The sequence below is a fragment of the Nonomuraea gerenzanensis genome (genome assembly GCF_020215645.1).
Classification (GTDB): domain Bacteria; phylum Actinomycetota; class Actinomycetes; order Streptosporangiales; family Streptosporangiaceae; genus Nonomuraea; species Nonomuraea gerenzanensis.
The window spans coordinates 1,738,383-1,794,696 of sequence record NZ_CP084058.1; the positions used below are offsets into that span (position 1 = coordinate 1,738,383).

A 56,314-nucleotide genomic window follows, 5' to 3' on the forward strand; every position below is an offset into this window, starting at 1 on the left:
CAGGCCGCCCACGAGCCGATCGCCCGCGAGCTGGGCTTCACCGAGGAGCAGCTCCGGGCGTTGCGCGACGGCTCGCCGCCGGCGCTCGACGACCCGGGCGAGGCGGCGGTGCTGCGCGTGGTGCGGGCGCTGGTGACCAAGGGGGATCTGGACGAGGAGGAGTACGCCGTGCTGGGGGAGCGGGAGGTGTTCGAGCTGACCACGCTGGTCGGCTACTACTCCACGCTGGCTCTCCAGCTCCGCGTCTTCCGGGTGTGAGGCCGGCTCAGCGGGTGGCGCCGCTGGGATCGTCCAGCCACGTCCGCAGCACCGTACGGGCCGCGTCCGCCTGGTCGGGGAAGCGTAGCGCCCTGGCCAGCACCCACAGCGTGCCCTGCAGCCCGCGCGCCGCCAGGAACGCCCGCAGCTCCGGCTCGCCCGGATCGGCCCCGTAGGCCCGCACGGCGGCCCGCCCGTCGAGCCGCGTCGTGCGCAGCAGGCACGCCAGGTCCCACGCCACGGGCGCGGTCATGCACTCCTCGAAGTCGTTCCACAGCAGCCCGCCGGGCGTGGCGAGCAGGTTGCCGGGATGCGCGTCCCCGTGCACCGCCTGCACCGGCCCGCCGAGCCCATCCGTCTCAACAACCGGCCCACCGAGCCGCTCCGCGCACCCCGCGTGCGCCTCCCGCAGCCGCGCCAGCTCCCCGTCCCCGACCAGCCAGGAGCCCTGCCGCGCCAGCAGGCCGAGCAGCCGCGCGGGCTCGTCCAGCACCGGCCCCAGTCGGGGCAGCTCGCCGGGGAACCCGCGCAACGCCTCGTGCAGCTCGGCCAGCATCCGCCCGGCCTCCTCGGGCGTGATCACCCGCCCGGCATCGTGCGGGACGTGCGCCCAGAAGGACATCGCGACCCCGTCGCGCCGATGAGGACCGGCGGGCAGCAGCCCGCTGGGCGGCACCACCGGCACACCCGCCCCGTGCAGGTACGACACCACCGCCACTTCGCGCTCCAGCGCGTCGGCCGGGTCAGGCCGGCCGAGTGCCGTGGTGGTGGGCACGCGCGCCACGACGGGCGCGGGCCGCAGCAGGACGCGCAGGTTGAAGGAGTCGTTCAGCACCACCGGCTCCAGCACCCGCACCCCGTGCTCCCGCGCGACGGCGACGGCGACGGCGGCGGACACGGCGGCGCTGCGGGAGACCATGGCCTAGGCCGACTCCCTGATCACCAGCTCCGTGGGCAGGATGATCGGATCGGTCGGCCCGCCCTCGAACAGGTTGAGCAGCAGCCTGACCATGGCCGCCGCCTGCTCGGCGATCGGGTGCCGGAGCGTCGTCAGCGGCGGCTCGGTGTACTTGGCCGCCTCGACGTCGTCGAAGCCCACCACCGCCACGTCGTCGGGCACCCGCCGCCCGGCCTGCCGCAGCGACTGCAGCGCCCCGACCGCCATCATGTCGTTGGCCACGAACACGGCGTCCAGCGCCGGGTCGTCGCCGAGGAGCTGGCGCATCGCGATCGCGCCCGACTCGCGGGTGAAGTCGCCGACCGCCACGATCGAGCGGCGGTCGGAGTCGCGCAGCACGTTGCGGTAGCCGGCCAGCCGGTCCTGGCCGGCGATCATGTCCTGCGGGCCGGCGATGGTGGCGATCCTGCGCCGCCCCGTCTCCACCAGGTGCCGCACCCCTGCCTCGGCCCCGCCGACGTTGTCGTTGTCGACGAACGGGATGTCGACCGGCACGGCGGGACGCCCGTAGGAGACCACCGGCACGCGCAGCCGTGACAGCGCGGCCGGCAGCGGGTCGGCGCCGTGCATGGACAGCAGCATCACCCCGTCGACGTGGCCGCCGGAGATGTAACGCTCCACCCTGGCGTGACTCTTGGGCGAGGACGCCAGCATCAGCACGACCTGCTTGTTGATCGCCTCCAGCTCCACCGAGGCGGACCTGATCGCGGTGGAGAACAGCGGGTCCTCGGAGAAGACCCTGGTCCCCGGCTCGCTCACGACCAGGGCCACCGAGTCGGTGCGCTGGGTGACCAGGCTGCGCGCGGCGGAGTTGGGCACGTAGCCCAGCTCGTCGATCGCGCGCAGCACGGCGTCGCGGATGTGCGGCGCCACTGTCGTCTGCCCGTTGACCACCCGGGAGGCGGTGGCGCGCGAAACGCCCGCGCGGGCGGCGACCGCCTCAAGGGTCGGGCGTCTCATGTCTGCACCAGGAGGGAGAGCACGTCAAAGAATCTACAGGCCGTTCCTGACGATCACGTCCCGGTACCACAGCGCGCTGTCCTTGAGCACCCGCTCCTGCGTCGCGTAGTCCACGTGCACGATGCCGAACCGCCGCCGGTAGCCCTCGGCCCACTCGAAGTTGTCCAGCAGCGACCACACCAGGTAACCGCGCAGGTCCGCGCCCGCCTCGATGGCCCGGTGCACCTCGCGCAGGTGCCCGTCGAGGTAGGCCACCCGCTCGTCGTCGTGCACCTGGCCGTCGCGGACCACGTCGTCGAAGGCCGCGCCGTTCTCGGTCACCATGAGGCCGACCCGCGGGTAGTCCTGCGAGAGCCGGACGAGCAGCCGCGACAGCCCGTCCGGCACGATCGGCCAGCCCATCGCGGTCGTCGGCGCGTCCGCCGTGGCGAACCTGACGTCCTCCGAGCCCGGCCACGCGGCGTCGGCCGGCAGCCCGGGGCCCGACTCGACCACGCACGGGTTGTAGTAGTTGACGCCGACCAGGTCGAGCGGGGCGTTGATCAGCTCCAGGTCGCCGTCCTGGATGTGCGCCGTCCCGCCGTTGCGGGCCGCCGCCTCCAAGACCTCCTCCGGGTACGTCCCGTAGACCGCCGGGTCGAGGAACTGCCTGGTCAGCAGCGTGTGGATGCGGTGCGCCACGGCCGCGTCCGCCTCGCTCGGCACCGCCGACGGGTCGTTGACCTGGGCGGGGGTGAGCACGGGGGAGGAGTTGACGACCAGCATGATCGTGGGCGCGCCGGCCTCGCGCAGCCGCCTGGCCGCCAGCCCGTGGCCGAGCAGCAGGTGGTGGGCCGAGCGCATGGCGTCGGCGGGGCGGCGGCGGCCCGGCGCGTGCACGCCGTTGCCGTAGCCGAGGAAGGCGGCCACCCAGGGCTCGTTCAGCGTGGCCCAGTCGGCGACGCGGTCGCCGAGCCGGGCGTGGACGGCCTCGGCGTAGTCGGCGAAGCGGTAGGCCGTGTCGCGGTTCGTCCAGCCGCCGCGGTCTTCGAGGGCTTGGGGGAGATCCCAGTGATAAAGCGTGACATAAGGCGAAATTTCGGCGGCTAGTAGTTCATCTACGAGCTTGTCGTAGAAGGCCAGGCCGCGGGGGTTGACCGGGCCCACGCCGTCCGGCTGGATGCGCGGCCAGGCCACCGAGAAGCGGTAGGCCGCCAGCCGCAGCTCGCGCATCAGCCCGATGTCGTCACGGAAGCGGTGATAGTGATCGCAGGCCACGTCGCCGGTGTCGCCGTCGGCCACGTTCCCGGGGGTGTGGGAGAAGGTGTCCCAGATCGACTGGCCCCGCCCGTCCTCCTTGACCGCCCCCTCGATCTGGTAGGAGGCCGTGGCGGCACCCCAGACGAAGTCCTCGGGAAAGATCATCCCTTAACAGCTCCTTGCATGATTCCACCGATGATTTGCTTGCCGAACAGGGCGAAGACGGCCACGAGCGGCAGGGTCCCGATCGCGGTGCCCGCGAGCCCGAGCACGTAGTCGTTGACGTACCCGCTGGCCAGGGTCGACAGCGCCACCTGGACGGTCGGATTGTCCGGGGTGAGCACCACCAGCGGCCAGAAGTAGTCGTTCCAGGCCGACATGAACGTCAGCATGCCGAGCACCGCCGCGGCCGGCCGCGCGGCCGGCAGCACCACGTGCCAGAACAGCCCCCACGTCGAGCAGCCGTCCACCCGCCCGGCCTCCAGCAGCTCGGTGGGCAGGGCGCGTGAGAGGTACTGCGTCATGAAGAACACGCCGAACGCGTTGACCAGCGCGGGCACGATCAGCGCGTAGTTGGTGCCGGTCCACTCCAGCTTCACCATGAGCATGTAGAGCGGGATGATGCCGAGCTGCGCCGGGACCATCATGGTCGCGACCGTGATCACCAGCATGATGTTCCTGCCCCTGAACTGCAGCTTGGCGAAGGCGAATCCGGCCAGCGTCGAGAAGAACATCACCGCGATCGAGATCGAGCCCGCCACGATGACCGAGTTGGCCAGCGCGAGCCCGAAGGGCACGGTGTCGAAGACCCGGGAGACGTTGGCGAAGAAGTTCCCGCCGGGGATCAGCGGCGGCGGCACCTCGGCCAGCGCGGAGTTGTGCCTGGAGGCCACCACGACGCTGTAGTACAGCGGGAACGCCGAGAAGAAGGCCACCGCGGTCAGGGTGAGGTAACGCAGTCTCACACCAGACCTCCCTTCACCTTGCGGGTGATCAGGAAGTTGATCCCGGCGACCACCACCACGGCCACGAACATCAGCCACGACGCCGCCGAGGCGTAGCCGAAGTCGAACGTCGAGTTCGCGAAGCCCTGCTCGTAGACGAACAGCGCCAGCGTCTGGAACTGGCGGTCGGGGCCGCCCGTGGCGATGCCGCCACCGCCGCCGCTGCTCTGCCCGAACAGCATGGGCTCGGCGATGATCTGCATGGCGCCGATCGTGGAGACGATGACCACGAAGATGATCGTCGGCCGGATCATCGGGATCGTGATGCGTCGGAGCTGGGTGAAGTTGCTCGCCCCGTCGAGGGTGGCGGCCTCGTACAGCTCGCGCGGGACGGCCTGCATGGCGGCCAGGAAGATCAGCGCGTTGTAGCCGGTCCACCGCCACATGATCATCACCGAGAGCGCGATGTGCGAGGTGGCCGTGCCCGCCGCCCAGTCGATGTGGCCGGCCCCGAACCAGGACAGCATCCAGTTGATCATGCCGAAGTCCCGGCCGAAGAGCTGGCTGAAGATCACCACGACCGCCACCACGCTGGTGACGTTCGGCAGCAGCAGCGCGATCCGGAAGAAGGTCTGGAAGCGCAGCCGCCGGTTGAGCAGGTGCGCCAGCCAGATGGCCAGCGCGAGCTGCGGCACGGTGGACAGCACGCCGATCGACAGGGTGTTGAAGGTGGCGTTCCAGAAGTAGGCGTCGGTGAGCAGCGTCGAGTAGTTGCCCAGGCCGATGAACTCCTGCGTCTCGGAGAGCAACGTCCACTCGTGCAGGCTCACCCAGGCCGTGTAGACCAGCGGGAACAGCCCGAAGGCGCAGAACAGCAGGAAGAACGGGGCCACGTAGGCGTACGGCGACACCCTCACGTCGAGGGTGTGCCGCACGCTGCGCCTACGCCGTCGCGTGACCGCGAGGGGAAGGGTGCTCATTTGATCTTCTTGACGTCCTCGAGCACCTGCGCCCACGCCTCTTCCGGCGTCTGCTTGCCCTGCTCGACGCGGCCCAGGCCGTTGCCGATGGCCGTGCGCACGTCGGCCTCCTTCGGGCCGAGGTGCTGCGGCTTGAGCGCCTTGGCGGCGTCGGAGTAGATCTTGCCGATGGGGGCGTCGCCGAAGAACGGCTTGGTGAAGTTCTGGATCGACGGGTCGTCGTACAGGGCCGGGATGGACGGGAAGGTGCCCTCCTCCTTGAAGACCTTGGCCTGGTTCTCCTTGGAGGTGAGGAAGTCGATCAGCTCGGCCGCCTCCTTCGGGTGCTTGCTCTGCTTGGGCACCATCAGGTGCGAGCCGCCGCTGTTGCCGGAGCCGCCGGGCACGCTGGCGATGTCCCACTTGCCGGCGGAGTCCTTGGCCTGCTCCTGGATGAAGCCGGTCATCCAGGCCGGGCAGATGATCGTGGCGAACGAGCCCTTGGCGAAGCCGGTGTTCCACGGCGGCGAGAAGGCGGCCAGCTTGGCGGTCAGGCCGTCCGCGGTGAGCTGGTTCGACAGGTCCCAGGCCTTCTTCACGTCGGGGTTGGACTCCACGATGATGTTGTCCTGGGCGTCGTACAGGCCGACGGGCGCCTGGTTGACCATGGCGCGGAAGATCTCACCGGGGGAGTCGACGAACTTGGCGCCGGCCACGTTCGCGGCGGCGAACTTCTTGCCCGTCTCGATGTACTGCTCCCAGGTGGGCCAGAGCGCCGACACCTCCTCGCGGTCCTCGGGCAGCCCGGCCTTCTTGAACAGGTCCTTGCGGTAGCACATGGCCAGCCCGCCCACGTCGGTGCCGAGGCCGAGCACCTGCGCGCCGTCCTTGCTCAGGCCCTGCTGCCACTTCCAGTCGAGGTAGTCGGCCTGGCGCTTGTCGAGCCCGTACTGCTTGAGGTCGGTGAACTTGCCAGGCTGGGCGGTGAACGTGCTGATGTAGCCCACCTCGACCGCCGCGACGTCCCCCGCGCCGGCGTTCGTGGCCAGCCGCTTGACCAGGTTGCTGTGGTGGTCGTTGAACTGCGTGACGTTCTCGACGATCTCGATGTTCGGGTGCGACTTCTTGTACTCCTCGTAGAGCGGCTTGAAGCCGAAGTCGCCGAACAGGTCGACCGTCAGCTTGATCTTCTCTCCGGGCTTGGCGCTCGACTCGGTGGCGGTGTCGCCGCCGCCTCCACCACCGCCGCACGCCGTCGCCAGGGCGAGGACGGACGCGGTGAGCAACGGCAGGCCGAGCCGCCGGATGCGAGGGGCCATGGGAAACCCTCCTGGGGTCATGCTTGGGCTGGTGAGAGAGCGCTCTCTCAAGAGAGTCCCGGTGCTCACATGCTGCTGTCAATCGAGGTTAAATAACGATCCGTGTTACCTGAGAGAGCGCGTTCTTCGGGGCGCACCCCTCGTAGGGCCCGTTCGGCTGGTGAGGTGGGAACCCGATCGGCCCGGCAGCCCCCGAAGAACAGGATCGAGCAGACGGCGGCCAGCGATGCGCCCGAGTCCACGCCGAGCAGCCCGGGGTCGGCCGGCGGGTTGCGGGTCAGCCCCTGCATGAGCGCCCTCGCCAGGCCCAGCGCCAGGCCGACGCAGCGGCCGAGCAGCGTGCGCGGCAGGCGGAGGTCGTGCACTCCTCGTTCACCTTCGCGGTGCCGGAAGGGGGGAGGTCAGGAGGTCAGCGCACGCCCGGCCATCCGGGCGTACATGCGGCCCGGGCTCGGCGCCTCGGTCAGGAAGCCCGGCAACATCGGCAGGTCCACCGCGAACGGGTCGAGCCGCTCGTACAGCTCGTCGGCGTCGGCGGGCCGGTCGCCGGGCTGCTTCTCCAGCAGTTGCGCCAGCAGCGCGCTCAGCGGCTCCGGCAGCCCCGGGATCTGCGGCGGGCGCTCCTTGACCTGCTTCTCGAAGACCACGTAGTCGGTCGGCCCGGTGAAGAGCTGCCGCCCGCTCAGCATCTCGTGCAGCACGCAGCCGAGCGAGTACAGGTCGCTGCGCGGCTCGGCGACGCCGTGCTGGATCTGCTCGGGAGCCATGTACGCCGGCGTGCCCAGGATCTGGCCGATCCTGGTGAACGTCGTGACGTCCGACTCCCGCAACATCGCCAGCCCGAAGTCCAGCACCTTCACGCTGCCGTCGGGGCAGAGCATGAGGTTGGTCGGCTTGAGGTCGCGATGGCAGATCGCCAGCGCGTGCGCCGCCGACAGGACCGCGCACGCCTGCGCCGCGATCGCCGCCGCCCACGGCACCGGCAGCGGCCCGTGCTCGTGCACCACGTCGGCCACGGTGACGCCTTCGATGAACTGCATCACCTGGTAGAGGCGCTGCTCGTGGGTGCCGAAGTCGTACAGGACGGGGGCGCCCGGATGCTCCAGCCTGGCCAGGATGCGCGCCTCGCGGATGAACCTGCGCTCCAGCTCGTGATCGGGCCCGCTGGGCAGCCGCAGCAGCTTCACCGCGACCCGGCGGTCGAGGTGGCGGTCGTGGCCGGCGTAGACCGCTCCCATGCCGCCCTGCCCCAGGGGGAGGTCGTCGAGCTCATAGCGGTCACCGATGACCATCAACGCCCCTCCCGCAGCCTTTCGGGGAAAAACTACACCGTCAGGACTGCGGGTGCAGGTGCCCGTCGGCGAGGCCGTCGAGGCCCAGCCGGATCAGGGTCTGCCCCAGCGTCGAGGTCTCACGGATGGCGTCCTCCAGCACGGCCAGTTGCCTGAACGCCTCCCCGTACGCCTTCTGCTCCTTCAGCGACAGCCGGGGCAGGCGGGTGCGCCGCACGTCGAACCTGCTGGAGCCGGTCGTCACCCGCCCGCCGGCGGCCCGCAGGAAGCCGGCCAGGAAGTCGGGGTCGAGCCTGCGCGAGTCGACCCGGTACAGCGTCAGGTGCGGCCCCAGCACGGCGCCGCCGCCGTCCTCCAGCACCCGTACGGCCGAGTAGGACGCCACCACGTCGCCCGGCTGGACCGGCACGAGGCCCTGCTGCATCGTGGTCAGGCCGGAGGGGGCGCCGCCGTTGAGCACGTCATCGGTCGTCAGGACCGGCACGTCGCCGCCGTCGGCGGACATCTTGGGCGGAGCCTGGACCGTGGTCACCAGGCCCTCCTTGATCAGGTCGCCGAGCGTGGTGGCGGGCTGGTCGAGCGGCTGCTCCAGCACCTTCAGGTCCGGCGGCACGGCCGCCGCCGCCAGGAAGCGGTCGCGGGCCTCGGCGAACGCCCGGCCCACGTCGTCGCGCCGCTGGTGCCGCGCCGGGGTCATGTCGACCTCGTCGGCCAGCAGGTCGATGATGCGTACGGTCTGGTCGGAACGGTCCTCCAGGTACGCCTGCCAGGCCGGCTCGACCACCGACAGGTCGGCCGTGGCGTCCAGGATGAGCACGTCGGACGGCGGCCGCTCGCCGGCGGCCGGGCGGCGCAGCAGCCACAGGTCGCTGCCGGGCAGCGCGACGACGGCCCGCAGCGCGCCCGCGCGCAGCAGGTTGGCGCGGATGCGGCGGCCCGCCTTGCGGCTGGCGGCGGCGGGTGGCATGAGGATGGCGACCAGGCCGCGCGGCTTGACGTGCGTGAGGCAGTGCTGCACCCAGGCCAGCTCGGGCTCGCCGCGCGGCGGCAGGCCGTACTCCCAGCGCGGGTCGCCGGTCAGCTCCTCGTAGCCCCAGGCCCGCTCGTTGAACGGCGGATCGCACACGACGGCGTCGGCCCGCTCGCCCGCGAAGCCGTCGTGCCGCATGGTGTCGCCGGCCACGACCCTGGCCTCGACGCCGCGCAGCAGCAGCCTGGAGGCGGTGATGACGGCGGAGGTCGCGCTGAGCTCCTGGCCGAGCACGCGTGCCGCCGAGCCGGGGGCGAGCAGCAGGGTGCCGACGCCGCAGGCCGGGTCGAGCACGGTCGTGCCCTCGGCGCTGACGAGGCGGCGCATCAGCGCGGCCACGTCCTCGCGGGTGACCGAGAGCTGCCGGGAGTGGGCTTCGAGGTAGCGCTCGCAGAGGAACTCGTAGGCGGCCGGCGCGCCGTGCTGCTCGCCCAGCTCGCGGACGAGCTCCGCCAGCTCGCTGTCGAGCCCGCCGGTGGCGCCCACGCCCACGCCATCGCCGTCGTCATCGTCGGCGGCGCGACCCGCCTTCGTGATCAGCGGGCCTGCCTGGGTGTCGGACCTGGTCAGCAGGAGCCCGGCCTGGGCCACCAGCTCGCCCAGCCGCAAATCGCCCGCGGCTTTCAGGCGTTGCCAGACCCGATCTCCCAGCGATACCTGGTAGGACTTCCCATAGCGCCGCAGCCATGACTCGACCTGCCGCAGCGAGAACAGCGGCTGGTTGGCGGTGCCGCCGATGGGCTGGGGGAAGTCGTCGTGGCGACGTCGCCAGTTGCTCACCGCGGCACGCCCGACACCCGCGAGCCGGGCGATGTCCCCGGCGTTCACGGTCGGGTCGTGGCTCATGCAACCCACAGTAGTTCACAAGAGTCTTCAGCGCATCTGCTTGTGAAGTCTTTCAACCAATGATTTACTGCAGGGTATGAAGCACAACATCCGCTATGCCGCCGGATCAGATGTGGGCCGCCGCAGGGAGCAGAACGAGGATTCTGGCTACGCGAGCGGCCGGTTGCTCGTGGTGGCTGACGGGATGGGTGGACACGCGGCCGGCGAGCTGGCGAGCTCGGCGGCGATCGCCGTCATGCGCGAGCTGGATGCCACGCTTCCCGAGACGGGCTCGGACCTGGAGGCGGCCCTGGAGGGCGCCGTGCACGAGGCGGCCCGCAGGCTGGTCGAGCTGGCCGACATCGACCCCGCGCGCAGGGGCATGGGGACCACGGTGACCGCCATGCTGTGGGATGGCTACCACTTCGCCCTGGCTCATCTCGGTGACTCCCGCGGATACTTGCTTCGCGATGGCGCGCTCTACCAGATGACCAAGGATCACACACTTGTGCAGTCGATGGTGGACGAAGGCCGGATAACGGAGGATCAAGCCGCTGTGCACCCCCGCCGCTCGATGGTGCTGCGGGTGCTGGGCAGCGAAGGCAGGGCGGAGCCCGACATGGCGCTGCGCGAAGCCGAGCCTGATGATCGCTACCTCCTCTGCTCCGACGGGCTCACGACCGTGCTCGGGCCCGAGATGCTGCACGAAGTGCTGACCACGGTGACAGACCCGGCGGCGTGCGTCCAGCGGCTCATCGATCTGGCGAACGAGGGAGGTTCGCCGGACAACGTCACCGTGATCGTGGCCGACGTGGTCGCGCCCGGCATGGGTGACGAGGGTGTCTACCGGGTGGGCGCCGGCTCCTAACGAGAGTAGTACGTCGTCTCACCAGTCACAGGAGCCACATACGCACAATTTCTGCTCACAACCAGACACTTTCCGGGTGATACGCGCAATTCCGCGATGGCGCTACTACAGTCCATCGTGATTTGTCGGTTTTCTGGGAGGAGTCACCCTGGACCCGATCGCGGACGAGCTGCTGAAAACGGTGCGGCAGGAACTCGGTTACAAGGAGAAGAGCGGCCAGCTCACCAAGTTCGGTCAGTGGTACGCGGATCGCGTCCAAGACACCCAGTACCGCGACGCGCCCTGGTGTGACATGTTCCTCGCCTGGGCCGCGAACAAGGCCGGCCTCTCCGACTACGTCGGCGAGTTCGCCTGGACCCCTTCCCACGCGGCCTGGTTCATCCAGCAGAACGCCTGGAGCCGTCAGCCCGAGCCGGGAGCACTGGTCTTCTTCGACTGGCGCGGGGGCAAGAGCTACAAGGGCATCGACCACGTCGGGGTCGTCGAGCGGGTCGAGGGCAAGAAGATCCACACCATCGAGGCGAACGTGGACCGGGTCTGGCTCAAGCGCAAGACCAGGGACACGGACAAGGTCGTGGGGTACGGCCTGCCGCGCATGGTCAAGGGCAACCTGGAGCGGCTGGACGAGATCCGGTCCACCGAGCGGCCCTTCGTGGCGCCCCCGAGGTCCGAGACCGGGCAGGGGTCGCCGCTGGACGTGCTGGGCACGCCGCCCGCGTTGCTGGCCGCGATGGTGCTGATGACGATCGTGCTCTCCTTACGCGTCACGGGGCGGCGGCGGGGCAGCCATCGGCGCCTGTCGTGGCTGCCGTTGCGGTCCTCCCGCGGGCCGGTCCCGCCGGCCGGGCCCCGCGTTCCCTCACCCAGGAATCCGCTCGCGCAGCCTCCCGCGAACGGCAAGCCGCCAGCTCCCGCGAACGGCAAGGCCGCAGCCTCCGCGAGCGGCAAGGCGCCGGCCCCTGCGCGAGCGCGGCCACGGGACAAGGCGCCGGTTCCGGCGGGATCGCCCGCGCGAGCGCCGGAACGGCCCACCGCGCCCAAGCGCCGCAAGCCCTACGACGCCGGCTGAGCACCGAGCCCCTGAGCACCGCAACTCGTGCGCCCCTGAGCGCCGCAACTCGTGCGCCCCTGAGCGCCGCAGCCGCGGCTCCCTACTGCGTCAGGTCGATGACCACCTTGACATCGTCCTGAGCCGCCTCGAAGGCCTCCAGCGCGCGTGACAGCGGAACCCGCCGCGTGATCAACCGCTCCAGCCACCCCCGATCCGCCCCCGCCAGCGCCGCCGCCGCGTCCCGGTAGTGCCGGAGGTTCGCGTTCACGGTGCCGAAGATCACGTCGTTCTCCAGGACGATGTCCCGGTTGATCACCCCCGCGTCCACCCGGTGCGTACGCCCGCCCGGGGCGAGCCCGCACAGGCACACGATGCCCACCGCGGACGTGGTGACCAGGGAGTCGATGACGAGCTGCCCCGCCCCCGTGCACTCGATGATGATGTCCGGCTTGGCCTGCGTGAAGGACGCCAGGGAGGAGTCCGAGTGGTAGGTCCCGCCGAGCGCCTCCACCAGGTCGGACTTGAGGCCGCGCGGCGCGCGGTCGAGCACGTGCACCTCCATCCCGCGCTGCTGCCCGATCAGCGCCGCCAGCAGCCCGATCGGCCCCGCGCCGGTGACCAGGAGCGTGCGCGGCTCGAACCAGGAGCGCGAGCCGATCCGTTCGATCTGCTCCCACGCCTTGGCCACCACCGACGCGGGCTCGACCAGCACGCCGACGTCCGCCAGCGCCGGGTCCAGCCGCACCGCGTAGGCGGCCTCGACGGTCCACCGCTGGCTGCCGTACCCGTCGATCTCCTTGATGCCCCGCTCGGTGTAGCGGCCGTTGCGGCACATGTCGAACTCGCCGTGCCTGCAGGCCCCGCATGGCTCCGGGTCGGGCCGGCGGACCACGCCCACCACCAGGTCCCCGGGCGAGAACGCGGAGCCTTCCGGCGACTCCAGCACCCGGCCGAGCGACTCGTGCCCGATCACCATGCGATCCTTGCCGGGCGGCGGCCAGCCGTACTCGGCCTGGTCCAGCTCCCGATCGGTCCCGCAGATGCCCAGGGCGAGCCCCTCGACGAGCAGTTCGCCCCGCCCCGGCTCCGGGTCGGGCACCTCCGCCACCTCTAGCGTGCCCTTCTCACCCGGTACGAACGTCAGCGCGCGCATCGGCGTCACCCCCCTCGCAGACCCCCTACCCTGCAACTCTTGGGAAATAGTAGGACGTCCTAGTATCTTCGGAGGAGAGGCCTCCACGAAGGAGTGATCAGGCGTGCACGTCCCGGTTCACCCAGTCCGTTTCGTGACCGCCGCGGCCCTGTTCGACGGGCACGACGCGGCGATCAACATCATGCGGCGCATCCTCCAGTCACAGGGGGCCGAGGTCATCCACCTCGGGCACAACCGTTCGGTGGACGAGATCGTCACGGCCGCCATCCAGGAGGACGTCCAGGGCGTGGCGATCAGCTCCTACCAGGGCGGCCACGTGGAGTTCTTCTCCTACCTGGTGGAGCTGCTGCGCGAGCGCGGCGCCGGGCACGTGAAGGTGTACGGCGGCGGCGGGGGAGTGATCGTCCCCGAGGAGATCGAGCTGCTGCACTCGCGCGGCGTGACCCGCATCTTCTCCCCCGAGGACGGGCAGCGGTACGGCCTGCCCGGCATGATCAACAAGCTGATCGAGGACTGCGACGTCGAGCTGGGCGATCCGCCGTCGGTGGAGGCCGTGGTCTCCGGCGACCAGGCCGCGCTGGCCCGCGCGATCACCCTCATCGAGGCGGGCCGCGCCCCCGAGGGGCTGGTCGAGGGCCTGCGCGCGGCCGGCAGGCAGGCTCCCGTGCTCGGCATCACCGGTACGGGCGGCTCCGGCAAGTCCTCGCTCACCGACGAGCTGGTCCGCAGGTTCCGCGTGGACAACGACGACAAGCTGCGCATCGCGATCATCGCCATCGACCCGACCCGCAGGCGCGGCGGCGGTGCCCTGCTCGGCGACCGCATCAGGATGAACAGCCTGAGCCCCCAGACCTACTTCCGCTCCCTGGCCACCAGGGGCGCGGCCAACGAGGTGCCCGCCTGCCTCGACGACGTGATCACCGCCTGCCGCGCCGCGGGCCACGACCTGGTGATCGTGGAGACGCCCGGCATCGGCCAGGGCGACGCGGGCATCGTGCCGCACGTGGACGTGCCGATCTACGTGATGACGCCGGAGTTCGGCGCGGCCTCCCAGCTGGAGAAGATCGACATGCTCGACTTCGCCGAGGCCGTGGTGATCAACAAGTTCGAGCGGCGCGGCGCCGAGGACGCCCTGCGCGACGTGCGCCGCCAGCTCGTCCGCAACCGCGAGGCGTTCGGCGCGGCCCCCGACGACATGCCGGTCTTCGGCACCATCGCCGCCCGCTACAACGACGCCGGAGTCACCGCCCTCTACCACCACCTCAAGCCGCTGCTGCCGACCGGCGCCGAGGGCTCGGGGCTGCTCGCGCCGGTGGAGGGCCGGGTCTCCAAGGCGTCGGCCGCCATCGTCCCGCCCGCCAGGTCGCGCTACCTGGCCGACATCGCCGAGACCGTGCGCGCCTACCACGCCGAGACGCTCGCGCAGGCCGAGGTGGCGCGGCGCCGCCAGCAGCTGGCCGCCGTCCGCGACCTGCTGACCGAGGAGGGGGAGCGGGAGATCGAGCGGGCCGGGCGGGAGCTGTCGGACGAGAGCCGCGCGCTGCTCGACGGCTGGCCCGCCGTCAAGGAGCGCTACACCGCCGACGAGCTGGTGGTGAAGGTGCGCGACCGCGAGATCCACACCCCGCTCTGGCGCGAGACGCTCTCCGGCAACCGCATCCCCCGGGTGGCGCTGCCTCGCTACAGCGACCACGGTGACCTGCTGCGCTTCCTCAGGAGCGAGAACCTGCCGGGCCTGTTCCCGTTCACGGCCGGGGTGTTCCCGTTCAAGCGCGACGACGAGGACCCGACCCGGATGTTCGCCGGCGAGGGCGACCCGTTCCGCACCAACAGGCGGTTCAAGCTGCTGTCGCAGGGGCAGCCCGCGACCCGGCTGTCCACGGCGTTCGACTCGGTGACGCTGTACGGCCACGACCCCGACCTCCGGCCCGACATTTACGGAAAAGTCGGCACTTCGGGGGTCTCCATCGCGACGCTCGACGACATGAAGGTGCTCTACGACGGCTTCGACCTGTCGGCGCCCAACACCTCGGTGTCCATGACGATCAACGGCCCGGCCCCGACCATCCTGGCCTTCTACCTCAACGCCGCCGTCGACCAGGCCCTCGACCGCTTCCGCGGCGAGCACGGCCGCGACCCCGACGAGCAGGAGGAGCAAGAGCTGCGCGCCCGCACCCTGGCGACGGTCAGGGGCACGGTGCAGGCCGACATCCTCAAGGAGGACCAGGGGCAGAACACCTGCATCTTCTCCACCGAGTTCTCGCTGCGGATGATGGCCGACATCCAGCAGTGGTTCATCGAGAACGGCGTGAGGAACTTCTACTCGGTCTCGATCTCCGGCTACCACATCGCCGAGGCCGGCGCGAACCCCATCAGCCAGCTCGCCTTCACCCTGGCCAACGGCTTCACCTACGTGGAGGCGTACCTGGCCAGAGGGATGCGGATCGACGACTTCGCGCCCAACCTGTCGTTCTTCTTCTCCAACGGCATGGACCCCGAGTACAGCGTGCTCGGCCGGGTGGCCCGCCGCATCTGGGCGGTGGCCATGCGCGAGCGCTACGGCGCCGGCGAGCGCTCGCAGAAGCTGAAGTACCACATCCAGACCTCGGGCCGCTCCCTGCACGCCCAGGAGATGAACTTCAACGACATCCGCACCACCCTCCAGGCCCTCATCGCCATCTACGACAACTGCAACAGCCTGCACACCAACGCCTTCGACGAGGCCGTGACCACCCCGTCGGCCGACTCCGTGCGCCGCGCCATGGCCATCCAGCTCATCATCAACCGCGAGTGGGGCCTGGCCAGGAACGAGAACCCGCTGCAGGGCGCGTTCATCGTCGAGGAGCTGACGGACCTGGTGGAGGAGGCGGTGCTGAGCGAGTTCGAACGGCTGTCGGACCGGGGCGGCGTGCTCGGCGCGATGGAGACCGGCTACCAGCGCGGCAAGATCCAGGACGAGTCCATGCTGTACGAGATGCGCAAGCACGACGGCTCGCTGCCCATCGTCGGCGTGAACACCTTCACCAAGGACACCGACGAGCCGGCGCCGCACCAGCTGGAGCTGGCCAGGGGCACCGAGGAGGAGAAGCAGTCGCAGCTGCGGCGGCTGCGCGACTTCCACGAGCGCAACCGCTCCGAGGCGCCCGTCCAGCTCGCCCGGCTGCGCGAGGTGGCGATGTCGGACGGCAACGCGTTCGCGGTGCTGATGGAGGCGGTCCGGCACTGCTCGCTGGGCCAGATCACCGACGCGCTGTTCGAGGCGGGCGGCCAGTACCGCCGCAACGTGTAGGGGATCCGCCGCCGGCGGGGCTCGGTGGCACCGGCGTCAAGGCCGGCGTGCGCACGCGCGGCCAGCTCGGCTGGCACGCGGCCCGCCACGACCGGGCCTGATAGGCGGCGCCGATAGGATCACGATGCTGGGTGGAACATCGTTATCAGGAGGCTTTCCATGTCCGTCACCTTCAAGGGCAACCCCATCACCGTGGCCGGCACCTTCCCGAAGCCCGGCGACAGCGCGCCCGCGTTCCGCCTCGTGGGCGCCGATCTGGCCGAGCGCACGCTGGAGGACTTCGGCACGCAGACCAAGATCCTCAACATCTTCCCGAGCGTCGACACCGGGGTGTGCGCGGCCTCCGTGCGCCGCTTCAACGAGGTCGCCGCCGAGCACCCCGACGTGGCGGTGCTGTGCGTCTCCGCTGACCTGCCCTTCGCCCAGAAGCGCTTCTGCGGCGCCGAGGGGCTGGAGAAGGTGACCACGCTGTCGCTCATGCGGGGGCGCGAGTTCCTCAACGACTACGGCGTCGCCCAGGAGTCGGGCCCGCTGGCCGGCCTGGCCGCGCGCGCGGTGGTCGTGCTCGACGGCGACAACAAGGTGGTCTACTCCGAGCTCGTGCCGGAGATCACCCAGGAGCCCGACTACGACAGCGCCCTGGCCGCGCTCAAGTAGGCCCGCGACGCCCCGCCAGCTCGGCCTGGAAGGCCGCCGCCAGGTCGAGCAGGTGCTCATCGCTCGTGGCGGTGTGCTGCAGATCCAGGATGACCTCGTGCACCCCGGCCTCGGCCGCGGCGGCGAGGTAGGCGGCGATCTCGGCGACGGTGCCGCTCCTCGGCGGCGTGCCGTGCTCGGTGACCAGCGGGTTGGCGCGCAGGATCATGCGCAGCCCGGCGGGGTCGCGGCCGGCCTGCTCCGCGGCGCGGCACACGGTCCGCCACATCGAGGTGAGGGCGGGGATCGGCAGCGCGGCCGTCAGCCAGCCGTCGCCCCTGCGCCCGACGCGGCTCAGCGCCGCCTCGGAGAAGCCGGCCAGGTGCAGCGGCGGGCGCCGGACCGGCTTGGGCTCGATGTGGCTGGGCGGGATCGTCCACAGCTCGTGCTCGTACGACACCGGGTCGGTGCCCCAGATCGCCTCCAGCGCGTCGATCGTGGCCTCGTAGCGCCGGGCCCGGCCGCGCCAGGGCACGCCGGCGGCGGCGTACTCGTCGGAGGACCAGCCCAGCCCGAGCCCGGCCTCGAGCCGGCCGCCGCTGAGGTGGTCGATCGTGGTGAGCGATCGCGCCAGGACGGCCGGGGGATACCAGCAGGCGTTGAGCGCGCTGGTGCCCAGCCGCACGGCGGACGTCGCCGACGCGGCGACGGACAGCACCGCGAACGGGTCGAGGAAGACCCGGTGCGCCTCAGGGATCGTGCCGTCGCCCCCCGGGTAGCGGTCCTTCGGCTCCAGCGGTGTCAGCAGCCGGTCGCCCGCCCACAGGCTGCGCAGGCCCATGGATTCGGCCGCGCGTGCCACCCGCAGCACGCTGGACAGCTGCGCGAACCTGCCGAACTGCGGCACGGCCAGCCCGATCTCCACGGCCTCAGCCCTTCCTGCCCACGCCGCACAGGGTCAGCGACGACTCGGGGCCGTCGACGAAGTCGATCAGGTCGGCCTGCTCGGGACGCCACTCGGGCAGCCAGACCAGGCCAGGGGCCACCAGCTCGAACCCCCGGAACAGCCCGGCGATCCGCTCCCGCCCGCGCAGCGTGAGCGGCGCGTCGGCGCCCTGATAGACCTCGGTGGCCCGCTCGACGAAGGCGGCCCTGGCCTCGCTGGTGCCGTGCGACAGCACCAGGTGGCTGCCGGGCGCCAGGGCGTCGCGCAGCGTCGCGACGATCTCCTCGGGGCCGTCGGCGTCGGTGACGTGGTGCAGGACCGCCGTCAGCAGCACGCCCACCGGCCGGTCGAAGTCGAGCGCCCGCTGCACCTCGGGATCCTTCAGCAGCGCCTCCGGCTCACGCAGGTCGCCCTTGACCACGGTCGTGTCGCCCTGGCCTGCCAGCAGCGCCCTGGCGTGCACGAGCACCACGGGGTCGCGATCGACGTAGACCACCCGCGCCGCGGGGGCCACCTCGTGCACGTTGCCGCGGGCGGGCAGCCCCGTGCCGATGTCGAGGAACTGCTCGACGCCGGACGCGGCGAGCAAGCGCACCGCCCGGCCCAGGAACGCGCGGTTGGCCCGGGCCGCCGCCCGCAGCTCGGGGGCCACCTCCAGGATCCGCTCCGCCGCCGCGCGGTCGGCCGGGAAGTGGTCCTTGCCGCCGAGGTAGTAGTCGTGGAGCCTGGCCACGCTGGGCGTCTTCGGATCGAAGCCGAGCGACTCACGCTGCAACCGTCGTCCCCCGATCACGAGTCAACGATCTTTGGTCCGGAGTCTACGGCCCCGGGCCGACAAACGATCATCATAGGCTTACCGATGTGGATGACACCGGTATCGCCGTGAAGATTCCCGGCACCGTGCGGCGCATCGTCTCCCTGGTGCCCTCGCTGACCGAGTCGGTGGCGGCGACCCTGCCCGGCGCGCTGGTCGGGGCGACCGACTGGTGCTCCCACCCGCCGGGCCTCGACGTGGCCAGGGTCAGGGGCACCAAGAACCCCGACCTCGACGCGATCAGGCGGCTCGCCCCCGACGTGGTGCTGGCCAACGCCGAGGAGAACCGGCCGCCCGACATCGAGGCCCTGCGCGAGTCGGGCGTGCCGGTGTGGGTGACCAGGATCGAGACGGTGGAGGAGGCTTTCGCCTCGCTGGAGCGCATGTTCGCGGTCGCGTGCCGTACGGAGCCGCCCGCGTGGCTGGCGCGGGCACGGCAGGCGTGGCGGGCGCCCTACGACGGGCCGAGACGGACGGCGATCGTGCCCATCTGGCGCCGGCCGTGGATGGTGGTGGGGCGCGACACCTTCACCGGCGACGTGCTGCGGCGCCTCGGCGTCGACAACCTCTACGCCGGCCACCCCGAGCGCTACCCCAAGGTCCCGCTCGCCGAGCTGAACGAGCGCCGGCCCGACCTCGTGGTGCTGCCCGACGAGCCCTACGCGTTCAGCCCGAGCGACGGCCCCGAGTCCTTCCCCGGGCTGCGCTGCGCGCCGGTCAGCGGCAGGCTGCTCACCTGGTACGGCCCCTCCCTCGTCGAGGCGCCCGCCCTGCTGCTGCGCGCGCTCAGTTGACCAGGTCCGCCCTGGCGGCCAGGGCCGCGTCCACGGAGGCGGGGGAGAGCACGTGCTCCATGACGATCACCGCCATCCCGACGATCCCGGCCCGGTCGCCGAGCGAGCTGGTGACGATCTCCAGGTTCCGGGTCGTGTACGGCAGGCTGCGCCGGTAGACGATCTCCCTGATGCCGGTCAGGTAGTGCTCCCTGGTCTGCGCCATGTCCCCGGCCAGCACCAGCACGCCCGGGTTGAGCAGGCTGACCGCGGTGGCCAGCACCACGCCCAGCGTGCGCCCGGCCTCCTGGACACAGGCGATGGCCTCCGGGTCGCCCGCCTGCACGAGCCTGACGACGTCGCGGCTGGAGGTCACGCCCAGGTCGGTCGCCACGGCGTGGCCGCTGGCCAGCGACGCCACGCAGCCGCGCGAGCCGCAGGTGCAGACCCGGTCGTCCGTCTCGCGCAGCCGCACGTGCCCGATGTTGCCCGCGGCCTCCTCGACGCCGCGGTAGATCTGCCCGTCGAGGATGATGCCGGTCCCGATGCCGGTGGAGACCTTGATGAGGATCAGCGAGTCGGTGTCGCGCCAGAACGACCACCACTCGCCCAGCGCCATCGCGTTCGCGTCGTTCTCCACCAGGATCGGCACGTCGAAGGTGGTGCCGATCGCCTCGCGCACCGGGTGGTCGTCCCAGCCGGGCATCAGGAACGACCTGATCACCCGCCCGGTCGTGTGGTCGACCGAGCCGGGCAGGTCGAGGCCGATCCCGCACACCTCGTCCGCCGGCCGCCCCACCCGGTCCAGCATGCGCTGGAACGCCTCCCGCACCCACGACAGCACGGCGTCGGGGCCGAGTTCGATGCGCATCTCCGTGCGTTCCTCGGCCATGGGCCGGGCGGCCAGGTCGGTGAGCGCCACCCTGGCGTGGGTGGCTCCCAGGTCGGCCACCAGCATCAGGCGCCTGGTGGCGTCCACGTCGAGCACCGAGGGCGGTCGCCCGCCCCCGGAGGTGCCGACGCCGGACTCGTGGATGTAGCCGGCGTCGATGAGCCGGTCGACCCGATCAGTGATCGTCGACCGGGACAGGCCGGTGAACTCGATCAGTTCCTTGCGGGTCCGGCAGGAGCCATCACGGATGAGCTGGAGGATCTGCCCTGCCGTCAGCATGGTCTATCCCTTCTCCGCTCCTGCGGTGAGGCCCTCCGTCAGCAGTCGCTCACTGGCGAAGAACACGATCACGATGGGCAGCGTGAGCACCACCGATCCAGCCATCAGGACCGTCGTCGGGATCTCTATGCTCCCCGCCAGCTGAGACAGCCCCAGGGAGACGGTCCAGCTCTCCCTCCTCTCCACCAGGAAGAGCAGAGCGAACAGGAACTCGTTCCAGGCGATCATGAACGCGTAGAGGCCGGTGGCCATCAGCGCCGGCTTGGACAGCGGCAGCACCACGCGCCAGATGGTCGACAACCTCGTGCACCCGTCGATCGCCGCCGCTTCCTCCACGCTCTGCGGCACGGTCTCGAAGTAGTTGCGGAGCATGTATACCGTGACGGGCACCGTTTGCGCGATATACACGAGGATCAGTCCGATCAGCGACCCGCGCAGCCCGATCATGGTGAACAGCACGAACAGCGGGATGGCCAGCACGATCGCCGGGAACAGGTACACCGCCAGGAAGAGGAAGTGCACCTGGCGGCGGCCGAAGAAGCGCAGCCGCGCGACCGCGTACGCGCCGGGGATCGAGATCAGCAGCGTGACCGCCACGGAGGCGACCGAGATGATCGCGCTGTTCTTGAGGAAGGTCAGGAACCCCTGCCGGGTCAGCACGTTCGCGTACGTGTCCAGGGTGATGCTGCTCGGCCAGAGCGAGCCCGGCTCCAGGATGAGCTCCTGGATGTCGCGTACCGACAGCATCACCATGTAGAAGAACGGGAACGCGGTGATCAGGAAGAGGAACGCGATCACCAGTGGCCTGGCCAGCCTGAGCAGCCCGCGCTCGAACCTATCTCTGCTCACGTTCACCCCCGGCGAAGAACCTCAGGTAGATGACCAGGAAGACGACCAGGAAGACGGCCAGCACGATCGCCTGCGCCGCAGCGGCCCCGATGTCGTCGCGCGAGGTCAGGAAGTTGTAGACGCGCACGCTGACCACCTCGGTGCCGGCCCCGCCGCCGGTCAGCAGGTAGACGTCGTCGAACTTGGTGAAGGTGAACACGAACCGCAGCACCGCCAGCAGCGCGATCACCGACCACAGCTGCGGCAGGATCACGTAGCGGAAGAGCTGCGTCGGCGCGGCCCCGTCGACCACCGCGGCCTCCTCCAGGTCCGCCGGCATGGCCTGCAGCCTGGCCAGGATGAACAGGAACGCGAACGGGAAGTACCGCCAGGCCTCGAACAGGATCACCGTCAGCAGCGCCACCGGGATCTTGAAGCCGAGGAAGTCGCCCTGGGCCTGCGTGAGGAACGCGATCGGCTCGCTCAGCCAGGTGTTGACGATGCCGTACTGGGGGTTGAGCATCGTCTCCCACAGGAACGTCACGGCCACGACCGGCGCCACGTACGGGATCAGGATCGAGGCCCTGATGAGGGTCCTGCCCATGAACCTCTCCCGCAGCGCCAGCGCGGCCACCAGCCCGAACACGATCGACAGCCCCGTGCCGGCCACCGTGTAGACGAGCGTGTTGGCCAGGGACGTCCAGAAGCCCGGCTCGGAGATGACGTAGGTGAAGTTCTCCAGCGTGTACTGCCCGAAGACGCCGGTCCGGCGGATGTTGATCAGCCGCACGCTCTGGAACGCCAGCATGATCGCCCACAGCAGCGGCAGCACCACCACGACGAGCGTGATGATCAGCGTGGGGGAGATGAGCAGCAGCCCGGCCCTGGCCTCCTGCTCCCGCAGCGTGCGCCCGCGCCGCCTGCGCCGCGGAGGAGGCGCCGCCCGCCTGGGGCGTGGCGGCGCGCTCTGCCCGGTCACTGGCGGATCCCGCGCTTGATGGTCTCCACGTCCTGCTGGGCCTGCTGGGCGGCCTGCTGCGGCGTCAGCGTGCCATCGACGATCGCGCTCAGCGCCTTGGGCACCGGCAGCTCACCCATCGTGGCGCCGATCAGCTTGCCCTGACCCTGGGCGATGCCCCAGCGGGCGAAGGTGTCGGGGCTGGCGCGCAGGGCGTCGAGCACCTCGGCCGGATAGATGTCGGCCAGCGGCTTCTTGGTGTCCACCCCGGCCGGCAGCTTGTTCCACTGCTCCTCGAAGCCCTTACGGGTGGGGAACTTGCCCTCCGGCGCCATGCCGAGCCAGCGCACGTAGCCCTCGTTCATCATGTACGAGACGAACGTGGCGGCCGGCTCCTTGGCGGCGTCGCTGGTGATCGCCCAGGAGACGATCTCGCCGTACTGGGCGGGCGCGCTCCCGTCGGGCCCCTTCAGCGCCGTGACGACGCCGGTGTTCTCGGCCAGCCACTCCGGGTCCTCGCGGCATTCCGCGCAGCTCGGCAGCGCGTCCTTACGGAGCCCGGCCATCTCGTCGAGGATGAAGGACGACCAGACCATCATGGCCGCCTTGCCCGAGAAGTAGGTGGCCCTGGTGGTGTCGACGTCCTGCTTGCCCTTGACGGAGTGGTTCATCACCTGCTTCGAGTAGAAGTCGAAGGACTTCACGCACTGCGGCGAGTTGAGGGCGACGTTTCCGGAGTTGTCCACCATCTGGCAGTTGTTCGCGAGCGCCACGTGCTCGAAGCTCTGCGCGGTGAAGGAGTCCTTAGGCGCGATGGCGAGCGTGATGCCGGCGACCCCGCCGGTGTTCAGCTTGGCCGCCGCCGCCTCCAGCGCCTCATAGCTGTCGGGCGGCTGCAGCCCGGCCTTCTCGAACAGGTCCTTCCGGTAGAGGATGAGCTGCGCCCACCCGTCGCTGGGCACCGCGAGCAGCTTGCCGCCCGAGGTGTCGAGCTCCAGGGCGCGCGGTGAGAACGTGTCGCGGCCGAGGCGATCGACGATCTGGCCGGGGGTCTCGGTGTCGAGCAGGTCGTTGGCCTCCATCTCGCGGATGGAGGCCAGCGGCAGCGCGCCGATCACGTCGGGCAGGTCGTCGGCCGCGGCGGCCGCGGTGAGGGTCTGGCTGAACTGGTCCTCGGCGACGCCGACCAGCTTCACCTTGATGCCGGTCTTCTGCGTGAACTCGGCGACGATCGCGTTCTGCACGGCCATCCGGTCCTCGAGGTTCTCCTCGGTCCAGACCGTGATCTCGTTGCTCGTTGACGACTGCTCGCCGCCGCCGCCCGAGCAGGCCGTCAGGGAGGCGGCGGCCAGCAGGGCGACAGAGAGGACGGCGGTTACCTTCGTCGGCATGGCACGCTCCTCTGGTTGGGGATATGCCGCCCTTACCCGTGCACAAGAGGCCGCAACGTGCGGTAGGCGATTCCGAGACCGGTCTGTACCCTCTCCGTGCTGCCGCTCCACACGGGATCCTCATGCTCCACAGAGACCACTCCGTCGTATCCGCCCTCGTAGAGCGCGTCGATCACCCGGGTCCAGTCGACCTGCCCGAGCCCCGGCACGCGGAAGCGGTACCACCCCTTTTCTCCGCTTATCGGGCCGTAGAAGCCGTAGTGGTCGATACGTCCTGGAAGGAACTGCGTGTCCTTGGCCTGGACGTGCGCGATGTTGCCGACGTACGGCTGGAGCGCCGTGACCGGATCGATGCCGAGCGCGACCAGATGGGAGGGGTCGTAGTTGAGCTTGAGGCCCAAGGTGAACATCCATTCCCATAGTTCGGGCGAGTAGGCCAAATTGCCCGGATAACCATCGGGATGCCAGCTTTTCATCACGCAGTTCTCGATGACGATCTCGACGCCGTTGACCCGGGCGTGCTCGACGAGCGGCCCGAAGACGTCAGTGGCCCTGTCCAGGTTCTCGCGGACCGGCAGCCCTGGATCACGCCCGACGAACGTGCCGACGGTCGGGCAGCCGAGTGCCGCAGCGGCGTCAATACACCGCCTGACGTGCGCGTTCACCTCTTTCCCTGTCGTAGGGTGGAGATTGTTCTCGTAGTAGGCGATCGAGGAAAGCGACAGTCCGGTCTCCGTGAGGATCCGCCGGATCCGCTCGCATTCGGCGTCGTCGAAACGATCTACTCTGATGTGATTTCGGTCATCCGGCGCCGGCCAGCCGGCCACTTCCAGAGCCTCGAAGCCCTGGCTAGCGGCCCAGCGAGCAATGTCGGTAAGGTCGCTTTCCGGAAGACACGCTGTCAGAAACCCCAATTTCATCAGTCACCTCCGACGGAAGTCGTAGACTTAAGAGTGTTACGTGCGCAACTATCGTGTGCAAAGTAACGCTAAATCTTCGACTTTTGTATGATCAATAAGCGTAAGTGTGGGGAATGCGCGTCATCACCTTCGAAGAGCCAGGCCGGGTCCGCGTGAGCCTGGAGTCGCCCGCCGAGCTAGAGCCGGGCACAGTGCGAGTTCGCACTCTCTATTCAGGAGTCTCAGCGGGCACCGAACTCACCGCCTACCGCGGCACCAACCCCTACCTCAGTCGTAAGTGGGACATCGATCGCCGGCTCTTCGTCGAGGGCCAGACGCATGCCTACCCACTCAGCGGCTGGGGCTACCAGGAGGTCGGCGAGGTGGTGGAGGCCGCGCCCGATGTGGCCGACCCCCCGGTCGGCAGCCTGGTGTGGGGCATCTGGGGCCACCGCGCGGAGGCCGTCGTGCCGGCCGACAAGCTCGTCGGCCACGTCCTGCCGCCCGGTGCCGACCCGCTCACGGGCGTCTTCGCCCGGGTGGGCGCCATCGCGCTCAACGCCGTGCACGCCGCCGACGTGCATCTCGGCGACCAGATCGCGATCTTCGGCCAGGGCGTCATCGGGCTGCTCGCCACCCGGCTGGCCGTGCTCAGCGGCGCCCGCGTGGTCGCCGCCGACGCCCTGCCCGACCGGCTGGAGCTGGCCAGGAAGTTCGGCGCGGCCGAGACGTTCGACGTGGCCTCCGGCTCGGTGGCCGAGTTCATGCGCAAGCGCGTCGTCGGCGCCGACACCGTCATCGAGCTCAGCGGCAGCCACCTCGGCCTGCACGAGGCGATCCGCACCGTCCGCAAGGGCGGCCGGGTCGTGGCCGCCGGCTTCTACCAGGGCGACGGCATCGGGCTGCGGCTGGGCGAGGAGTTCCACCACAACCAGGTCCAGCTCGTCTCCTCCCAGATCGGCGGCGTCGCCTCGTGGCTGGCGCACCGGTGGGACGTCGAGCGGCTGCAGCTCACGTTCATGGAGCTCGTGCACCGCGGCGAGGTCGACGCCCGCGAGCTCGTCAGCCACATCATGCCCGTCGAAGACGCCGCCGCGGCCTTCGACCTGCTCGACAAGCACCAGTCCGAGGTCCTCCAGCTCGTCTTCGAATTCAAGGAGTAAACAGTGAAGCTCGCCGTACAGGAGCAGCTTCTGCCCGGTCGCTCGCTGCAGGAGAAGTTCGCGTTCGCCCTCGATGCCGGATTCGACGCCATCGAGCTGCGCGGCAAGGGTGACTTCCACTTCGCGGGCCGCCTGACGGAGCTCAAGCGGGCACTGGCCGACGGCGTGGTCATGCCGACGGTGTGCGTGGACATGCCGCACTTCATCGGCGACTTCGACCCCGCCAAGCGCAAGGACGCCATCCAGCAGCTCCGCTCCCAGCTCACGGTCATCGCCGAGCTGGGCGGCATCGGCGTCATGACGCCCGCCTCCTGGGGGCAGTTCTCCCGCCGCCTGCCGCCGTTCGAGCCGCCACGCAGCCCGGAGGAGGACCGCGAGGTGCTGGCCGAGGCGCTGGGCATCCTCGGCGAGCACGCGCACCGCAACGGCGTGCTGATCATGCTGGAGCCGCTCAACCGGTACGAGAACCACATGGTCAACACCCTGGCCGAGGCCGTCTCGTACTGCGCCATGGACTCGATCAGGATCGTCGGCGACACCTACCACATGAACATCGAGGAGGACGACCCCTGCCGCGCGCTGATCGAGGCGGCCCCGTACCTCGCGCACATGCAGATCAGCGAGTCCAACAGGAACCAGCCGGGCACCGGGCACCTCGACTGGGGCGCGCAGCTCGCCACGCTCGACGCCGTGGGCTTCGACGGCTACCTCGCCCTGGAGTGCCGGCTCCGCGGCGAGCCCGAGATCGTTCTTCCCCAAACCGCAGCATTCGTGAGGAAGTATCTATGATCCTCCGCGACGCCGTGCGCGTCCTGGCCAGCAACTGGGACGGCAGTTACACGGTCCCCTCCCGTCGCCTCTATCCCCACCAGTGGAGCTGGGACTCCGCCTTCATCGCGATCGGCAACGCCCGGTGGTCGCCGCGAAGGGCCAGGACGGAGTTGCTGAGCCTGTTCGGGGCCCAGTGGCACGACGGCAGGGTGCCGCACATCGTGTTCAACCCGCAGGTGCCCGAGGACGCCTACTTCCCGAGCTCCGACTTCTGGAAGGCGGCGGCCCCCTCCGGGGCGCGGACCTCCGGCATCGTCCAGCCTCCGGTGCACGCGCTGGCCGCGTGGAAGACGCACCAGGCCGATCCGGACCCGATGTTCCTGCGCCGGATCTACCCTCGGCTGGTGGCGCAGCAGGAGTTCCTGCGCACCCAGCGCCGCTCCGCCGAGGGGCTGATCTCGATCGTGCACCCCTGGGAGTCCGGCATGGACAACAGCCCGGCGTGGGACCTGCCGCTGGCGGCGGTGCAGGCGAGCGCGACCGGGTTCGTCCGCAGGGACCTGCAGACGGTCAGCGCCGACGAGCGGCCCACCGACCGCGACTACGTCCAGTACGTCGAGCTCGCCCAGGCCTATCGCGAATCCGGCTACCGCGAGCCTGGCGCGTTCCACGTCGAGGATCCGCTGTTCAACGCCGCGTACGGGTCGGCGGAGTCGGCGCTGGCCGGCATCGCCGAGGAGCTCGGCCTCGACCCCGAGCCGCACCGGCGCGAGGCCGAGGCCGTCACCCGGGCGATGGTGCGGCACCTGTTCGACGGCAAGCTGTTCCAGCCGCGCGACGTGCACAGCGGCACCCTGATCGACTCCAGCAGCGTGGCCGGGCTGACGCCGCTCATGCTGCCCGGCCTGCCGCCGGAGGTCGCCGACGCGCTGATCGGCACGGCGCTCGTCCGGTTCGGGCTGAACGACATGCCGCTGCCCAGCTACGCCCTGGATGCACCCGAGTTCGACCCCGCCCGCTACTGGCGCGGCCCGAGCTGGGTCAACGTGAGCTGGCTGGTCTGGCAGGGCCTGCGGGAGCGCCGCCCCGACCTGGCCGGGACGCTCGCGGACGCGATGCTGCGCTCGGTGAGCCTGTCGGGCTTCCGCGAGTACTTCAACCCGCTCACGCTGCGCGGTCACGGCTGCCGGGACTTCAGCTGGTCAGCCGCCCTCGTCCTCGACATCGTCGCTGAGCACAGCCTGAACGGCCTGAAGCCGCCGGCTCGCCAGGCCGCTCAGGAGCCGAGGCGCGTCAGAGAAGCCGACGACGTCAGTGATCACGTGCTCGCGTAGCGGGCCCGCGTGCCGTCTGAGCAGGGAGACGGTCTCGTGCGAGAGCCGCTCCCTGTCCCACGCGTGGGCCAGCCCGCGCGGCACCCGGCCGATCTGGGCGCAGCGCAGCGACAGCCCGTTGTGGTGGAACTCCTCGCCGAGCCGCACCTCGTCGGCGCCGTCGGTGTAGAAGGCCAGGTCCACCAGGGTGCCCTGGGGGCGCAGCAGTCGCAGGCCGAGCGCCAGCGCCCGGGGACGGCCGCGGCACTGGAAGACCACGTCGGCGCCGCGGTCGTTCTGGCCGTGCCGCCAGCGGCGCTTGAGCTCCACGGCGGGGTCGTCGTCGGCGGACAGCACGTTCACGCCCAGCGCCGCGGCGATCTCCAGCCTGGCCGGGGTCTCGTCCACGACCACGACCTCGGCCGCGCCGCCGGAGACGGCGAACAGGGCCGTCAGCAGCCCGACCACGCCGGCGCCGACCACCACCACGCGCCGGCCCCGCACGCCGTCGCCGAGGTCGCGCACCGCGGGCCCGTGCAGGTCGTGCGCCGCGTGCAGGAGGCCGTTGGCGCAGATGGGGCCCATGTGAGCGACGTAGATGCCGAGCATCGGGTCGAGGTCGTCCGGCAGCGGCACGAACCGGTCCGTCAGCGGGTCGGCCACGTACGCCGTGCGGTGCCCGTAGCACATCGCGACCAGCGCGCCCTCGCGCACCGCCCGCGTCCGCGTCTCGACCACCCTGCCGACCTGCATGTAGCCGATGCCGCGCACCGGATACGACACCGACGGCGCGCCCTCCGTGAAGAGCCCGAGCGCCGGGTCCCAGGTGGCCGACAAGTAGGGGTTCGTGCCCTTGACGTAGGTCAGCTCGGTGCCGGCGGAGATCCCGCTGTAGACGGTCCGCACCAGGAACCCGCCTTCGGGCACGTCGGGCAGCTTCTCCTCGACCAGGCAGACCTCGCCCGGCTGGTCGATGCTGAGCACGTTACTGGTCATCATCGAGCGTCACCGGCCTCTGTTCGACGGCGGATCGTGCCAGTGCCAGCGCCAGGCGATGGGTGCGCAGCGCCTGCGCGTACGGTACGCGGACATCGGCCGGCCTGCCCTGCACGGCGTTGATGAACTCGCGGTCCACCCGCACCTTCGCCTGGCCGTCGTCCTCGATCACCCGCTCGCCGTCCACCAGCAGGCGGGTCTCGCTGACCTCCAGCGCGATGCCGTCGGCGCACACCTCCAGCCCCACGCGGTGCTTGTGGCTGAGCAGGCAGGAGGTGGCCAGCAGGCCCGCGGCCCCGCCGGTGAAGCGCAGCACCGCGGCCGTGGCCCGGTCCACCTCGCCGTCCACGGGGTTGTGCGCGGGCACGGCGTGCACCATGGACACCTCGCCCACCAGCAGCCGCGCCAGGTCCAGCACGTGGACGGCCTGTTCCAGGATCTGGCCGCCGGACCTGCTCGGGTCCAGCCACCATCCCACGGGCGGCACTTTGTCCAGCCAGTGGCCGAGCGCGAGCCGCACGGGGCGGTCGGCGAGCAGGTCGCGGGCCTGGCCCAGGATGTCCAGGTAACGCCAGTGGTGGCCCACCGCCGAGGGGAGGGATCTCCGCTCGATTTCGGACGCGATGGATTCTGCGGTTTTGAGATCTAGCGAAAGGGGTTTTTCCACGAAAATCGGGAGATTGCACGACAGAACGTCATGCTCCGGGTTACCGTGCGCGAAAGGAGGCACACAGACGTAAACAGCGTCAAGACCGCCCGCACTGAGCAGGTCGGCATGGTCGCCATAGGCGGGGGAGCCATGCTTCGAGGCCAGCGCCTCGGCCCTGCGGGAATCTGTGTCGGCGATCCCAGCGATCGTGACATCGGGGAACCCGGACAGGACGTCAGCATGACGAGCGGCAACATTTCCGGCACCTACGATGCCGACACGGGTCATAGGGGACACAACCCGGCATATGCCACGTCTGTGCGGAATCAAACAAACATGTTCAACTCCCAGCAGACCGGGCAGAAGCCGTGACCTCATGAGATCGGGGCTGATGCATGGAGACAGATATGCGAGCCTTGGCCAGGGTCCAGGAGTGGTACGGCCCGCACTCGAGCACCGCGGCGGAGTGGCCGGTGGATGCCTTAATGATGGCCAAGGGAGACACCACGGTAAGCGTGGTCCTTCCCGCACGTGACGAGGAACGCACGGTGGGCGACATCGTCGCCGCGATCCGCCGCGACCTCGTCGAACGCACGCCGCTGGTCGACGAGATCCTCGTCGTCGACTCCAACTCGACCGACGCCACCGCGGTCCGGGCCCGTGAGGCGGGCGCCCGGGTGGTGGCACAGGGTGAGGTCCTCTCTCACCTTCCCCCGCTCACCGGCAAGGGCGAGGCCCTGTGGAAGGGCCTGGCCGCCGCCAAGGGCGACATCATCGTCTACATCGACGCCGACCTGCGCAGTTTCGGCCCGCACTACGTGTCGGGCCTGGTCGGCCCCCTGCTGGTGGACAGCGACATCCACTTCGTCAAGGCCACCTACGAACGGCCGTACATCGGCTCGGACGGCGTCGCCCAGCAGGGCGGCGGCGGGCGCGTGACCGAGCTGGTTGCCAGGCCGCTGCTCAATATGTTCTGGCCGGAGCTGGCGGGCTTCGCCCAGCCGCTCGGCGGCGAGTACGCCGCCCGGCGCGAAGTGCTCGAACAGGTGCCGTTCGTCACCGAGTACGGCGTCGAGTTCGGCCTTCTCGTCGACCTGCTCCAGCTCGTCGGGCTGGACGCGATGGCCCAGGTGGACCTGGGACACCGCACGCACACGCACCAGTCGATCCCCGCCCTCGGCCGCATGGCCGGGCAGATCATGCTCACCGCCTGGTCCCGCCTGGAGCGGCAGGGCCGCGTGCTGGCGTCGGAGCCCCCGGCGCACACGCTCCTGCAGTTCGGGCTCGAAGGCCAGGCCGACCTGGTGGATGTGGGCGTGGCGGAGCGACCGCCGCTCGCCTCCCTCGTCCTGAAGGAGGATGTGGCGTGAAAGTCCTGGTGAACGCGGGGCCGTGGCTCGCGGTTCCGCCCGCCGGCTACGGCGGGATCGAGAACGTGGTCGCCACGCTCGTGCCCGCGCTGCGGGCGCGCGGCGTGCAGGTCGTGCTGGCCTCCGTCGGCTCCAGCACCCTTGAGGTGGACGAGCTGATCAGCGTGTACGACGACGAGCAGTTCGCCGAGCTGCAGAAGCCGTACAACCAGGTCATGGGCATCACGCACGCCCATCTGGCCAGGGTGGTGGCGGAGCTGCGCGGGCGCGACGACATCGACCTCGTGCACGACCACGTCGAGGTGGTCGGCCCGGCGATGCTCTCCGCGCTCGGCGGCCCGCCCGTCCTGCACACCCTGCACTGGGACCTGCACAAACATCCCGCCTTCTACGGCGCGTTCCCGCCGTCGATCGCGGTCAACGGCGTCTCGGAGTCGCAGATCGCCCGCGCCCCCGACACGCTGCGCGCCGCCTCGCTCGGCGCCGTGCACCTCGCCACCCCGCTCGCCGACCAGGACCTGCGCGCGGAACGGGGCGAGCACCTGGTGGTGATGGGCCGCATCTGCGGGCTCAAGGGCCAGCACGTGGCGGCCAGGATCTGCCAGAAGCTCGGCCTGCCGCTGGTGCTGGCAGGCCCGGTGAGCGGCCGCAACTCGCCCGCCGAGCTGGACGTCGTGACCCAGAACCCCTACCACCCGCTGCACAGCCACCCGGACGTGCGCTACCACCTCGACCAGGTCTCCCGTTACCTCGACGGCGACCTGGTGCGGTGGGTCGGCGCGGTGGGCGGCCAGGAGCGGGACCACCTCTACGCCTCGGCCCGCGCCGCCCTCTTCCCGATCCAGTGGGACGAGCCGGGTGGCACGGCCGTCGTCGAGGCCATGGCACTCGGAGTGCCCCCGGTGGGCCTGCGGCGCGGCTGCCTGCCCGAGCTCATCGACCACGGCCGCACCGGCTTCCTCGCCGACACCGAGGAGGAGCTGGCGGAGTGGGTGCTGCGGGTGGACGAGCTGGACCCGGAGGAGTGCCGCAGGGAGGCCCGCCGCCGCTTCTCGCCGTCGGTGATGGCGGACCGGTACGTGGAGCTGTACGAGAAGACCATCTCACAGCGATGACACCGCCTCCGCCGGGCGGGTCCTGAGGGCCAGACGGGCGGGGAGGGAGGTGGCGAGCAGGGCCAGGGCCGTCGCCGCGGCGATCACCAGCCCGTACGCCACCGGCGGCACGTACGGCACCGCCGAGCCCGTCATCCCCGCCCCGAAGGCCGCCAGCGTCACCAGCGCCACCGCCGTGCCCGTCACCACGGATGTCAGCACGGCGCCCAGCGTCTCCAGCCGCAGCATGCGCAGGACCTGACGCCGGGTGGTGCCCGCCAGGCGGAGCACGGCCAGCTCCCTGGCCCGGCCCGAGGTGGCCATGGCCAGGGTGTTGACCACGGCGATGGCGGTGAACGCGATGATCAGGCCCAGCGCCACGAACGTGACCTGCGGGTCGGCGGGGCCGGCCGAGGCCGTCGCGGCGGTCGCTTCCGGCAGGGTGATCCCCGGGGCCACGACCAGGAGGGTGCCCGCCGGGTCGTCCACGTGGCCGCGTACCAGCTCGTACGGCAGCGTCACGTCACCGAAGCCGAGGCCGCGCGCGTAGACGGCGGCGACCTTCAGCGTGGCGGGGGTGCCGTCACCCAGCGTCAGCTCGGCCCTGTCGCCCGGCCGCAGGCCGAGGTGGGCGGCGGCGGTGCCGCTCAGCGCCACCGAGCCGGTGCCGAAGCCGTCCATCGTGCCGGCCACGACGCCCAGGTCCAGCGTGCGCGGGTCGTAGGTGACGGCCTGGGCCGGGTACTTGTCCAGGCCGAACCGGACCGACGTGCGCAGCACCCGCGTGACTGCCTGGACGCCGGGCACCTGGTGGATCTCCTCGGCGGCGGCGCCGGGCAGCACGTGGTCGGCGCGGATGCCGGCGGCGGCCTGCTCCTGCGCGGCGGCGGCCATCGTGGTCTGGGCGAACAGGATCGTGCAGGTCATCGCCACCATCAGGGTGAGCGGCGACAGCACGGCGGCCAGCGCCTTCGGGGTGGCGCGCAGGTTCCTGGCGGCCAGGAGACCGCTCGCTCCGGCCTTGCCTGCAGGGATGATCCGGGCGGCGTCCGACAGCAGCGGGCCGAGCACGGCGACCGCCATCCGCGCGACCAGCGGGCCGAGCACCGTGACGGCGATCGTCCAGAGCAGCGCGGTCAGCATCGTCACCGGCGTGGCCGCCGCCTCCGTGTCCAGCCCCGACAGCACCAGGGTGAGCGCCACGCCCCCGGCCAGCAGCACCGGCCCGGCCACCAGCCGCCACCGGGCCGGCCGCCCGTCGTCGATCGCGGCCTCCCCGAGCGCCTCGACCGGCCGGATCCTGGCCAGGCGGCGGGCGGAGACCCGGGCCGCGGCCCAGGCGGCGGCGACGGTGGCCAGCAGCGCGGCCAGCGGCGGGAACGGGCTGACGACCAGCGGCAGGTTCGCCGGGGTCGCGCCGAGCGCCACGAACGCCGCGTGCAGCCCCAGCCCGAGCCCGACGCCCGCGGCCGCCCCCGGCACCCCGGCCAGCACGCCCACCACCAGCGCCTGCCCGCCGACCAGAGCGCGCACCTGCCGCGGCGTGGCGGCCACGGCCCGCAGCAGCGCCAGCTCGCGCTGGCGCTGCTGGATCGACAGCGCGAACGTGCCCACCACCACGACCTCGCCGGAGCCGCGCGGCTCGCGGCCCCGCGCGATCGTGAACGGGGTGAGCGCGGCCGACTCCCAGCCGTGCCCTGTGTACGTGCCGAACGGGAACGTCACCTCGGCCACCACCTTCGACACGCCGGGCGTGCGCCGCAGCGTCCCGACGACCGACTCGGGCAGCCAGGCCCGCTCGGCCAGCGGCTTGGCCTTCGTCTTGGCCTCGCCGTCGCCCTTGTCGACGGTCTCGCGCACGTACTGGTCGGCGGCCACGATCACGGGCGCGCCCGCGTACCGCTCGGGCGCGACCGTGCCGCGCAACCCCGTCTCCAGAGCGGGCGGCACGCAGGCGCTCCTCCACGACGGCGGCGCGGGCCAGGCCCTCCCTGGCCGCCTGCAGCTCCTTGGCCAGCCCTGCCAGGCGCAGCAGGCTGTAGACGACCAGGCCGGTGACCAGGTTGCTCACGGTGAGGTTCGCGGCCTGGGGGAGCGGCAGGCCGTAGGCGGTGGCGACGGCGGCCGTGGCGGCCACGATCGCCGCCACCAGCGGCCAGGCCGTGCGTGGCCGGAAGGCCAGCAGCACCGGGCCCGCCAGGAAGCCGCCCGTGCCCAGCCAGATCGGGCCGAACAGCGGGATCGGCACGAACGCCAGCGCCGCCATCACGCCCAGCGCCGTCATGTGCCGGCCCGACACGGACCTGAGCTGCATGACCACGATGACGGCCAGCAGCGCGGCGGCGGGCAGCAGGAGGTTCGCCGGGATCTGGAGCAGGGCCTTGAGGGTGAAGCCGACCAGGACGGCGGCCAGGAGGAGCACCGACAGGTCGGCGGGCGGGCGTTGCTCCGGCTCGCGTCGCGGGGCGGGCAGCGTGGCCTCCACCGTGTGCCGGCCCTGGTCGGACAGGCCACCGGCGAGCCTGCCGCCCGCGGCCGTGACCTGGGTGGCCAGGTCACTCAGCGCGTCGTCCTCGGCGGTGCGGCGGCCGTCGTCGGTGATGCGCAGGGTGACGGTGCCCGGCTGCTCCGTTGTTTCGATCAGGCAGGTGGTGGCCGTGCCCCGGCGTACGACGTCGGTGACGGCCTCGCGCAGCACGGTCGCCAGCAGCGCTCCCGCCGGGCCCAGTGGCTCGGTGTGGGCGGCGCGCACCTCCGCGTTCACTCCTGCGGCGGACAGCATGGCTCCGGCCGTGGTCAGCTCGGGGGTCAGCGACATCGCGCGGTAGCCGGCGGCGGCGGCTCGCGCCTCGGCCAGCGACTGTCGCGCCGCCGCCACCACCTCACCAAGCTTTTCGCCCGGCCCGTCGCCCGGCCCGTCGCCCAGCCGGTCGCCCAGCCCGTGGCCCAACCCGTCGCCTGGCTCGGCGGTGGTGGAGTCGCGCAGGGCGCGCCGTACCCCGTCCATGATCGTCGCCAGCCCGCGCCCCAGCCCGTCGCTCAGCTCGGCCGCGATGCGCAGCCGTTCCTCGCCCACCGCCGCCGCGGCCAGCGCCTGGCGGGTGGCGTGCAACTCGTCCACGCGCTCCACCAGCCGGATGAGCCCCGGCACGATCAGCGTCATCAGCACCGTGGTGATCGCCAGGTCCAGCGTCGTGCCGACGTCACCGCCCCGGGCGTACGCGATCACCACCGCGCTGAGCACCACGGCGGGCGCCACCGCCCACAACCGCGTCACCAGCAGCGACCCGGCCAGGAAGCCGAGCACGACCACCGACGAGCCGGCCCCCAGCGTCACCCAGTACACGAGCCCGGCCTGCGCGGCCAGCAGCCACCACGACCTGGACCAGAGCGTGTAGAGGCACTGCACCGCGAACACGAGCACCGCCCCTGGCGCGCCCGCCAGCACGTACACGCTGGACAACGCGGCCAGCACCGCCACCACGATCACCCGCGCCAGGAACACACCCGCAAGCCTAGGAGAAGCCCTTCGGCAGCACGGTGACCGGGCAAGCCTAGGAGAAGCCTCTCGGCAGCACGGTGACCGGGCAGGCCGAGGCCCGTAGCACCTTCATGGCCAGCTCCCCGAGGAACACCCGGTGCGGCTGGGCGTCCTCGCTCGCCGCGCACACCAGCAGCTCGCCGGGCAGCCACTCGACGTCCGCCAGCGCCGCCGCCACGTCGTGGCCCTCGGCCACCTCCGACTCCGCCTCGATCCCGGTCTTCTCCCACGCCAGCCGCACGGCCAGCGCCAGATCGTCGCGCAGCCTGCCCTGGTCGTCGGTGCGCAGGTCGAGGGTGATGAGCCGGAGCGGCACACCCAGCCGCAGCGCCGCCAGCGCCACCTGCCCGACGGCCGCGTCGCACTGCGGGCGGTGCACGTACGCCAGCGTGAGGCGACCCGGCTCGGTGGGCGGCACGTACCGGGCGGGCGCCAGCATGACCGCCTCGGACGACAGGTGCAGCAGGTGGTCGGCGGTCGTGCCGATCGCGATGCGGCCGTGCTGACCGCCGGCCGCCGAGCCGACCACGATCAGATCGGCCCTGATCCTGCTGGCCAGCACCGACAGGCCCCGCCCGGTGCCCCTGCTCTCGTAGGTGATGTACTCGGCGAGCACCGGCCCGAGCTCCTCGCCCGCGTGCGCCAGGTTGGCCTGCGCCTCCACCGCCGCCCCCGGGCTGCCGGGCGGGTAGATCGTGGCGATCGTCAGCTCCCCGCCGGTGACACGGGTGATCGCGGAACCGAGGGCGAGAGCGTCTCTCCCGCCCGCGTCGTTCGTGTATCCGACGATCACGTGCGCTCCGATCACGATTGCCCTCTTACCCGCTCTGAACTGGGAATACGCGGCCTTCTTCCGAACGTTGCAAACCTACGGAGGCGCAAAGAAAGTGAAGATCACCCTTGATACCCGGTTCAACGGGTCCCTCGGTCCTGTCACCCTTCGTGAAGCGGTTCAGCAGCTCCGGGCGCACGACCTGGCGTGCACGGTGGCCGCGGACGCCGTGGAGCGGAAGGTGACCGTCTTCTCCGACTGCGTGGAGCGCGGGTTCACGCCGCTGCGCAGTGAGATCATGGCCGCGTACTACGTCGCCGAGCGGGACGCCACGACCGAGGCGTTCGACCGCGGGCTGATCACCCGCGGTGAGCTGGAGAGCAAGCAGGCCGCGTTGGCCCGCCAGTTCCTCACGTAAGCCCCTTACTTAAGTGATAGGGCGGTTTCGGTCGGATGACCGAGGCATTTGACGCGTTCAGTCCGTAAGGTCTTGTGCATTCGTCGTTCACGGATTGGACACGCGTGTACCAGGACATCGTCGGCTTCTCCCTCACCACCCCCGCATGGCTGCACACCTTCGCCGAGGTCGGCACCGATGCCGGGTTATTCCTCTTCGCGGCGCTCTTCGTGGTGGCCGCCGTGCGATCGTGGCGAGGGCCGGCGCGGGACCTGGCGCTCGTGATCGCCGGACCGGCCGGGATCGTGGGCGCGTACGTGGTGAGCGAGGTCGTCAAGCTCCTCGTCAGGGAGGAGCGGCCGTGCCGGGGCGGCGTGACGACCATCGCCGCCTGCCCGCCCCCCGGCGACTGGTCCTTCCCCAGCAACCACTCGGTCATCGCGGCGGGCGCGGCGGCGGCGCTCGTGCTGGCCTGGCGTGCGCTGGCGTGGGTGGTGTTCCCGCTGGCGGCGGTGATGGCGTTCTCGCGGGTGTTCGTGGGGGTGCACTACCCGCACGACGTGGCCGCGGGCTTCCTGCTGGGCGCGGTGCTCGCGCCGCTGTTCACGTTGCTGCTGGTGGGGGCGGTCACCCCTGCGGTACGGCTCGCCCGCGCCCGCCTCACGGGCGGCAACCCGCCGCCCGTCAGCCTCGGCGCCCCGGGCCACCTCGGCGCCCCGGGCCACCTTGGCGTGCCCGCTGACCCCGGCGTGCCCGCTGACCCCGGCGTGCCCGCTGGGCCTGGCGTGCCCGCTGGGCCTGGCGTGCCCGGCGTTCGCGTTCCGAGGGGTGCCGCCTTCCCGCATCAGCCCGTCGCGGAGGCCCCGAACCGGTCTGTCGCCTCGATGAGCCGATCCAGGGTGCCCGGCTCCGAGTAGGCGTGCCCGGCGTCGGGGATCACGTGGAACTCGGCCTCGGGCCACGCTTTGTGCAGCTCCCAGGCCGTGGTCATGGGCGTGCAGGAGTCGTAGCGGCCCTGCACGATCACGGCCGGGATGTGCCGGATCCTGTCCACGTTCGTGAGGAGCTGGTCGGCCGGCTCGAACCAGCCGCCGTGCCGGAAGTAGTGGTTCTCGATCCTGGCGAAGCAGACGGCGTACTTGTCCTCACTGAACTCCTCCACCAGCGCCGGATCGGGCAGCAGCGTGACCGTGCCCCCCTCCCACCCGGACCACGCCTTGGCCGCCGCCAGCCGCTCCTCGTCGTCGGCCCCCTCCAGCCTCCTGCCGAACGCCGCGATCAGGTCCGCGCGCTCCTCCTCCGGGATCGGTGCGAGGTAGCGCTCCCACAGATCGGGGAACAGGTAGGAGGCGCCCTCCTGGTAGAACCAGCGCAGCTCCTTGGGCCGCAGCATGAAGATCCCGCGCAGCACGATCTCGCTCGTCCTGTCGGGATGCGTCTGCGCGTACGCCAGCGCCAGCGCGCTGCCCCACGACCCCCCGAACACCTGCCACCGCTCGATGCCCAGGTGCTCGCGCAGCTTCTCCATGTCGGCGACCAGATGCCACGTGGTGTTGGCGGACAGGTCGGTGGCGGGGTCGGCGGCGTGCGGCAGGCTCCGCCCGCAGTTGCGCTGGTCGAACAGGACGATCCGGTACAGCTCGGGGTTCCACTGACGGCGGTGCTTGGCGCTGCACCCGCCTCCGGGGCCGCCGTGGATCATGACGGCGGGCTTGCCGTCGGGGTTGCCGCAGACCTCGTAGTAGATCTGGTTGCCGTCGCCGACGTCGAGCAGGCCCGAGTCGTACGGCTCGATGGGCGGGTACAGGGTTCTCATACACCCCGATCCTGCCGCATCCCGCGAGGCCGGTGATGCCGGCCTCTACTCCTGAGTCCACGCGTACCGGCTGAGGAAGGCCCGATCCCCCGTCGCGTACTCGTTGAAGGCCTGCCGCACCCCCTCCAGCTCGGGCACCATCGCCCGGACCATCGCCCCCTCCTTGTACTCCAGCTCGAACCCGGGCGAGACCTGCAGGAAGTGCCGCCCGAAGTTCACCAGCGCGACGAACGGGTTCTGCGCCGACATCGTCCCCAGCACGTCATGGACCAGCCCCAGGTCGGGATCGTTGACCACCATCCCGTCGCCGGTGTGCAGCTGCATCCCCTCGTACACCCCCAGCGGGGCCACGTTGTGCACCAGGTCCCGCTGCGGGTCGTAACACACCAGCCCGTGCGCCCGCGCGACCGTGAACACCTGGGCCGACAGCTCGTCCATCGTGTCCAGGTCCATGCTCACCAGCACGTGCCCCGGATAGAGCGTGATCTCCCCGGGCAGCTCCTTGGCCACGTCGGGCGCGACGTCGGCGCCGGGCGCGGTGCGCTTGACCGCCAGGTACGTCGCACGCGCCTGGTCCCTGCTGATCGGCACCGGCTCGTCCCAGACCATCAACTCAACGCTCATCGGTCCATCTTGACGGACCGGTGCCGTCACCGCGCGTCACGTCCTGGGTTTTTCCGAATCCGGCACCAGCTCGACCGTGCAGTACATGCACCGGCGCGCCTCCGTCGGGATGTCGGACAGGCACTCGGGGCACTGCTTGGTGGTGGCCGACTTGTTCCGGTCGAGGAGGCTGAGCAGCCGGGTCATCGGGGCCACGACCAGCCAGTAGACGATGGCCGAGATGATCAGGAAGGTGATCAGGTGGTTGAGGAAGTCGCCGTACTTGAACTCGCTGCCGTTGACGGTGAAGGAGTACTCGGCGAAGTTCGGCTGCCGGCCGCCGGTCACCGCGCCGATCAGCGGGGTGATCAGGTCGCGTACGAAGGCTTGGATGAGGCCGCTGAACGTGGCGCCGATGATCACGGCGACGGCGAGTTCGACGATGTTGCCACGGAGTAAGAACTGTTTGAAACCGCCCATGGAGTCGGCCTCTTGCCGCAGACGGCGTCTCGAAACCGGCCGAGACGGGCGGGCCGCCACGGAGGGTGCCCGCCCGGGATGGTGCTAGACGGCTGACTTGATGCCGTCGATGAAGTCCGTCCACTCCTCAGGTGCGAAGCGGAGCAGGGGACCGTGTGGGTTCTTGTTGTCGCGCACCGCCACGGTGCCGGAATTTTCCAGCCGGACCTCGACGCAGTTGACGTTGTTGCAGAACGTGGATTTTCGCCACGCCGGACGACCGTCTTGCATGTGCACTCCAAGCGTGAATTCAACCGCCTAGTGGCCTCCGCCCGTGCGATGGGAGATTATGGACGCCACTTTGACAAATGAGCACGACAGCTCGGGTAACGCATATTACCAGAAAGTTCTTTACGTTTTCAATGTGCCAGCTCGGCGAACTTCGCCTGCCTTTGCAGGATACGCCCCGCCGACTCGCTCGGCCCCAGTGCCACGGATCGCAGATGATTGAGCAACTCCCTGAAGTAGCGCAACTGCCCGGGCTTCTCCTGAAAGATCTGACCGGCCAGCGTATCCAGGTAAACGGTGTCGGGCAGCCCCGCCGGCTCGTCGAACTCGAGCAGCATGAATGCGCTGTCGAGGCCGACGTGCGCGCCGACGGTATAGGGGATGACCTGCACCTGGACATGCGGTAGCCGAGCCAGCTCATGCAGGTGGCCGAGCTGCCCCGCCATCACCGCCGGGCCGCCGATGTGCCGGTGCAGCGCGGATTCGTCGAGCAGCACCCAATAACGCGGCGGCGTGGCCTTGCGCAGCACGTCCTGGCGCCGCATCCGTTTGTCCACCCGCTCCCCGAGGGCCTCCGGGCTGATATCGGGGACGACGCCGCTGATGACGGCGCGGGCGTAATCCTCGGTCTGCAACAATCCGGGGATGGTGGTCGTCTCGTATTCGGTTATGGCGACCGCTTCGTTCTCCAGGCCGGTGAGCGGGCGGAAATCCACTTCTTCCGGCTCCTGCCACCAGCTCTGCTGTCTGGCGTCCTTGGCCAGCGCCATCAATTCCGTCGGATCGGGCACGCCGTAGAGCCGGCCCAGGTCGCGTACGTCGCGCAGGCTGACCCGGCGTTGTGCGGTTTCTATTCGGCTGATCTTGGCCGGTGAGCACAGCAGCCGGTGGGCCACTTCGGCGATGCTCAGGCCGCTGTCATGTCGGAGCTCGCGGAGTCTTTTCGCCAGCTGACGCTGGCGGAGGGTGGGATTCGCCATTCGCGCGTCGTCCATCTTGTCCGATGTCGGCTGGTGGTCTTCTCGGGCTCGTCGTGGGCCGATGGACGATTGTTGATCCAGTGTTACGACGCGATCATATCGCCGTAGATCCCGCTGGGTCCGGGCGTAAGGTAACTGTCACCGAAAGTGCCAGTGGCAATTGCCATAGACACGTGCCGATGCCGACCGTCTCGGGTAAATGTGAGAAAAGCGCAGTATGACATGCGATGTTCGGCTCTGCGCGGAGTGCTGGGCCGATGTTGGCCCATCGGCCCAGCTGAAGACGCCCTTGCTCTCGAAGCAAAAGGACAATCCACCATGGATGGTAGCAACATGCCCGTAAATGGGGGATGGCGGAATGTCGTCCGCCGCTGGCTCGACGCGGCCCTCGAAGCCCTGGACGCCCTGGCCTTCGACGGCCCCGACGCACGGGCCGTGGCGCTCGGCTTGCGGGTGCATCGGCCCGCGCGGTTCGTCCGCGTCTATCGCAGCCCCGCCTTCGACACCCGCACCCCCTGCGTCCCCTGCGACGGCGAGGGCGTCACCGCGCGCGGCCCCTGCCGGGACTGCCTGGGTCTCGGCCGCGTCGGCGGGCGGCGCTCCGTGACCTCGGGCACGGGTTGACGCGAGGAGGATGCTTGGTTCGTGGGCCGCCTCGATACCGCGCCGTCGGGGCGGCCCACCCCTTTTGACCTCGTATGAAGCAACCCGGAGTAATGACGCCGTGGAGGTGGGAAGGAACAGGGTGATCTAGTGCGGCCCGGGGTTGTCCGGTGGAGCGGGGGAACGGAACATGGGGAGAGACCGCAAGGGAGCCTCGATGATCGAGATCTGGCCGGGAGACCCCTATCCGCTCGGGGCGACCTACGACGGTGCCGGCACCAACTTCTCGCTCTACACCGAGGTCGCCGACAAGGTGGAGCTGTGCCTGTTCGACGAGGACAACGTCGAGTCACGGGTGCCGCTCAGCGAGGTGGACGGGTTCATCTGGCACGGCTACCTGCCCGGCATCGGGCCCGGGCAGCGGTACGGCTACCGCGTCCACGGCCCGTACGACCCGGCGCGCGGTATGCGGTGCAACCCGAGCAAGCTGCTGCTCGACCCGTACGCCATGGCCATCGAGGGCGGCGTGAACTGGAACGAGGCGGTCTACGGCTACCGGTTCGGCTCGCCGGACATCAAGAACGATCGTGACTCGGCCCCTTACGTGCCGCGCTCCGTGGTGATCAACCCGTTCTTCGGCTGGGGGCACGACCGGCCGCCCGCGACCCCGTACCACGACACCGTGATCTACGAGGCGCATGTGCGTGGGCTCACGATCAGCCACCCCAAGATCCCCAAGCACCTGCGCGGCACGTACGCGGCGCTCGGCCACCCCGAGATCCTCGACCATCTCACCAAGCTCGGCGTGACGGCGCTGGAGCTGATGCCGGTCCACCAGTTCGTCACCGATCACATCCTGGAGCAGCGCGGGCTGTCGAACTACTGGGGCTACAACTCGATCGGCTTCTTCGCGCCGCACAACCGCTACTCCAGCCAGGGGCAGCGCGGGGGGCAGGTGCTGGAGTTCAAGGCGATGGTGCGCTCGCTGCACGAAGCGGGCATCGAGGTCATTCTCGACGTCGTCTACAACCACACCGCCGAGGGCAACCACCTGGGGCCCACGCTGGGGTTCCGGGGGATCGACAACCTCAACTACTACCGCCTGGTCGAGAACGACAGGCGGTACTACGTGGACACCACGGGCACCGGCAACAGCCTGCTCATGCGCTCGCCGCACGTCCTGCAGATGATCATGGACTCGCTCCGCTACTGGGTCATCGAGATGCACGTCGACGGGTTCAGGTTCGACCTGGCCTCGACGCTGGCGCGGGAGTTGCACGAGGTGGACCGGCTGAGCGCGTTCTTCGACCTGGTGCAGCAGGACCCGGTGTTGTCGCAGGTCAAGCTCATCGCCGAGCCGTGGGACGTGGGGCCCGGCGGATATCAGGTGGGCAACTTCCCGTCCCGCTGGACCGAGTGGAACGGGCGTTACCGCGACACGATCCGCGACCTGTGGCGCGGGCAGGCGGCCACGCTGCCGGAGTTCGGCTCCCGGTTCACCGGGTCCAGCGACCTGTACAAGGACGACAGCCGCCGCCCCGCCGCCTCGATCAACTTCGTGACCTGCCACGACGGCTTCACCCTGCAGGACCTCGTCTCGTACAACAACAAGCACAACGAGGCGAACAAGGAGGGCAACCGCGACGGCACCGACGACAACAGGTCCTGGAACTGCGGCGAGGAAGGCCCGGCGGGGATCGCCGTCGAGTCGCTGCGCGAGCAGCAGAAACGCAACTTCCTCACCACGCTGTTCCTCTCGCAGGGCGTGCCGATGCTCTCGCACGGCGACGAGCTGGGCCGCACCCAGCGCGGCAACAACAACGGCTACTGCCAGGACAACGAGCTGACCTGGGTCGACTGGTCGGACGTGCGCGAGAACTGGCTGCTCCTCGAGTTCACCCAGAGCCTGGCCGAGCTGCGCAAGAAACACCCGGTGTTCCGGCGCCGCCGCTTCTTCTACGGCAAGCCCGTACGCGGGCTGCGCGACATCGCCTGGCTCACCCCCGCGGGAGAGGAGATGAACGACGGCGACTGGCACGTCGGCTACGCCAAGTCCCTGGCCGTCTTCCTGAACGGCGACGCCATCACCGAGCCCGACCGGCGCGGCCGGCCGATCAGGGACGACTCGTTCCTGCTGCTGTTCAACGCCCACTACGACACGATCAAGTTCACGATCCCCAAGGACTATGGCGAGATGTGGCATACGGAGATCGACACGGCCATGCCGATCAGGCTGGACGCCCGGATGGTGAAGGCAGGCGACGCGATCGCGGTGCCGGGCCGCAGCGTGCGGGTGCTCCGCCGTGTCTAGGCCGCCGGGCATGTCCAGGCCCGTGTCCACCTACCGGGTGCAGCTCACCCCCGACTTCGGCTTCGCCCAGGTGGCCGAGATCGCCGGCTACCTGCGCGACCTCGGCGTGAGCCACGTCTACCTCTCACCCATCCTGCAGTCCACGCCCGAGTCGCGGCACGGCTACGACGTCACCGACCACTCCAGGATCAGGGACGAGTTCGGCGGCGCCACCGGCTTCAGGGAGATGGCACAGCAGCTGGCCGCCCAGGACCTGGGCATCGTGGTCGACATCGTGCCGAACCACATGAACACCGTGAACGCCCAGTTCTGGTCGGTGCTGAAGGACGGGCCCGCCTCGCCGTACGCCTCCTGGTTCGACATCGACTGGGTGGACGGCAAGGTCGCGCTGCCCGTGCTCGGCGACGACACTCCGCCGGTCGTGGACGGCGACGTGCTGCGCTACCACGAGCACGCCTTCCCCTACCCCGGCCACTACCGGCTCGTCGACTGGCGCGAGGGGCCCGGATACCGGCGCTTCTTCGACGTGTCGTCGCTGATCGGGCTGCGCGTCGAGGATCCCGCCGTGCTCTTCGCCACGCACGAGGTGATCTTCTGGCTGCTCGACGAGGGGCTCGTGGACGGGCTGCGCGTCGATCACCCCGACGGCCTCGCCGACCCGCGCCGTTACCTCGAACGCCTGCGCGCCCGCGCCGGCAGCGCCTGGACCGTCGTGGAGAAGATCCTCATCGGCCCCGAGCGGCTGCCCGCCGACTGGGCCTGCGACGGCACCACCGGCTACGACGTACTGAACCGCGTCAACGGTCTCTTCGTCGACCCCGCCGGCAAGGAGCCGCTCATCCGGCTGTTCGCCGAGCTGACCGGGCAGCCCGCCGACTACCGGCCGGTCATGGCGCAGGCCAAGCACGAAGTCCTCGACCTGTTCTTCGGCGCCGAGGTGAACCGCCTGGCCAGGGCCGCCTCCTGCGACCCCGCCGCCGTCCGCGAGCTGCTCGCCGCCATGCCGGTCTACCGCGCGTACGTGGTGCCGGGCGAGCCCCCGCCGGCCTCGGCCGTCGACACCGTCGAGCTGGCCGCCGCCTCCTGCTCACCCGCCGTCCGCCCGCTGGTGCAGGAGGTCCTGTACGGCTCCGCCGAGGCGATCGTGCGTTTCCAGCAGGCGTGCGGGCCCGTCATGGCCAAGGGCGTGGAGGACACGGCGCTCTACCGGTGGTTCCCGCTGGCCTGCCTGAACGAGGTCGGCGGCGAGCCGGACGTGTTCGGCGTGTCGGTGGCGGAGTTCCACGAGTTCTGCGCGGAGCTGCCCCCCTACACCATGACCACGCTGTCCACCCACGACACCAAGCGGTCGGAGGACGTGCGTGCCCGGCTGTCGGTGCTCTCGGAGCTGCCCGGCGAGTGGGCGGCGGCCGTGGCCGAGTGGTCGGCGCAGGTCAGCTTCGACCCGCACCTCGACTACCTGGCCTGGCAGAACCTCATGGCCGCCTGGCCCATCTCCGCCGAACGCTTCACCGACTACCTGCTCAAGGCCGCCCGCGAAGCCAAGACCGCCATCTCCTGGGTGAACCCGGACCCCGACTACGAACGCCGCCTGCGCGCCTTCGCCGAGGCCGCTGTCCGCCTCCCGATCGGCGGCTTCACCGAGCGCATCGACCCGTACGCCATGTCCAACTCCCTGGGAGCCAAGCTGGTGCAGCTCATGATGCCGGGGGTGCCGGACGTGTACCAGGGTAACGAGACGACCGACTTCTCCCTGGTCGATCCGGATAACCGGCGGCCGGTGACGTACCCACGCAAGCCCGACACCTCGTGGGACTCGGCCAAGCTCCTGGTCACCACCCAGGCTCTGCGGTTGCGGCGGCGGCTGGGGGGTGCGGCTGCGTACCTGCCGCTGCACGCGGAAGGGGCGCGGGCGGACCACGTGATCGCCTTCGCCCGCGCCGCCACTGGGCCTGACCTTGGTTTCGGGCCTTGGTCGGAGGGCGAGGCCGGTGTCGGCGCCTGGGGGGAGCCTGGTGTGGGGGAGGGGGGCGCGTGGGGACGCGGTGATGTGGACGCGGGCACGCGCGGCGACTTGGGCCCGGACGGGGGCTCGGGTTGGGGCGTGGGCTCGGCTTCGGACGTGGGCTCAGGTGTGGGCTCAGGTGGGGGCTCGGGTGTGGGCTCGGGCGCCGGTGCGGGCGGGAATTCGGAGGTGGACGGGGGGTCCGGGGCTCGGGCGCGGGCAGAGGACGATGGCACGGCGCAGGGTGACGCGCGATCGGACGGCGCGCAGGCGCTGGGCGACGCGGGACACCGAGTCCAGGCTTCTGACGAGCATGAAGTTCAGGCCGGAACCGAGCGCGACGTCCAGGCCGGAACCGAGCGCGACGTCCAGGCCGGAACCGAGCGCGACGTCCAGGCCGGAACCGAGCGCGACGTCCAGGCCGGAACCGAGCGCGACGTCCAGGCCGGAACCGAGCACAGAACCTGGGCCGCCACCGAGAACAGAGCCCAGGCTGCCGTCGAGCACCGCTTGCGGACCCCCGCAGAGGAGCGCATATCACCCATCACCGAGGAACGGGCCCGAGCCGTCGGCGAGGCCGGGGTGCGGCCGCGTGCGGTCGTGGTCGCGACCCGCCTCCCCGTGCGCCTGGCCGCCTCAGGCGGATGGGGCGGCACCACCTTGACGTTGCCCGCGGGCACCTGGCGCGACCTGCTCACCGGCGGCCTGTTCACCGGACGCATCCCGCTCGCGCACCTGCTCGGTCAGTATCCGGTCTCACTCCTGGAGAGACATGATCTTTGAGGTCTGGGCACCGAAGGCCACGGCGGTCGAAGTGGACGTCCTCGGCGGGCGCCGGGCGATGTCGCCAGGCGAGGGGGGCTGGTGGTCGGTGGAGGTGGAGGGCGCCGAGCACGGCACCCGGTACGCCTTCGTGGTGGACGGCGACGGACCGTACCCCGACCCCCGCACCCGGCGGCAGCCGGAGGGGATCTTCGAGCAGAGCGCGGTGTACGACCACGCCCGCTTCACCTGGTCCGACCACGACTGGAAGGGCCGCGACCTGCGCGGAGCCGTGATCTACGAGCTGCACATCGGGACGTTCACGCAGGAGGGGACGTTCGCCGCGGCCATCGAGAAGCTGCCGCACCTGGTGGAGCTCTGCGTCGACTTCGTGGAGGTCATGCCGGTCGCGCCGGTGCCCGGCGGGCGCAACTGGGGCTACGACGGCGTGGACCTCTATGCCGTGAACGAGACATACGGGGGGCCCGATGGGCTCAAGTCCTTCGTGGACGCGTGCCACCGGGCCGGGATCGGGGTCATCCTCGATGTCGTCTACAACCATCTCGGCCCCTCGGGGAACTTCCTGCGGCCGTTCGGCCCGTACTTCTCCGGCTTTGACGGCAGCTATTGGGGCGAAGCGGTCAATCTGGATGGGCCGGAGTCCGACGAGGTGCGGCGCTACTTCATCGGCAACGCCCTGCAGTGGCTGCGCGACTTCCACATCGACGGGCTGCGGTTGGACGCCGTGCACGCGCTGCACGACAAACGCGCCACGCACCTGCTGGCCGAGCTGTCGGCGGAGGTGGACGCGCTGGCCTGTTCGGTCGGCCGGCCGCTGTCGCTGATCGCCGAGTCCGATCTCAACGACCCGCGCATGGTCCGCTCGCTGGACGCCGGCGGCCTGGGCATGACCGCGCAGTGGGACGACGACGTACACCATGCCCTGCACTGCGCCGTGAGCGGTGAGAGCCACGGCTACTACCAGGACTTCGCCCAGCTCACGGCCCTGGCCAAGGTGCTCACCCACGGAGTCGTGCACGACGGCACCCACTCCAGCTTCCGCGCCCGCGCGCACGGCAGCTCGTTCGCGGGCGTGCCAGGCTATCGGCTGGTCGCCTGCCTGCAGAACCACGACCAGATCGGCAACCGGCCCATCGGCGACCGGCTCCCGATCCCGGCGCTCAAGCTCGGCGCGGGACTGCTCCTGACCTCGCCGTTCACGCCCATGTTGTTCATGGGGGAGGAATGGGGGGCCCGTACGCCGTTCCTGTTCTTCTCCGATCATGTGGAGCCCGAGCTGCGGGACAGCGAGGGCGTGCGCAGGGAGCGCGAGTTCGACGGGTTCGGGTACGTGTGGGAGGCGCCGAATCCGTCGGAGGAGGAGACGTTCCTGCGGTCGAAGCTGGACTGGGGTGAGGTGAAGGAGGAGGCTCACTGGTCGCTCCTGTGCTGGTATCGCGACCTGATCGCGCTGCGCAAGGCGCTGCCCGAGCTGTCGGACCCGCGGCTGGATCGGGTGCGGGTGGAGATGGATCCGCTGGAGAAGTGGCTGCTGGTGTGGCGGGGGGAGCTGGCGGTCGCGGTCAACTTCTCGCAGGAGTCGGTGACCTTGCCGGTGACGCCCGGGACGGTGCTGCTGGCCTCGGACGAGCCGGTGACGGTGGATGAGGAGGGGTTGCGGCTGCGTGCGCAGTCCATGGTGATCTGTCGGCCTGCTTCTTGATGAGGTAGCGGCTTCTGGGGTCGTGGCCGCACGAGGCGCGACGCGGCGGTAGGGGTTCAGGTATGCGGGGGTGACGTGGTGGTATGCGGGCGTGTGAGGGATGACGTGATGACGCGTCCGGGGAGGCCGGGAGGGCGGCGGCTGGTGTGGTGAGGTGTGTTGGGGGTGAAGGCTGACCGCGGTGGGAGGCACGTGGGTCACGCTGCGAAGAGCTGCGCCAGCTCAGGTGGGTGGGTCACGCGGTGAGAAGTCGCGGCGGCTCGGGCTCGGGTGGGTGGGTCACGCGGTGAGAAGTCGCGGCGGCTCCGGCTCGGGTGGGTGGGTCACGCTGCGAGGACTCGTGCCGGCTCGGTTCGGTTGATTTCGATCGAGGTCAGGGTGGCGTGGTGTGGGGCTTGGGTGGCGCAGAGCCAGTCGTTCAGGGAGCCCGTGAAGCCTGAGGGTGGGCCGACCTTGAGGCAGGTGATCTGGCCGGCCCCTGGCGCCGGGCCGACCTTCAGGCGGCGGATGCTGCCGGTGCGGCCCAGCTCTCCCGCGTCCGCGTCGTACGGGGTGAGGCGGACGCCGAAGGGGAGGCCGCCGTCTGGCTGGTCGGAGGGCTGGATGTGGAGGAAGTCGTCGATCCGGTGGGTGGTGGCCTCCGGGTGGGCGGTGAGGTAGGACAGGTGGTCGGTCAGCAGGCGGTTGGCGACCGTGCGCAGGAGGTTGGTGGCGCACAGGTTGTGGGCGCAGGCGGCGCCGTCGAGGGTGATCTCCGGGAGGGCGAAGCGGCGCAGGCCCCGGGACGTGACGCGCAGGCAGTCGCACGCTCCCAGGTCGGACGGATCCCAGGGCGGGCAGGTGGCGGCGTCGTGGACCTGGACGTCCCAGGAGAGCCAGTCGTCGTCCAGGCGGAAATGGGTGGGCTCGCCTGCGCATCGGCCGCACGTGAGGATGGTCGAGTCGGTCAGCGGGTCGATGAGGAGGCCGTCGCTCTCCCTGGCCAAGGCTCTGGCCGAGGCGCGGGCCACCTGCACGGTGGTGGGGAGCCGGTGCGGGGGTGCGGTGGCGGAGACGATCACGTGTTGTCTCGTACGGCGTAGGCGGCGTCTCTCGTCGTCCGTGAAGGTGGTGGTCGTGGGTTTCCATGGGGTCGCGTGACAGGCGACCGAGAGTGTGCCGTGGGCTGCTGAGGTGATGGCGGCTCGTTTGAACGGGCCGCCGACGCGCCACGGGATGAACGACTCTACGTCGAAGGGCACTTGCTCCATGGCGACGATGAAGTGGGTTGTCATGGTGCCGGGGAGAGGGATCGTGATCTTCATGGTGGGCCTCCGGGCGGGTGGAGTCGGGGCGGTGCTGGAGTCAGCTCCGGCCTCGGTGGGATTCGGAGGCACTCAGGATCTGGGATCAGGGGTGGTGGCCGTGGATCCGAACGGGGTTCTGTGGATAGCGGCGGGAGGGGTGGCGGGGGTTGTGGATAATTAAGTGGTGACGCCCGTAAGTGCTTCAGGGGTCAGTGGTAGCAGGCGCAGTCGAGGGCTTCTTCGGGTGTGCCGGCGGACATGCCGTTAGGCAGGATCTGGTTCTCGCAGGTGCCGCTGCCGGCGAGGTAGAGGCCGAACCCCCGGATGGAGGCCGGTCCGCCGTAACGAAGGCGTATGAAGGGCGCAGCCGGTCAGTTCGTCTTCGAGGTGGGCGAGCTGGCCGTGGTAGCGGACGGGCGGGCCTGCCGGCTGTGGCCAGTGATCGCGGGTGTGCCGGCGCAGTCGCTGGGCCAGGGAGGTCTTGGTCGACTGCGGGGTGGCGGGGCATGACGGCCCCATCCTGCCGTCCGGTGTGTCGATCACGCCCCCGGGCGGTGCAGAGGGGGCCACAGCGGCAGCGCCCCTCGTCAGATCACCGAAAGCCTTCCGCGTGCCCGTCCCTTGCGCCCGTCCCTTGCGCTCGTCAGAGCGTCGCGACCGCCTCCGAACGGCGGCGGTTGCAGAAGCCGGCCCATTCTCACACAGCAGGTCGGTGGCCTGAGCGGCTCCTCATCGCCACGCTGGGCGTCGCCCGGCGGCGGCGAGCGGTCGCGTCGGCTCAGGCTTCGTGGGTGGCGGCGTCCGTGAGGGCGCCTATCAGGGGGTTGGCGTTGGCGGTGAGCCAAGCGAAGGCCCATCGAATGGGTGGGGCGTCGCGAACGGGGATGTAGACCACGTCGGGCCGGGCGTAGAAACGGGCGGCCTCGGCGGCAGCGGCGGCGACGGCATGTCCGGTGGTGGTCGCCTTGAGCTCGTCCTCCCAGTTGGAGACAGTCGGGCCGCGGGCGATGAGGCGGCCTGACGGGGTGCGGAAGGGTTGGAAGGCTTCCTCCATGGACGCCGGGATCGGTGACTGGGGCGTCATGAAGGTCAGGTCGCCGTAGTCCTCCAGGCTGACCGAGTCGCGGCCGGCGTAGGCGTGGGTGGCGGCCATGGCCAGGACGACTGGTGAGGTGTGGGTGATCGGTCCGACGGTGATGTCGGGTTCGCGCACCGGCAGCCACAGGTGGGCCACGTCGATCGTGCCCTCCCGCAGGGGTGTGAGCGGGTCGACGACGTTGAGTTCGCAGTGCACGAGCCGGACGGTCGGGTGCCTGGCCTGGAACCGTTCGACGATGTCGTTGATCATCCAGCCCTGAGGTCCCATGGTGCCCAGGGTGAGGGTGCCGTTGAGGTCGCGGGCGGAGATCGACACGTCCTCGATCCCATCGACGATCTGCTGGTAGGCGGGCCGCAGGGCCTGATAGAGCCGCTGCCCGGCAGCGGTGAGCCCCACAGCGCGGCTGGTGCGGTCGAACAAGGGTACGCCGATCCGGCGTTCGGTCTTCTTCAGCGACTGGCTGACGCGGGCCGGGGTGACGTGGAGGCGTTCGGCGGTGCGGCTGAAGTGCAGCTCCTCGGCCAGCGTCAGAAAGATCTCGATATCGCGGAGCTCCACGGGCCTTTGTCCTGATCTTTAAGCGTTCGGTTAAGAAAAGGTTATCGGACTCGTCGTTGATCGGGCGAAGCTGCACGCCGAGCTGACGCGCTGGCTCGGCTCGATCAAGACCGCCGCGGAGTCCCGCGTGACCACCAGCTGATCAAGAGCCTTCAGCCACAAGTCCAGCAATCAAGATCATTCCGAGCGTCGATCGCTGTTGTTGGAGTGAACGCACTGGTCATGGATCGGCATCTGCACAATGTCGTGAATCTGGAGCAGCACCTGATCGACTTGTCCCTCGATCGGGTCGCCGCGGTGACCTGAGGTGCTTGGGGCCGCCGCCTTGCCCGCGCCTGTAACCGCTCGATCTGGTTGGGGGTGGGTGGTTCCACTCGTTCCTCACGTCAGCGGGCCAGCAGCGCCGGACAAAAGTGGACGGGCACAAGGGACGCTTTCGGTGATCTGACGAGGGGCGCTGCCGCTGTGGCCCCCTCTGCACCGCCCGGGGGCGTGATCGACACGCCGGACGGCAGGATGGGGCCGTCATGCCCCGCCACCCCGGAGTCGACCAAGACCTCCCTGGCCCAGCGACTGCGCCGGCACACCCGCGATCACTGGCCACAGCCGGCAGGCCCGCCCGTCCGCTACCACGGCCAGCTCGCCCACCTCGCAGACGAACTGACCGGCTGCGCCCTTCATACGCCTTCGTTACGGCGGACCGGCCTCCATCCGGGGGTTCGGCCTCTACCTCGCCGGCAGCGGCACCTACGAGAACCTGCCTAACGGCATGTCCGCCAGCACACCCCAAGAAGCCCCTTGACCGCGCTGGGTGGGGGTTAGCGGAGGGTGCGGGCGGCTTCGGTGGCTTCGGCGATGGCCGAGGGGATGTCCAGAACCGGGAAGATGACGTGGCGGATGAGCCGGGAGCGGTCGATCACCAGGATCAGGCGCTTGAGCTTCAGGTCCTGGCCGGCTCGGAAGGTCGGGAGGCGCAGGGCTGCTGTGAGGCGCAGGTCCATGTCGGAGAGGAGGGGGAACGGGATCTCTTCTGCGGTGGCGAAGGCGGCCTGCTGGTCCGGGCGCTGGGTGCTGACGCCGTGGAGGGTGATGCCGGCGGCGGTGAGCTCCGGGTGGTGGTCGCGGAACAGGCGGTTCTCCAGCGTGCAGCCGGCTGCGCCTGGCACCTGGTTCCAGTCCGGGGGGAGGGAGGTGGCCGGGCCGGTCGAGGGGTAGGTGAACAAGATCGTGGCGGTGCCCGTGTCGGGGACGACGTCGAGTGGGGTGGGAGGTCGGGCTGCGGTGTCGCGGGTTGTGGGTGTAGGGGTACCGCGAGCCGGTTCAAGGGGCGGGGTGGTGGCGGGGAGGGGGAGCGGGGCGGGGATCTTGGTGATGAGGAGAGCCCGTACGCGGGCGGTCTCCGTGCTCCCCGCGCGGGGCGCTCCCGTGGCGGACCCGTCGCCCAGCAGCCATCGATCGGCCCAGTCCTGCATGCTGACCAGCGTGGGTGCCAGGGCCCAACCTGTCTCCGTCAGTACGTACTCATGGCGGACCGGCCGCTCCTGGTAGGGCTCTCGGGTCAGCACCCCGTGTGTTACCAGGTGTTTCAGGCGTTCGGTGAGGATCTTGCGGGAGATTCCCAGCTCGCGCAGCATGTCGTCGAAGCGTCGGTGGCCGCGGGTCACCTCGCGCACGATCAGCAGGCTCCACCAGTCACCTATGACGGAGGCCGCCTGGGCGATCGAGCACTGGGCGTCCTGTTCGCGTAGCTCCCTGACCATGGGAGGACTCTAGTTCATCATCGGTCTCTTTTGGAGACTTGGTCAGCACTGCTCACCCGCCGCGAGGCGCTGCTTCCGGGTATGTGAACACCCCTGCCGCAGCGGTTGCGTCCGAACGTCGGCGGAAAGCGTAAGCCCTGGTCAGTGGCTGAGTGCCGGCTCCTGGAGAGCCGGAGCCCTGCTCAGGAGCTGTCGCAGCACCCGCTCCAGCGTAGCCATCGGGTCCTGGACCGGGCCCGGGGAGCGCCAGGCCACATAGCCGTCCGGCCGCACCAGTACGGCGCCGCCCCCGCGGACGCCGTACCGCTCCTCGAAGCACCCCTCCACGTCCAGCAGCTCGTCGTCCACCGGCAGCCGCGTCAGCCGCACCCCGAGCCGTTCCTTGACCAGCCGCCCCGCCTCCATCCACGCCTGACTGCCCTGTTTGGCGGCGATGAGGACGAAGCCGGATCCGAACAGGTCGATGGTGGAGAGGTGCTGCCCGCCCCAGTCGAGCACGACGTGCGGGGCTCGGCTGCCGGGTCGCCCGCCTGCCAGACGCGGGTCCTCCAGGATGGAGCCGTCGTCGCCGGGCTCGTCGAGGATGGCCGTGGAGTGGTAGCGGTGGCCGAGCAGGGTGTGCCAGAGGTTCGGGAGCGGCTCCGGGTAGCCGATGCGGGCGGCGGGGGGCATGCGGGTGCCGAGCTCGGCCAGCTGGGCGTCGGCCGTGAGTGTTCCGATCGGGCGGCGTTCGGCGTCGTAGGTGTCCAGGAAGTCTGGGCCGGCCTGTTCCGTGAGGACCAGCCACAGGCGCCAGGCCAGGTCAGCGCCGTCCTGGAGCGCGGTGCCGCCGCCCTGGCCTCCGGTGGGCGGCATGGTGTGGGCGGCGTCGCCGGCGAGGAACACCCGCCCCACCCGGTAGGTGTCGGCCAGGACGTGCGCGATGCCGAACGTGGTCCGGTCGAGGATCCGCACCTCCAGGTCGGGCCGGCCGGTCGCCAGCCGGACCAGCTCGACACAGCGCTCCGGGGTGAAGTCGCCAGGCTCGTGTGGTTGGGCGCTGGGATGCTGTGTGGTGGTGCCGGGCCGGTGCGGAAGAGCATCGGGCCGACGCGTGGTGGTGCCGGGCTGGTGCGGAAGGGCATCGGGCCGACGCGTGGAGGTGCCGTGCTCGTGCGTGGAGGCACCGCTCTGGTCCGTGGAGGTGTCGCGCTGGTGTGCGGGGATGTCGGGCTCCTCGCCCTCCGCATAATGAACGCCGAGCACATGCGCCCCCGCCCCAGCCCCGGTCACCACCACCCCGGTAAAGGCCTCATTACGCAAGTACCACAGCGTAACTTCCCTCTCCCGAACAAACTCCGACAAATCTGCATCGAACATGATCGAGCACATCCGGCCAAGCTCCCCCAGCCCGGAGGTGGACACGCCCAACGCCTCCCGCACCCGACTCCGGTGCCCATCGGCAGCCACCACATACTCGGCCCGCACCAGCCGCTCGCCGCCCTGGTCACGGATGAGCGCCGTCACCCCGTCCTCGTCCTGCTCCAGCGAGACCAGCTCGGTGCCGAACCGTAGATCCGCCCCCAGCTCCTCCGCCTTGACCCGCAGCAACCGCTCGACATCGGCCTGCGGCGCCCCCACCATCCCCACCGGGGTGAGCCCGGCGAGGAAGGCGCGCTCGGCCTGGGCGCCGTCCGTGATCAGGTGCGGCTCGGGGTCGGCGAGGTCCCGGGCGATCGCGATGCGCATGCCGTCGCCGATCCCCGCCCAGATGGCGGCGAGCTCCTCCTCGATCCCCGGTACGGGCCGCAGCAGCTCCAGCGCCCGCGGCCCGACCCCGAACGCCTTGGGCTGAACGGAGGTGCTCGCATGCCGCTCGACCAGCATGACGGGCACCTCGCGCCAGGCCAGCAGCGTGGCGGCGCTCAGCCCCGCGTAGCCGCCGCCGACCACCAGGACGGGCACTCGTTCCATGGACTCCACCTCCGAGCACGCGTAGTATCGCGTCACAGGGCAACACGATATGACGCGTCGGTGGAGAGGTCAAGATATATCGCGTTATGTCAGGAGAGGTGGCGCTCCAAAGACTCGATCTTGGACGTCATACCGTCCGTGACGCCCTCGCGCAGGTCGGCCTTGAGTACGAGGCTCACCCGGGGAGCGACCTCGGCCACGGCGTCCACGGCGCGCTTGACGACGGCCATGACCTCGTCCCACTCGCCCTCGATCGTGGTGAACATGGCGTCGGTGCGGTTGGGCAGCCCGCTGTCGCGGACCACCTTGACGGCGCGGGCGACGGGCTCGGCGACCCCTTCGCCGACGCCCAGCGGGGTGATGGAGAAAGCGACGATCATCAGCGCATCCTACGCCGGGCGGCAAGCAACGACGATCATCAGCGCGCCCTACGCCGGGCAGCGAGAAACGACGATCACCAGCGCATCCTGTGCCGGGCCGCCGAAGGCCACGCTCATCAGCGCACCCCGGCCCGGACAGCGAAAAGCCACGACGTCCGCAGAACGCCGTGGCCGCCGCCGTACATCACGCGTGGTCGTGCTCTTCGTCGTCCTCTTCCTCGCTCGGCCCCTCGGACGGCTCCACGCCGAGGACGGCCTCGCGCGGCTCGATCTCGCTGATGTGGTCGACGAGCTGCAGCACGTGGTCGGGCTCGATCAGCCACTGCAGCGCCGAGGCGCCGGAGTCGTCGGAGCCGACCAGCTCGGCCTGCTCGGTGCGCTCCTCATCGGTGAGATCGGCGTCGGGATGCCGGATCTCGGCCAGCGCCGCTGCCTGCAGCGCGTCCATGTCAAGCACCTCCACGGTCAGCTCGACCGTCAGGCGCAGGAACTTCGGTTCATCACTCATGGCGACGATGCTAGGGCAGCTTCCACTCCACAGGCGCCGCGCCTTGCGCGACAAGCAGCTCATTGGCCCGGCTGAACGGCCGCGAGCCGAAGAATCCGCTGCGCGCGGAGAGCGGGGACGGGTGCGCGGACTCGATGCGCGGCACCTGGCCGAGCATGGGCGCCAGGTTGCGGGCGTCGCGGCCCCAGAGGATCGCCACCATCGGCTTCTCGCGCGCCACCAGGGCGCGGATGGCCTGCTCGGTGACCTGCTCCCAGCCCTTGCCCCGGTGCGAGGCGGGCTTGCCCGGCATCACGGTGAGCACCCTGTTGAGCAGCAGGACACCCTGCTCGGCCCACGGCGTCAGGTCGCCGTTGGAGGGGCGCGGGAGCCCGAGGTCGGTCTCCATCTCTTTGTAGATGTTGAGCAGGCTGCCGGGCAGCGGCCGCACGTCGGGCGCCACCGAGAACGACAGCCCGACGGGGTGCCCGGGCGTCGGATACGGGTCCTGCCCCACGATCAGCACCTTGACCTCGTCGAAGGGCTGGCTGAAGGCACGCAGGACGTGGGCGCCGGCGGGCAGGTACTGCCTGCCTTCGGCGATTTCCTTGCGC

Annotated in this window: 51 protein-coding genes and 2 pseudogenes (2 of these 53 only partly in view); 19 read left to right on the plus strand and 34 right to left on the minus strand. The window is 70.4% G+C overall.

Going from position 1 to position 56,314, the window contains the following annotated elements; translation table 11 throughout:
• Positions 1 to 258, plus strand: partial view of a carboxymuconolactone decarboxylase family protein gene (locus LCN96_RS08510; RefSeq protein ID WP_225272035.1) — the 3' end only. Its footprint begins 648 nt before the window's first position; only the last 258 of its 906 coding nucleotides appear in the window; its start codon lies off the left edge, out of view; its stop codon occupies positions 256 to 258.
• Between the two features lie 7 nt (positions 259 to 265).
• On the opposite strand, the gene LCN96_RS08515 is transcribed toward LCN96_RS08510, so the two are convergent.
• The 9 genes from LCN96_RS08515 to LCN96_RS08555 form a co-directional block, all read right to left on the minus strand.
• Positions 266 to 1,177, minus strand: a complete 912-nt coding sequence (locus tag LCN96_RS08515) for a phosphotransferase enzyme family protein (RefSeq protein WP_225272036.1) — start codon at positions 1,175 to 1,177, stop codon at positions 266 to 268.
• A gap of 3 nt (positions 1,178 to 1,180) precedes the next feature.
• The gene (locus LCN96_RS08520; protein WP_225272037.1) at positions 1,181 to 2,176 is read right to left on the minus strand and encodes a LacI family DNA-binding transcriptional regulator; all 996 of its coding nucleotides are present in this window, start codon (positions 2,174 to 2,176) and stop codon (positions 1,181 to 1,183) included.
• Between the two features lie 33 nt (positions 2,177 to 2,209).
• The gene (locus LCN96_RS08525; protein WP_225272038.1) at positions 2,210 to 3,580 is read right to left on the minus strand and encodes a GH1 family beta-glucosidase; all 1,371 of its coding nucleotides are present in this window, start codon (positions 3,578 to 3,580) and stop codon (positions 2,210 to 2,212) included.
• Positions 3,577 to 4,380 (minus strand): carbohydrate ABC transporter permease, encoded by an 804-nt coding sequence (locus LCN96_RS08530; RefSeq protein ID WP_225272039.1) that lies wholly within the window; start codon positions 4,378 to 4,380, stop codon positions 3,577 to 3,579. The genes LCN96_RS08525 and LCN96_RS08530 overlap by 4 nt, the downstream gene beginning before the upstream one ends.
• On the minus strand, positions 4,377 to 5,339 hold the full coding sequence (locus LCN96_RS08535; protein WP_225272040.1) for a carbohydrate ABC transporter permease: 963 nt from the start codon (positions 5,337 to 5,339) through the stop codon (positions 4,377 to 4,379). The genes LCN96_RS08530 and LCN96_RS08535 overlap by 4 nt, the downstream gene beginning before the upstream one ends.
• Positions 5,336 to 6,637 (minus strand): ABC transporter substrate-binding protein, encoded by a 1,302-nt coding sequence (locus tag LCN96_RS08540; protein WP_225272041.1) that lies wholly within the window; start codon positions 6,635 to 6,637, stop codon positions 5,336 to 5,338. Before LCN96_RS08540 ends, LCN96_RS08535 begins: the two co-directional genes overlap by 4 nt.
• A 65-nt stretch (positions 6,638 to 6,702) precedes the next feature.
• Positions 6,703 to 7,002 (minus strand): iron chelate uptake ABC transporter family permease subunit, encoded by a 300-nt coding sequence (locus LCN96_RS57355; protein ID WP_397351861.1) that lies wholly within the window; start codon positions 7,000 to 7,002, stop codon positions 6,703 to 6,705.
• 36 nt (positions 7,003 to 7,038) lie between these two features.
• Entirely contained in the window at positions 7,039 to 7,929 is an 891-nt protein-coding gene (locus LCN96_RS08550) for a serine/threonine-protein kinase (RefSeq protein WP_225272042.1), read from the minus strand.
• Positions 7,930 to 7,969: 40 nt separating this feature from the next.
• Positions 7,970 to 9,805 (minus strand): N-6 DNA methylase, encoded by a 1,836-nt coding sequence (locus tag LCN96_RS08555; protein WP_225272043.1) that lies wholly within the window; start codon positions 9,803 to 9,805, stop codon positions 7,970 to 7,972.
• Between the two features lie 76 nt (positions 9,806 to 9,881).
• Here LCN96_RS08555 and LCN96_RS08560 point away from each other — a divergent pair, with 76 nt between their 5' ends.
• On the plus strand, positions 9,882 to 10,652 hold the full coding sequence (locus tag LCN96_RS08560) for a PP2C family protein-serine/threonine phosphatase (protein ID WP_225272044.1): 771 nt from the start codon (positions 9,882 to 9,884) through the stop codon (positions 10,650 to 10,652).
• A gap of 181 nt (positions 10,653 to 10,833) precedes the next feature.
• The gene (locus LCN96_RS56480) at positions 10,834 to 11,721 is read left to right on the plus strand and encodes a CHAP domain-containing protein (RefSeq protein WP_263657456.1); all 888 of its coding nucleotides are present in this window, start codon (positions 10,834 to 10,836) and stop codon (positions 11,719 to 11,721) included.
• A gap of 82 nt (positions 11,722 to 11,803) precedes the next feature.
• Here the strand turns inward: LCN96_RS56480 and LCN96_RS08570 are convergent, their stop codons facing one another.
• On the minus strand, positions 11,804 to 12,856 hold the full coding sequence (locus LCN96_RS08570; protein WP_225272045.1) for a glucose 1-dehydrogenase: 1,053 nt from the start codon (positions 12,854 to 12,856) through the stop codon (positions 11,804 to 11,806).
• Positions 12,857 to 12,959: 103 nt separating this feature from the next.
• On the opposite strand from LCN96_RS08570, the gene icmF reads away from it, so the two are divergent.
• Both icmF and tpx read left to right on the plus strand, forming a co-directional pair.
• Positions 12,960 to 16,145, plus strand: coding sequence for a fused isobutyryl-CoA mutase/GTPase IcmF (icmF, locus tag LCN96_RS08575; RefSeq protein WP_225272046.1), 3,186 nt, complete (start codon positions 12,960 to 12,962; stop codon positions 16,143 to 16,145).
• A 159-nt stretch (positions 16,146 to 16,304) separates the two neighbouring features.
• Positions 16,305 to 16,802, plus strand: coding sequence for a thiol peroxidase (tpx, locus tag LCN96_RS08580; RefSeq protein WP_225272047.1), 498 nt, complete (start codon positions 16,305 to 16,307; stop codon positions 16,800 to 16,802).
• Here tpx and LCN96_RS08585 read toward each other — a convergent pair.
• Both LCN96_RS08585 and LCN96_RS08590 read right to left on the minus strand, forming a co-directional pair.
• Positions 16,795 to 17,706 carry a TIGR03619 family F420-dependent LLM class oxidoreductase gene (locus LCN96_RS08585; RefSeq protein ID WP_225272048.1) on the minus strand — a complete coding sequence of 304 codons (912 nt, stop codon included), beginning with the start codon at positions 17,704 to 17,706 and terminating at the stop codon, positions 16,795 to 16,797. The two genes, tpx and LCN96_RS08585, sit on opposite strands and share 8 nt — an antisense overlap.
• Before the next feature lie 4 nt (positions 17,707 to 17,710).
• Positions 17,711 to 18,520 (minus strand): SAM-dependent methyltransferase, encoded by an 810-nt coding sequence (locus LCN96_RS08590; protein WP_225272049.1) that lies wholly within the window; start codon positions 18,518 to 18,520, stop codon positions 17,711 to 17,713.
• Positions 18,521 to 18,588: 68 nt separating this feature from the next.
• Here LCN96_RS08590 and LCN96_RS08595 point away from each other — a divergent pair, with 68 nt between their 5' ends.
• Positions 18,589 to 19,335, plus strand: a complete 747-nt coding sequence (locus tag LCN96_RS08595) for a helical backbone metal receptor (protein WP_225272050.1) — start codon at positions 18,589 to 18,591, stop codon at positions 19,333 to 19,335.
• Here the strand turns inward: LCN96_RS08595 and LCN96_RS08600 are convergent.
• From LCN96_RS08600 to LCN96_RS08620, 5 genes are read right to left on the minus strand one after another with little or no spacing between them, the layout of a single operon-like run.
• Positions 19,328 to 20,485, minus strand: coding sequence for an ROK family transcriptional regulator (locus LCN96_RS08600; protein ID WP_225272051.1), 1,158 nt, complete (start codon positions 20,483 to 20,485; stop codon positions 19,328 to 19,330). The two genes, LCN96_RS08595 and LCN96_RS08600, sit on opposite strands and share 8 nt — an antisense overlap.
• A 3-nt stretch (positions 20,486 to 20,488) precedes the next feature.
• On the minus strand, positions 20,489 to 21,334 hold the full coding sequence (locus tag LCN96_RS08605) for a carbohydrate ABC transporter permease (RefSeq protein ID WP_225272052.1): 846 nt from the start codon (positions 21,332 to 21,334) through the stop codon (positions 20,489 to 20,491).
• A complete protein-coding gene (locus LCN96_RS08610; protein WP_225272053.1) occupies positions 21,321 to 22,292 on the minus strand; it encodes a carbohydrate ABC transporter permease in 972 nt (323 codons plus the stop codon). The genes LCN96_RS08605 and LCN96_RS08610 overlap by 14 nt, the downstream gene beginning before the upstream one ends.
• Positions 22,289 to 23,662 (minus strand): ABC transporter substrate-binding protein, encoded by a 1,374-nt coding sequence (locus LCN96_RS08615; RefSeq protein WP_225272054.1) that lies wholly within the window; start codon positions 23,660 to 23,662, stop codon positions 22,289 to 22,291. The genes LCN96_RS08610 and LCN96_RS08615 overlap by 4 nt, the downstream gene beginning before the upstream one ends.
• 32 nt (positions 23,663 to 23,694) lie before the next feature.
• Positions 23,695 to 24,582, minus strand: coding sequence for a sugar phosphate isomerase/epimerase family protein (locus LCN96_RS08620; RefSeq protein WP_225272055.1), 888 nt, complete (start codon positions 24,580 to 24,582; stop codon positions 23,695 to 23,697).
• 191 nt (positions 24,583 to 24,773) lie between these two features.
• Here LCN96_RS08620 and LCN96_RS08625 point away from each other — a divergent pair, with 191 nt between their 5' ends.
• From LCN96_RS08625 to LCN96_RS57360, 3 genes and pseudogenes are all read left to right on the plus strand, one after another.
• Positions 24,774 to 25,724, plus strand: a complete 951-nt coding sequence (locus LCN96_RS08625; protein ID WP_225272056.1) for a zinc-dependent alcohol dehydrogenase — start codon at positions 24,774 to 24,776, stop codon at positions 25,722 to 25,724.
• Positions 25,725 to 25,727: 3 nt separating this feature from the next.
• Positions 25,728 to 26,513 (plus strand): sugar phosphate isomerase/epimerase family protein, encoded by a 786-nt coding sequence (locus tag LCN96_RS08630; protein ID WP_225272057.1) that lies wholly within the window; start codon positions 25,728 to 25,730, stop codon positions 26,511 to 26,513.
• Positions 26,510 to 27,688, plus strand: a pseudogene (locus LCN96_RS57360) (MGH1-like glycoside hydrolase domain-containing protein); the annotation flags it as partial. The gene LCN96_RS08630 and the pseudogene LCN96_RS57360, both read left to right, overlap by 4 nt.
• 9 nt (positions 27,689 to 27,697) lie before the next feature.
• On the opposite strand, the gene LCN96_RS08635 reads toward LCN96_RS57360, so the two are convergent.
• The 3 genes and pseudogenes from LCN96_RS08635 to LCN96_RS57365 all read right to left on the minus strand — a co-directional run.
• The gene (locus tag LCN96_RS08635) at positions 27,698 to 28,807 is read right to left on the minus strand and encodes a zinc-binding dehydrogenase (RefSeq protein WP_225272058.1); all 1,110 of its coding nucleotides are present in this window, start codon (positions 28,805 to 28,807) and stop codon (positions 27,698 to 27,700) included.
• Positions 28,794 to 29,390: a Gfo/Idh/MocA family protein gene (locus LCN96_RS56485; RefSeq protein WP_263657457.1), complete on the minus strand. Its 597-nt coding sequence runs from the start codon at positions 29,388 to 29,390 to the stop codon at positions 28,794 to 28,796. Before LCN96_RS56485 ends, LCN96_RS08635 begins: the two co-directional genes overlap by 14 nt.
• 3 nt (positions 29,391 to 29,393) lie before the next feature.
• Positions 29,394 to 29,831: pseudogene (locus tag LCN96_RS57365) on the minus strand (Gfo/Idh/MocA family protein); the annotation flags it as partial.
• Between the two features lie 29 nt (positions 29,832 to 29,860).
• Between LCN96_RS57365 and LCN96_RS08645 the strand changes: the two are divergent.
• Together LCN96_RS08645 and LCN96_RS08650 are read left to right on the plus strand one after the other, a co-directional pair.
• A complete protein-coding gene (locus LCN96_RS08645; RefSeq protein ID WP_225272060.1) occupies positions 29,861 to 30,823 on the plus strand; it encodes a glucosyl-3-phosphoglycerate synthase in 963 nt (320 codons plus the stop codon).
• Complete coding sequence (locus LCN96_RS08650) at positions 30,820 to 31,938, plus strand: glycosyltransferase (RefSeq protein ID WP_225272061.1); 1,119 nt, start codon at positions 30,820 to 30,822, stop codon at positions 31,936 to 31,938. Before LCN96_RS08645 ends, LCN96_RS08650 begins: the two co-directional genes overlap by 4 nt.
• Here the strand turns inward: LCN96_RS08650 and LCN96_RS08655 are convergent.
• Positions 31,927 to 33,867 (minus strand): FtsX-like permease family protein, encoded by a 1,941-nt coding sequence (locus LCN96_RS08655; protein ID WP_225272062.1) that lies wholly within the window; start codon positions 33,865 to 33,867, stop codon positions 31,927 to 31,929. The two genes, LCN96_RS08650 and LCN96_RS08655, sit on opposite strands and share 12 nt — an antisense overlap.
• A gap of 161 nt (positions 33,868 to 34,028) precedes the next feature.
• On the opposite strand from LCN96_RS08655, the gene LCN96_RS08660 reads away from it, so the two are divergent.
• Entirely contained in the window at positions 34,029 to 34,745 is a 717-nt protein-coding gene (locus LCN96_RS08660) for a hypothetical protein (RefSeq protein WP_225272063.1), read from the plus strand.
• A gap of 177 nt (positions 34,746 to 34,922) precedes the next feature.
• On the plus strand, positions 34,923 to 35,315 hold the full coding sequence (locus LCN96_RS08665; RefSeq protein WP_225272064.1) for a hypothetical protein: 393 nt from the start codon (positions 34,923 to 34,925) through the stop codon (positions 35,313 to 35,315).
• Positions 35,316 to 35,471: 156 nt separating this feature from the next.
• Here the strand turns inward: LCN96_RS08665 and LCN96_RS08670 are convergent, their stop codons facing one another.
• Complete coding sequence (locus LCN96_RS08670; RefSeq protein WP_225272065.1) at positions 35,472 to 36,266, minus strand: universal stress protein; 795 nt, start codon at positions 36,264 to 36,266, stop codon at positions 35,472 to 35,474.
• Positions 36,267 to 36,345: 79 nt separating this feature from the next.
• On the opposite strand from LCN96_RS08670, the gene LCN96_RS08675 reads away from it, so the two are divergent.
• Together LCN96_RS08675 and LCN96_RS08680 are read left to right on the plus strand one after the other, a co-directional pair.
• Positions 36,346 to 36,648: a hypothetical protein gene (locus tag LCN96_RS08675; protein ID WP_225272066.1), complete on the plus strand. Its 303-nt coding sequence runs from the start codon at positions 36,346 to 36,348 to the stop codon at positions 36,646 to 36,648.
• A 104-nt stretch (positions 36,649 to 36,752) separates the two neighbouring features.
• Positions 36,753 to 37,544: a phosphatase PAP2 family protein gene (locus tag LCN96_RS08680; RefSeq protein WP_225272067.1), complete on the plus strand. Its 792-nt coding sequence runs from the start codon at positions 36,753 to 36,755 to the stop codon at positions 37,542 to 37,544.
• Here LCN96_RS08680 and pip read toward each other — a convergent pair.
• The 5 genes from pip to LCN96_RS08705 form a co-directional block, all read right to left on the minus strand.
• Positions 37,472 to 38,443, minus strand: a complete 972-nt coding sequence (gene pip, locus LCN96_RS08685) for a prolyl aminopeptidase (protein ID WP_225272068.1) — start codon at positions 38,441 to 38,443, stop codon at positions 37,472 to 37,474. The genes LCN96_RS08680 and pip overlap by 73 nt on opposite strands.
• Before the next feature lie 45 nt (positions 38,444 to 38,488).
• On the minus strand, positions 38,489 to 39,067 hold the full coding sequence (locus LCN96_RS08690) for a hypothetical protein (RefSeq protein WP_225272069.1): 579 nt from the start codon (positions 39,065 to 39,067) through the stop codon (positions 38,489 to 38,491).
• A gap of 36 nt (positions 39,068 to 39,103) precedes the next feature.
• The gene (mscL, locus tag LCN96_RS08695; RefSeq protein WP_225272070.1) at positions 39,104 to 39,526 is read right to left on the minus strand and encodes a large conductance mechanosensitive channel protein MscL; all 423 of its coding nucleotides are present in this window, start codon (positions 39,524 to 39,526) and stop codon (positions 39,104 to 39,106) included.
• 84 nt (positions 39,527 to 39,610) lie between these two features.
• On the minus strand, positions 39,611 to 39,796 hold the full coding sequence (locus LCN96_RS08700; protein ID WP_225272071.1) for a DUF397 domain-containing protein: 186 nt from the start codon (positions 39,794 to 39,796) through the stop codon (positions 39,611 to 39,613).
• A 128-nt stretch (positions 39,797 to 39,924) separates the two neighbouring features.
• Entirely contained in the window at positions 39,925 to 40,788 is an 864-nt protein-coding gene (locus tag LCN96_RS08705; RefSeq protein ID WP_225272072.1) for a helix-turn-helix domain-containing protein, read from the minus strand.
• 303 nt (positions 40,789 to 41,091) lie between these two features.
• Between LCN96_RS08705 and LCN96_RS08710 the strand changes: the two genes are divergently transcribed.
• From LCN96_RS08710 to treZ, 4 genes are all read left to right on the plus strand, one after another.
• The gene (locus LCN96_RS08710; protein ID WP_225272073.1) at positions 41,092 to 41,397 is read left to right on the plus strand and encodes a hypothetical protein; all 306 of its coding nucleotides are present in this window, start codon (positions 41,092 to 41,094) and stop codon (positions 41,395 to 41,397) included.
• A 196-nt stretch (positions 41,398 to 41,593) separates the two neighbouring features.
• The gene (glgX, locus tag LCN96_RS08715) at positions 41,594 to 43,687 is read left to right on the plus strand and encodes a glycogen debranching protein GlgX (RefSeq protein WP_225272074.1); all 2,094 of its coding nucleotides are present in this window, start codon (positions 41,594 to 41,596) and stop codon (positions 43,685 to 43,687) included.
• 22 nt (positions 43,688 to 43,709) lie between these two features.
• Positions 43,710 to 46,475, plus strand: coding sequence for a malto-oligosyltrehalose synthase (gene treY / locus LCN96_RS08720; RefSeq protein WP_225272075.1), 2,766 nt, complete (start codon positions 43,710 to 43,712; stop codon positions 46,473 to 46,475).
• Complete coding sequence (gene treZ, locus LCN96_RS08725; RefSeq protein ID WP_225272076.1) at positions 46,465 to 48,177, plus strand: malto-oligosyltrehalose trehalohydrolase; 1,713 nt, start codon at positions 46,465 to 46,467, stop codon at positions 48,175 to 48,177. Before treY ends, treZ begins: the two co-directional genes overlap by 11 nt.
• 323 nt (positions 48,178 to 48,500) lie before the next feature.
• On the opposite strand, the gene LCN96_RS08730 is transcribed toward treZ, so the two are convergent.
• The 7 genes from LCN96_RS08730 to LCN96_RS08760 all read right to left on the minus strand — a co-directional run.
• Positions 48,501 to 49,481: a hypothetical protein gene (locus tag LCN96_RS08730; protein WP_225272077.1), complete on the minus strand. Its 981-nt coding sequence runs from the start codon at positions 49,479 to 49,481 to the stop codon at positions 48,501 to 48,503.
• Positions 49,482 to 50,241: 760 nt separating this feature from the next.
• Positions 50,242 to 51,120 carry a LysR family transcriptional regulator gene (locus LCN96_RS08735; protein WP_225272078.1) on the minus strand — a complete coding sequence of 293 codons (879 nt, stop codon included), beginning with the start codon at positions 51,118 to 51,120 and terminating at the stop codon, positions 50,242 to 50,244.
• An 818-nt stretch (positions 51,121 to 51,938) separates the two neighbouring features.
• Positions 51,939 to 52,880 carry a winged helix-turn-helix transcriptional regulator gene (locus tag LCN96_RS08740; protein WP_225272079.1) on the minus strand — a complete coding sequence of 314 codons (942 nt, stop codon included), beginning with the start codon at positions 52,878 to 52,880 and terminating at the stop codon, positions 51,939 to 51,941.
• Between the two features lie 141 nt (positions 52,881 to 53,021).
• Positions 53,022 to 54,833, minus strand: coding sequence for an FAD-dependent monooxygenase (locus LCN96_RS08745; RefSeq protein WP_225272080.1), 1,812 nt, complete (start codon positions 54,831 to 54,833; stop codon positions 53,022 to 53,024).
• An 89-nt stretch (positions 54,834 to 54,922) separates the two neighbouring features.
• Positions 54,923 to 55,213 carry an MTH1187 family thiamine-binding protein gene (locus LCN96_RS08750; protein ID WP_225272081.1) on the minus strand — a complete coding sequence of 97 codons (291 nt, stop codon included), beginning with the start codon at positions 55,211 to 55,213 and terminating at the stop codon, positions 54,923 to 54,925.
• A gap of 184 nt (positions 55,214 to 55,397) precedes the next feature.
• Positions 55,398 to 55,721, minus strand: a complete 324-nt coding sequence (locus tag LCN96_RS08755; protein ID WP_225272082.1) for a hypothetical protein — start codon at positions 55,719 to 55,721, stop codon at positions 55,398 to 55,400.
• Between the two features lie 10 nt (positions 55,722 to 55,731).
• On the minus strand, positions 55,732 to 56,314 hold the 3' portion of the coding sequence (locus tag LCN96_RS08760; protein WP_225272083.1) for a uracil-DNA glycosylase. It continues 95 nt past the right edge of the window; 583 of the gene's 678 nt are visible here — the last part of the coding sequence; its start codon lies beyond the right edge, outside the window — the gene reads right to left on this strand; the stop codon is at positions 55,732 to 55,734.

Excerpts from the sequence above, each read along its gene's own strand:
- LCN96_RS08515 (WP_225272036.1), bottom strand. The coding sequence starts at position 1,177 with ATGGTCTCCCGCAGCGCCGCCGTGTCCGCCGCCGTCGCCGTCGCCGTC.
- LCN96_RS08520 (WP_225272037.1), bottom strand. The coding sequence starts at position 2,176 with ATGAGACGCCCGACCCTTGAGGCGGTCGCCGCCCGCGCGGGCGTTTCG.
- LCN96_RS08525 (WP_225272038.1), bottom strand. The coding sequence starts at position 3,580 with ATGATCTTTCCCGAGGACTTCGTCTGGGGTGCCGCCACGGCCTCCTAC.
- LCN96_RS08535 (WP_225272040.1), bottom strand. The coding sequence starts at position 5,339 with ATGAGCACCCTTCCCCTCGCGGTCACGCGACGGCGTAGGCGCAGCGTG.
- LCN96_RS08540 (WP_225272041.1), bottom strand. The coding sequence starts at position 6,637 with ATGGCCCCTCGCATCCGGCGGCTCGGCCTGCCGTTGCTCACCGCGTCC.
- LCN96_RS08550 (WP_225272042.1), bottom strand. The coding sequence starts at position 7,929 with ATGGTCATCGGTGACCGCTATGAGCTCGACGACCTCCCCCTGGGGCAG.
- LCN96_RS08555 (WP_225272043.1), bottom strand. The coding sequence starts at position 9,805 with ATGAGCCACGACCCGACCGTGAACGCCGGGGACATCGCCCGGCTCGCG.
- LCN96_RS08560 (WP_225272044.1), top strand. The coding sequence starts at position 9,882 with ATGAAGCACAACATCCGCTATGCCGCCGGATCAGATGTGGGCCGCCGC.
- LCN96_RS08570 (WP_225272045.1), bottom strand. The coding sequence starts at position 12,856 with ATGCGCGCGCTGACGTTCGTACCGGGTGAGAAGGGCACGCTAGAGGTG.
- tpx (WP_225272047.1), top strand. The coding sequence starts at position 16,305 with ATGTCCGTCACCTTCAAGGGCAACCCCATCACCGTGGCCGGCACCTTC.
- LCN96_RS08600 (WP_225272051.1), bottom strand. The coding sequence starts at position 20,485 with ATGCTGACGGCAGGGCAGATCCTCCAGCTCATCCGTGATGGCTCCTGC.
- LCN96_RS08615 (WP_225272054.1), bottom strand. The coding sequence starts at position 23,662 with ATGCCGACGAAGGTAACCGCCGTCCTCTCTGTCGCCCTGCTGGCCGCC.
- LCN96_RS08620 (WP_225272055.1), bottom strand. The coding sequence starts at position 24,582 with ATGAAATTGGGGTTTCTGACAGCGTGTCTTCCGGAAAGCGACCTTACC.
- LCN96_RS08635 (WP_225272058.1), bottom strand. The coding sequence starts at position 28,807 with ATGATGACCAGTAACGTGCTCAGCATCGACCAGCCGGGCGAGGTCTGC.
- LCN96_RS08645 (WP_225272060.1), top strand. The coding sequence starts at position 29,861 with ATGCGAGCCTTGGCCAGGGTCCAGGAGTGGTACGGCCCGCACTCGAGC.
- LCN96_RS08665 (WP_225272064.1), top strand. The coding sequence starts at position 34,923 with ATGATCGTCGCCAGCCCGCGCCCCAGCCCGTCGCTCAGCTCGGCCGCG.
- pip (WP_225272068.1), bottom strand. The coding sequence starts at position 38,443 with ATGAGAACCCTGTACCCGCCCATCGAGCCGTACGACTCGGGCCTGCTC.
- LCN96_RS08690 (WP_225272069.1), bottom strand. The coding sequence starts at position 39,067 with ATGAGCGTTGAGTTGATGGTCTGGGACGAGCCGGTGCCGATCAGCAGG.
- mscL (WP_225272070.1), bottom strand. The coding sequence starts at position 39,526 with ATGGGCGGTTTCAAACAGTTCTTACTCCGTGGCAACATCGTCGAACTC.
- LCN96_RS08700 (WP_225272071.1), bottom strand. The coding sequence starts at position 39,796 with ATGCAAGACGGTCGTCCGGCGTGGCGAAAATCCACGTTCTGCAACAAC.
- LCN96_RS08705 (WP_225272072.1), bottom strand. The coding sequence starts at position 40,788 with ATGGACGACGCGCGAATGGCGAATCCCACCCTCCGCCAGCGTCAGCTG.
- LCN96_RS08710 (WP_225272073.1), top strand. The coding sequence starts at position 41,092 with ATGGATGGTAGCAACATGCCCGTAAATGGGGGATGGCGGAATGTCGTC.
- glgX (WP_225272074.1), top strand. The coding sequence starts at position 41,594 with ATGATCGAGATCTGGCCGGGAGACCCCTATCCGCTCGGGGCGACCTAC.
- treZ (WP_225272076.1), top strand. The coding sequence starts at position 46,465 with ATGATCTTTGAGGTCTGGGCACCGAAGGCCACGGCGGTCGAAGTGGAC.
- LCN96_RS08730 (WP_225272077.1), bottom strand. The coding sequence starts at position 49,481 with ATGAAGATCACGATCCCTCTCCCCGGCACCATGACAACCCACTTCATC.
- LCN96_RS08740 (WP_225272079.1), bottom strand. The coding sequence starts at position 52,880 with ATGGTCAGGGAGCTACGCGAACAGGACGCCCAGTGCTCGATCGCCCAG.
- LCN96_RS08745 (WP_225272080.1), bottom strand. The coding sequence starts at position 54,833 with ATGGAACGAGTGCCCGTCCTGGTGGTCGGCGGCGGCTACGCGGGGCTG.
- LCN96_RS08750 (WP_225272081.1), bottom strand. The coding sequence starts at position 55,213 with ATGATCGTCGCTTTCTCCATCACCCCGCTGGGCGTCGGCGAAGGGGTC.
- LCN96_RS08755 (WP_225272082.1), bottom strand. The coding sequence starts at position 55,721 with ATGAGTGATGAACCGAAGTTCCTGCGCCTGACGGTCGAGCTGACCGTG.